Raw genomic sequence first — 57,671 nt, 5'->3', positions numbered from 1 at the left:
ACTAGCAGGCATTATGGAGTTAGTCATGAGAGCAGGCATCGCTACCCTCGGCTCTATCTATTTCGGATTCAGCGGTATTGCAGCTTCTAATCCCGCAGCATGGATAGGAGCTCTTCTTGTTTTGCTACCAAGTACCTTTATTATGCGGAAACGTCTGAAGGCACAGGTTAAGGCACCCAGAGTGGAGTAATAACATACAAAAAACCAGAAGTCTCGAGCACTTCTGGTTTTTCTTTTTTATAGCTTGTTAGCAATTAAGCTGACAAGACTTTACGTCCTTTACGACGACGGCTTGCGAGCACACGACGTCCATTTTTAGTAGACATACGGTGACGGAATCCGTGTTTACGTTGACGACGAATTTTACTTGGTTGATAAGTACGTTTCACAGTGAATACCTCCTCATAGATTTTCGTATTCGTTTAGCCGGCTATTGTGATATCAGTTACTAAACATACCCTACTATTTTATAGGAATTCATATGCTCTGTCAAGGTTTATTTGCCTTATTTGCCAGTTTTTGATTGATGCGACGCACACTTTCTTTATTTTGCCAAGCAAAATAGAGGGCAATTAAACCATAAATAAGGAGAAATTGAAGGCTACCACCGATAATATAACCAAGCTCTAGGGGTAGCCAGGCATTATATAACAACATCCCCATAACCAAGCCATAAATCGTCAATATACTTAGGAGCCTCTTTTTGGCTTCTGACCATTTAGGATGTTCATTAATGAGAGCTGATACCCCCATCAGACCACTAGCTAGCCAATCTACCAAAGCATTCTCCCAAGTCGGCTCAAAACCATACATCAGTAGAGATAAGGTATACAAAAATGATCCAATGCCAACACCAACCATAAAATAATTAACCACTTTTTTCATCATTTTGCCTTCCTCCTATAAACCTAAGCGTTTTTCTAGAACTTTCAAATACCGTCTACTGACTGCTATCTTCAATCCTCCTGTTAAAAATGCTGTCATGTTACCAGAAAACGAGGCTTCCATCCGCTCTAAGTGCCGAATATTAATCAAACTTTGTTTAGACACTTGAATCATATCCTGACTGCCTACCTTTTCCTTAAACTGATACAAGCGTTGTCGCGTCGAAATACGACGATTTTGGTAATAGATAACAAGATAATTACCATCCACCTCAACAGCTCTCAAATCGGATAACTTCAAGATCACAATATCATCACTCGTTTTCACAGATATCACATCCGTGTTCCGTGTCTGAAAATCACCTAAATAGGTGACTAAATCTGCCACTTCTTGATCATAAGCAGATTTTTGAATACACACCGTCAATTCATCGACAGGCTTGTTTTCAAATAACCATTTCATGTCCTTCTCCCTTCTGTCTATCTTTGTACTTTTATCATAACAAATCTCTGCTAGCTTGTAACAACATATTGGATAAGTGGTCATATTGGCATGATAAGTGGTTCCTCTTTCTTAAAAATAGATACAAGAAAGACCTTTCACAATTAGAAAGCGCTAGACAATCCGTCAGTGTCTTGTCTCCGAACCTAAGACCATCTAGAGAGCTTTATAGAACAGAAACCTTCTATTTTAGTCGTATGGAAAGATGTAGATTGTCAAAAGCGAGGACTGAGATTTGATTGGCCATCCCAACGATCCATCCCGTCACCCTCCCTAACCCAAGGTAGTTACTGACTTAAAGGCATTTTATCCCTTTCATCATTTTGAAAGATATTAGTCAACTCCCCATGCCATATTAATGACTAGATTGATAATAACTCGCTGTTTCAATTAACTAAAGGGTATTTTCTAAGGAGACATCAATATTTCCATAATCATCTCCTAGTTAGTATCCTTCTCGATCAAGGCAACATCATTATTTCTCAAGCAATATTATCTCAACAAGAGTAGCAAAAAAGAGCTTGAGATATTTCTCAAACTCCAACAACAACTAATCTTCAGATAAGGTCACTACCACATAACGGTTAGGATCATCCCCTTCAGAATAAGAGGAAACACCGTCTATCTGCGAAATGGTTTTATGAACCGTTTTACGCTCACTATTACTCATTGGATCCATATCATATGGACGCCCTGACTCAATAACACGCGCTGCAATTTTTTGTGTAAAGTCAATTAAGGTCTCCGTACGATGTTCCACATAATCATGTACATTTATCGACACAGAATAGTGACGATCGTAATGATCATATAAATAATTTTGTGCCAACAACTGAAGCGCTTTTAGAACCTTGCCATGGTAACCAATCACACGCCCTGCCTCTGTAGTCTCAATTTGTAAGTTAATACGGCGACGACTGATTGTTGTCTCAATAGAAGCATCAACATCCATCTCATAGATAATCTTCTGAACATAGGCTGTCACCTGATCAGCTGCCGTCTCTAATTCTGCTGTCGTAGTAGACTCTTTGCCTTCGAGCGACTCTACTGTATCATCTGTTTCATTTTCAAGAATGACAAGACCTTTATCCGTTTCAACACCACGATCTTCGTCTGGTAAAACAATATCTGTCTCCTCTTGCTTATTTTGAGGTATCTCAGACAGCATCTCTGTTTCCTCGTCAGAAGAATCCTCTAAGTAATCTTCCTCATCATCTACCAGAACAATAGCTTCATTCAAATCAGATGTTGCCACTTCAGCTTCACTATCAATCGCAGTATCAGCCATAGCAGTAGTATCCTTATCCTGAGGAAGTATCATGCCTTCAGAAGATTCACCAGCCTTATCAACAATACTATCAGCTGTTTCTTGCGTTGTAGACCCCGCAACCTGCGAGTCAGATAACAAATCTTTTTCATCAAGGTCTGTTGTTGCTTTAGGGCGATCCTTAAAGATGCTTGTTACAGTCGTTGGTTTCTTGTCAGCGGCTTGGACATCTTCTAAACGTGAAATATCAACTTGTGCTGGCTTTTTACCAAAGCCCAAAAATCCTTTTTTCTCTTTTGAAATGACTTTAATACGTGCTTTTAAACGAGGAATGCCTAGCTCATTCAAGCCAGTTTCAATCGCTTCTTCGACATTTCTACCTGTAAATATAGCCATTTACGCTCTCCTTCCTATTTTCGACGCGCTTTTTTCTTAGCACGGCGAATACGAGCCTGACGCTCCCTCTCTTCATCTTCTAAACGTTTTCTCTCTGCAATAATTTTAAAAGGATTGTTTAACAAGAGGATTTGAACCACTTGAAAGGCATTTGATACTGTCCAATACAAGGCAATCCCACTAGCTAGGTTAACCCCCATCACCAAAATTAGAATCGGCATCACATAAGTCATCAAGGTCAAGGTGATATTGGACTCTTTAGCCGCCTTGTTCGTCAACCAAGTCGATAAGAAAGTGAATAATGCCGCTAAAATCGGTAGGATAAAGTAAGGATCACGCTCTGCTAGATTAACCCATAAAAAATGACCTTCTTTCAAGAAAGGCACCCGGCTCAAAGCCTGGTACAAAGCCATCAGAATCGGCAATTGAACTAACAAAGGGATAAACGACGCATAGGGATTAATGTCATACTTTTTATAGAGCGCCTGACTCTCCTCAGCCAATTTTAAGCGATTATCTGGCCCAGCATAGCGACGCTGCAATTCCCTTAACTCTGGTTGCAGTTCTTGCATCTTTTGACTTGATTTTAACTGCATATGGTACAAAGGCATCAGGATCAAACGAATGAGAAGGGTAAATAAAACAATCCCCAAACCAATCGAGCCACCAAAACCTAGGTAACGAATGATTTCTGCAAATAGATAAATCAAGCGATTCCAAAAACCTGTTGACGTTTCTGTCACCTGACTCGTTCCACAAGCTGTCAAGACCACTAAGGCCATTCCTAACATGACAAGAGTTTTAATTTTCTTTTTCAACGGTAGTTCCTTCTTCGTATAATTTTGCAAGTTTTAAGACATGTATCAGGTTTATTTTCATTTCATGATACGACATGTCCTCGACACCTTTACGCGCTATGACCACAAAATCATGACTGAGAAGCCCTTGGTCAAGCTCCATAACAAGGTGCCTCAAGCGACGCTTTATCCGGTTTCGCGTCACAGCATTTCCTAGCTTTTTACTAACAGATAAGCCCAGTCGGTAGTGTGGTTGTTGCTTCTTTAAATGATAGACCACAAATTTTCGGTTGGCACAACTTTGTCCTTCAGAAAATATAGCTTGAAAATCCTTTTCTTTTTTTACTCGGTATGATTTTTTCAAGATAATCTCCAAACATCTGTATTCTCCCTATTATAACAAAAAAACAAATAAAAAGCCAAAAGCCTTGCGACTATTGACTTTTAAACCTATTAGTGAAAGACATTTTCTTTGGCTTTCTGGATTTGCCAAAGAACCTGATCAAAACCTGTTCCCCCTAAAGATTGGCGTCTAGCCACGGCATTTCGACTATCCAAAACTTGATAAACGTCATCAGTAATTAGGTCTGACTGCGTTTGGTAGTCCTCTAAAGGAATGTCTTGTAAGAAAATACCTTTTTTACTACATTCCAAGACGAGGTGTCCCACAATAGCATGCGCTTCACGAAACGGTAGGCCCTTAGCGGCTAAATAATCTGCCAATTCCGTTGCATTAGAGAAATCTCGAGTTGTCGATTTGCTCATCACGTCTTTATTTACTGTCATTGTTTCCAGCATTCCTGTCATAATTTTCAAGGAAACCGTAACGGTATCAACAGTGTCAAACATACCTTCCTTGTCTTCTTGCAAGTCCTTATTATAGGCCAAGGGTAGGGATTTCATAACCGTCAGCAAGGCCATCAAGTCTCCATAAACACGACCAGTTTTGCCACGGATCAATTCGGCCATATCTGGATTTTTCTTTTGCGGCATGATCGATGACCCTGTTGAAAACGTATCTGATAAGGTTACGAATTGGTATTCGTGTGAACACCAGTTGATGATCTCTTCACAAAAACGGCTAAGATGCATCATCAAAATCGAACTGTTGCTGAGAAATTCTAAGATAAAATCACGATCAGATACTGCATCCAGAGAGTTCGCATAGGGCTTTTCAAAATCCAGTAAATCACTGGTCATTTGACGGTCAATCGGAAAGGTTGTTCCAGCCAATGCTGCTGCACCCAAAGGTGACATATCTGTATGGTAAAGATTGAAAGCAAAGCGCTCACTATCTCTTGTAAACATCTGATAGTAGGCCATCAAATGATGACCAAATGAAATTGGCTGAGCATGTTGCAGATGGGTATAGCCTGGCATAATAGTTTCAACATGTGCTTCTGCTAAATTAACCAAAGCCTGACGCAAGCCCAGTAACAACTTATCAATGTACTGCAATTGCTCTTTTAAATAAAGGTGCATATCTGTGGTTACTTGGTCATTACGCGACCGAGCCGTGTGCAATTTCCCCGCAACAGGACCAATTTTTGCTGTCAGCAAACTTTCCATATTCATATGGATGTCCTCATTGGCAATGTCAAACTGTAATTGACCCTCTTCTAACTCTGCCAACAAATCCATCAGGCCGTTTTTTATCGTTAGGGCCTCACTTTGAGTGATAATTCCAGTTTCTCCCAACATGATGACGTGAGCTATCGAACCTTGCAGATCCTGTTTTGCCATTTTCTGATCAAAACCGATAGAGGCACCAAATGCCTCTACCCATTCTGCTACTTCAGCTTCAAATCGTCCTCCCCATAATTTTTGATTTCCTGACATGGACTCTCCTTAATCTTTGTTAACTTGAGCATTGACCTGTGTTGGCAGTCCCCATAATTTGATAAAGCCAACTGCTGCTGCTTGATCAAAGCTATCTGCACTAGTATAAGTCGCCAAGTCTTCATCGTAAAGTGAATTTGGTGATTTTCTAGCAACGACTTGAGCATGCCCCTTGTACAATTTAACCTTAGCTGTACCATTAACAACCTTTTGTGTTTCTGCAATATAAGCTTGAATAGCTTGTGTCGCTGGACTGAACCAGAGAGCATTGTATACCAGGTTAGCAAATTCATTTTCAAGAACAGGTTTGAAATGAGAAACTTCGCGCGTCAAAGTCAAATCTTCGATATCTTTATGTGCTGCTAGCAAGGTAATCGCTCCTGGACACTCATAGATCTCACGAGATTTGATACCAACCAAACGATTCTCAACATGGTCAATACGTCCCACACCATGATTACCAGCGATTTCATTTAACTTTTGAATGAGCTGCGCTAGGCTATATTCCTGACCATTGATGGCTACTGGCTTACCTTCTTTAAAGGTAATGTCTACAAACTCAGGCTGATCCGGTGCTTCTTCTGGCGCTGTCGTAATCCCAAAAGCATCTTCGGGTGCTTGATTCCATGGATTTTCCAAAACACCACACTCGTTAGCTCTACCCCAGAGATTTTGGTCAACTGAATAAGGATTATCGAGATCTGCTGGAACAGGAACGTCATTTTCCTTAGCATAAGCAATCTCTTCCTCACGAGACCATTGCCACTCTCTGACGGGAGCAATCACTTTAAGTTCAGGGTCCAGCGCAGCAATGGCCACTTCAAAACGTACTTGGTCATTTCCTTTACCCGTACAACCATGGGCAATAGTTGTCGCACCTGTTTTATGAGCCATTTCCACTAATTTTTTTGAAATCAAAGGACGACTAAGCGCAGATACTAAAGGATACTTTTGCTCATAAAAAGCATGAGCTTGAAGTGCTAGCAAAACATAATCACTCGCAAACTCTTCTTTAACATCAATCACGTAAGATTCGATCGCACCAACTTTAAGAGCCTTGTCGTGAATAAAATCAAGATCCTTACCTTCACCGACATCCATACAAACAGCGACTACATCATAATCTTTTTTTAGCCAAGCAATGGCAACTGAGGTATCTAATCCTCCTGAATAGGCTAAAACTACTTTTTCTTTCGACATGTTATTTCTCCAAATTTTGTATATTTATTATATATGCAATATATTAATGCATAACAATTCATTTGTCAACTGTTTTGTATGATTATTTATGAGTTTTCTTATTATTATAAGTCCTAATCGCATACCATAGGAAAGGGCAGCTAAACGATGGCCATAAACAAATCAAGACCAAGGGGACACCACTTACTGTCGTCGGTTCCCTAATGTTCTTCCAAATAATTATTCTAAAAAAATTAAAACAAGGAACCTATTCGAAGACAAGAAATAACCATAATGACTTATCGGAAGCAAGAGCTTCTTGCTATCTGCTGACTTGACTGCAGTATAGCTGTTCTTCAAATAAGGAATATTTCGCATTTAATGAAGCCATACAGACAAAAAAACACCCACCTAAGTTAGGTGAGTGATCTTATGGGATAGCTTATTTTACTTTAGCTGTGCTTGTGATAACTTCGATTGCTTTTTTCATTGCAATGTCATGTTGAAGCATTTCTGGTGAAAGAAGCGAGCGAACTTGTGCTTCATCCATTTGATATTCTGCAGCAAGGTCTTTAATTTCTTTTTCAACTTCTTCTTCTGAAGCTTCGAAACCTTCTGTTTTAGCAACAGCTTCGATAACAAGATTAGTTTTCACACGTTTGTCAGCGTCAGCTTCATATTGTTTGTGGAGATCGTCTTGAGTTGTACCAGTCAATTGGAAGTACATGTCAGGTGAGATACCTTGACGTTGCATATTGCCCATGAATTCGTTCATAGCGCGGTGAACTTCGTCGTGTACCATTTCTTCTGGTAATTCAACGATTTCTGCATTTTCAACAGCAAGTTCAATTGCTGCTGTTTCGACAGCATCATCGTAAGCAATTTCTTTAGCTGCTTCAAGTTCTTTGCGGTATTTAGCTTTCAATTCATCAAGCGTTTCGACTTCCTCGTCGATATCTTTTGCAAGCTCATCGTCAAGTTCTGGAACTTCTTTTGCTTTGACTTCGTGAACGGTTGTAGCAAAGACAGCATCCTTACCAGCAAGATCTTCTGCTTGGTAGTCTTCTGGGAAGGTAACTTTTACTTCAACATCGTCACCAGCTTTTGAACCAACAAGTTGATCTTCAAAACCTGGGATGAATTGACCTGAACCAAGTTCAAGTGAGAAGTTATCGCCTTTACCACCATCAAATTCAACACCATCTACTGAACCAACGAAGTCGATAACAACAGTGTCGCCGTTTTCAGCTGCGCCTTCTTTGATAACAAGTTCAGCAAGATTCTTACGTTCACGTTCGATTTTCTCAGTCACTTCGTCTTCTGAAACTTCTTTAGAAGCATCAACTGAAACTTCAAGATCTTTGTAGTCACCAAGTTTAACTTCTGGTTTTGTAACAACTTCAGCTACGATTTCCCACTCTTGACCTTTTTCCATTGATTTCACATCCACCTTTGGTTGTGCAACAACATCAAGACCAAGTTCAGCAACAGCTGCTTCGTATGCTTCTGGCAAGATAGCATTCAAGGCATCTTCGTAAAGTGCTTCTTCACCAAAGCGTTGATTGAAGATAGCGCGAGGCATATGTCCTTTACGGAAACCTGGTGCATTCAAATCTTTTTTTACTTTATTGAAAGCTTGATCAAGAGCTGGTTTGATTTTATCCTGACCGATTGTGAATGTAACAACACCACGGTTAGTTGATTTGTTTTCAAATGATGTAGACATTAAGTCATTTCTCCTTAAAATTTTAGAATACAGCTTAGTTTACCATATTTGAATGATTTTTAAAAGTTTTTTATCAGTTTTCTCTTGAAAATAAAGGCATTCTCGACTTGTCATTAGCCTCTCTCTTATAACTTACAAATGCTTTTTTAGGTAATTTTTGGTAAACTACTTCTATGACATACATTGAAAATTATTGGAACAAATTACAACTTGAAGTAATTGCAGAAAATATCATATCAAAGACGGTTTCATTAATCCTACTTCTCATTCTTTTTACGATTTTAAAGAAACTCTTAGATACTCTCTTTACAAAAACAATTGAGCGATCCATCTCCTTTACAAAACAAAGCCCAATGCGCCAGCGTACCATGACAAAATTGCTCCATAACGTCATGAACTATGCACTTTATTTCTTATTGGCCTACTGGATTCTGAGCATTCTGGGAATCCCTGTCTCTAGCCTCTTGGCAGGTGCGGGAATTGCCGGTGTCGCCGTCGGACTAGGGGCTCAAGGCTTTCTTTCTGATATGGTCAACGGCTTTTTCATCCTCTTTGAAAACCAATTAGAAGTTGATGAAACTGTCGAAGTCGGAGACATCTCTGGAACTGTTGCCAGCATCGGCATTCGGACAACTCAAATTGTTGGCTTTGATGGGACACTGCATTTCATTCCAAACCGCAACATCAGTACTGTTAGCAATCAATCACGTGGCAACATGCGTGCTCAAATTGACCTCCCCATTTACACACATACCAATCTCGATAAAGTAGATGCTATTATACAGACCGTCAACAATGAGAATGTCTCTCGCTATCCTGAAATCATCAATTCACCAGACATTATTGGTGCCATTATGAATAACAATAACCAACTCGTTTTTCGGGTTAATATTTTCGTTCAAAATGGGCAACAATATCGGATATCTCCTGCTTTTTTCCAACTCTACCAAACCGCACTCTTGGAAGCAGGCATACAGCTACCAACAGTAACTCCCATTTCCCCTAGACCGTAACTCCATATCTCCTCTTTAACTTCGCATTATCAAAAAGTGATGACCGCTTTTAGGAAATTCTCTTAAGGTAGCCATCACTTTTTTTGCTAATCTTTATTAAAACTTCCTAATAGGATCCGCCGCATACTATCCGCTTCCTATGATTGAGTGTCTAATCGGGTTGCTGACCATCATGTGCTTTCCATCTACATTCTGACAATTCCATATCAGTAAAAGTGGCTGTGAAACTGGAATATTCAGGTGAACAAGCGTAAAGACCAAAGGTAATTTTTCCAGCCCCTTGGTAAAAGTGACAAATTCGCATCTGCTTGAAATAAACTCCGTCCTCTGAATTTTCAAAACAAAAATCCGAGCCCCGTCTACTTAGTCGAAACCACATGGACTTCACTTCAGCTCCGATTTCCGTAGTTGCCCAATCTGAATATCCTTGATTGGTAACTACTGATCCAAGATGTTGAAAATCTTCATTTTCATATTCAATCGAGCATTTAAGCCAGTTTTCCGAGTTCTGATAGACCACAATACCGCATTGATCAAACCTAGTGTGACTATCCGCAAAATCTGTCTTAACTGTAAACGAAAAATACTCCTCTTCCGTTTCCATTTGTAGAACAGGTGCAGTGTCATTAACAAAATGGTAGTAGGTTTTTTGCCAAAGATCAGTATGAGGCTCCGTCGTGATGGAAATACGATTTTCTGCTATTTTATAATCTTGGGGCGGACGTGTCCAAACTAAATTTTTTATTGCAAATTTTGGCATTGAATTAACCCTTTCTTATGTTATCCTCTTGATAATGTGCACGCGCGCCACCAATCAGTTTAGGACGACTGGCAAGGGCTGTCACGTGCGCGCCACCTAATTCTCTTTGAATAGGGCGTAATGGCACCTGCACACGCTTGACGTGCATGCCAATAGAGGTGTCCCCAATATCTAAACCTGCTTGGGCAACTACTTCTTCAACTTCAACAGGATCCGTCATGAATTTGAAAGCAGCCAATTGCCCACTTCCACCAGCATGTAAGCTAGGGAGGACATTGACAATTTCCAAATCTTTTTGTAAGGCAAATGCCCTTTCAACCACCAGGGCACGATTGAGGTGTTCGCAGCCCTGAACAGCTAGAAAAATACCCGACTTTTTTAGTTCCTCTAAGATCGTTTTCACAACAACTTCACCGATCTCCTGACTGGAATTCTGACCAATCATCCCACCAGCAACTTCACTAGAAGATAGGCCTAACACAAAAAGTTGGCCTTTTTGAATCGCTGATCGTTCAATAATATCGGTAACAATTGCCCGGGTCTCATCTGCTAGATGCTCCATTTCCATTGTGTCTTGCCTCACTTTACATCATTACTAACGATTACTAGTATATCAAAAATCAAAGGTTTAGTTTTAAAAGGGCTTTGTAAATCACAAATCCAAGGGCCATTCCAAAAAGATTTTGCAGGATATTACCCCATATACCCGCCCAAGCAGCGCCTAGGCCGTAGCCAAGGAAAAGTGCTGCTAAGAAGTACCAACCAACCATGGCTAAACTAGCTAATAGTAATCCTAAAAAACGCTTTTTCCCAGTCCAACCACCAAAGTATCCCTGAGCACCATGAGCAATAAGACTATGCACCATGTACTGCGGATAACCGAGCAAGAGGTCAATCAAAAATCCTGACAAACCTCCTACGACAGCACCGGCTTTAGAGCCTAGGTAAAAAGCTGTCGTATAAATCCCAACATCTAATAGGGTCAAAAAACCTGTTGGAGTTGGAACATGAATATAAGCAAGGACAACACTTAAAGCTGTCAATATCGCCCATAAACTTAATTGTTTTGTATTAGTTTTTTTCATACTGTGTTACTCCATAATCATTAGAAAACGCGATAGCTTGGTAGACAAAATCTTTTGCCGCACGGGTAGCTTCAACAATGGACAATCCACGTGCCAAACCACTAGCAATAGCCGATGCGAAAGTACATCCAGCCCCTTGATTATTACGTTTCAAGAGCGGAGCACAGAGGTGCTCTACTGAGCCATCTTCTGTTACCAAAACATCTAAAGCCTCATCTTCAGTTAATCTAGCCCCCCCTTTAATGACCACATGATGGGCGCCTATAGCTTGCAATTGAACAGCTGCCGCTTCCATACTAGCCGTATCAATAAGCGATAACTGAGATAATAGCTGTGCTTCTTTCAAATTCGGCGTTATCACAGTCGAAAGAGGAAAGAGCTGACGCATAAATTCCCCCATACGAGCCACTTCTTGATCCGCATTTTCCTTAAAAACCAAAACCGGATCAAGCACCACTGGTAAGTGTGGCCTCTCTTTCAAAAAATCCAATACAGACTGAGCTATAGCCTCATTCGGTAAAAGACCAACTTTTATCGCTACAAAAGGGACTTGAGCCAAGCTGTCTAGCTGCTTCTGAAAAATATCAGTAGCCACAGGAATAATCTCAAACCCTTCTTCAGTAACGGCTGTCAAGCATGTTTGAGCGACAAATCCATAGAGGCTATGAGCTGTGAAGGTTGCCAAATCAGCCTGCATACCTCCGCCACTCAAAACATCATTACCTGCAATCGTTAGGATGTAATCAGTCTTCATAGATAATCTCCTTTAGATAAAGACCGTTGCCTGCAGCCGTCGGTCCAGCTAAATCACGGTTACGACTCTCTAATACTGTCCGCACTTGGCTCACCGGCATACGGCCATTGCCAATCTTCAACAAGGTTCCAACCATGTTACGAACTTGTTTGTAGAGAAAACCATTGCCCGAAAAGGTAAAACGTAAAAATCCCGAACCTGGGTCTACGGTCAATTCAGCCTGAGTGATTGTCCTAACTTTATCGAGGACAGAAGTCCCCGACGCAGTGAAGCCGGTAAAATCATGTGTCCCGACCAAATCTTTCATAGCTTCCTGCATCAAAGCCACATCTAGTGGATAGGGATAGGCTGTTGCATAATGGCGCATCATGGGATTTTTGGGACGGCCTGTATCCACCAAAAATTCATAGGTTTTACTGTGTTTGTTATAACGTGCATGAAAGTCGTCAGAAACTAACTCTACTTTCACCACATCAATGTCCTCAGGACACTGTGTATCCAATCCAAAGCGTAATTTCTCCACATCACGTACCTGTGGCAAATCAAAATGAATAACTTGCCCATAAGCATGTACTCCAGCATCTGTACGACCAGCACCATGAATCGTGACAGGTTGCCCACTGTTTAATCGAGAAAGGGTCTTTTCAATTTCTTCTTGAACCGTTCTCTCGCCAGGTTGCCTTTGAAAGCCCGAAAAGAGTGTTCCATCATAAGAAATAATCGCTTTATATCGTGTCATAGTCATGATTATAACAAACTTTCTCAACTTCTTAAAGCAGACATTGATCGGCATTTCGTAAGACCTAACTAAAATGTTTAATAGACTCCAATAAATCACCCGTTTTTGTTATACTAATAAAAACGCTTACTTTTTATCAAAATGGAGGTATCTTATGTCCAAACTAAGTCATTGGCTCCTTTTACTCTGCCTAATCTTATTTGCTAGTGCCTTTTACCTTGATATCCTGACACTTTTCCCCGATCATTGGGGAACAACGGTCACCCTTTTCATTCTTCCACCCTTAGCTCTGCTAGGAATCTGCTTGACGATTTGGTATAAACACTGGGCCCACTTACTAGCTTTCATTCTCTTTGGCTTGTCATTTCCGCTGACTTTTTTGATAGCGAGTCTTTTCGAAGCACTGTCGTTAAACCTACCAATCAATGTTAACAACCTTTTAGTCTGGATACTTATTGCTATCCTAGCTATTATCCCTATACTCACTTACAAGATAATCAAGGAAACGGCACAAGCCAGCTGGTTCAAGAGCTTGATTACCTTGATCATTGGAGGGCTTTACCTGCATTTTCTCTATTTAACTTTGACATTATTATAATCGCTAAGCAAAGCACTCTTTGGCAAATGCTAAAGCGACATCGACCATACAATCCTTTCTTTCGAGGTTGACATCATTACTAAGTGTCCTCTCATCTAAACTTCGATCTTGAAATTTCCAACTGAACCAAAAAACTAGAAATGATTGATTTGTCGAAAGTCAGCTAAGGCTCTGATTGCAATATTTACGTAGAAAACCGACCGCTCACGCAGTCGGTTTCATTATTTATGACTGGTCACATGCCAAGCGTGACAGCAGAGACACTGGTAAGAGCGCACAAGAGACCTAGCTCCCCACTCTTTTTTGGCCTGCCGGCATTTTATGATGAACTATTCTGCACGAATCCTATCCGGAAAACTGGCCTTGTCCGAAGGGCATTCCTTGAGCCGTTAGCCCTGGATGGTTTTTAGCGATTTTTGACGACAGGTTCTGGTCAATTCGCCCTCCACAATCAAGAAAACTGTGATAAAAACCTAGTTCTTAAAACTATGAATCGGTGCTGGAATTTGTCCGCCACGGTTGATGAAGTCTGCTGACGAAGCCTGATTGACCTTCATGACAGGGGCTGTTCCCAAGAGTCCACCAAACTCAATCATATCGCCTTCTTTTCCAAGTGGAATAATGCGGACCGCAGTGGTTTTCTGGTTGATAACACCGATAGCCGCCTCATCTGCAATCATGGCTGCGATGGTTTCAGCTGGCGTCGTCTCAGGAATAGCAATCATATCCAGACCAACTGAGCAGATAGCTGTCATAGCCTCTAGTTTTTCAAGATTGAGCGAGCCATTTTGCACCGCCGCAATCATGCCCTCGTCCTCAGAGACAGGAATGAAGGCACCAGACAAACCGCCAACTTGGTTACAAGCCATAACACCGCCTTTTTTAACAGCATCATTGAGAAGAGCAAGGGCAGCTGTTGTCCCGTGGGTACCGACCGTTTCCAGTCCCATTTCCTCTAAGACACGCGCCACCGAGTCCCCAACAGCAGGTGTTGGAGCAAGTGACAAGTCAACGATACCAAACTTGACACCTAGACGCTCACTGGCCATATTGCCAACCAATTGACCGATACGGGTAATCTTGAAGGCTGTTTTCTTGACTGTTTCCGCCACCACATCAAAACTCTCGCCACGGACTTTTTCCAAGGCCCGCTTGACCACACCGGGACCTGACACGCCGACGTTGATGACGACATCTGCCTCACCGACACCGTGGAAGGCGCCCGCCATGAAAGGATTGTCCTCTACGGCATTGGCAAAGACGACCAACTTGGCAGCACCCATTTCAGATGCCTCAGCCGTCTCCTTGATGATGCGCCCCATATCCCGCACCGCTGTCATATTAATCCCTGACTTGGTGGAGCCGATATTGACAGACGAACAAACCTTTGAAGTCTGCGCCAAGGCCTGCGGAATGGAATTGAGGAGAATTTCGTCTCCTTTTTGATAGCCTTTTTGAACCAAAGCTGAAAATCCACCGATGAAGTCAATGCCAATCTCATGGGCAGCCTTGTCCAAGGCATGGGCCAAAGGCAGGTAATCCATCGCATCTGTCGCCGCACCGATCAGGGAAATCGGCGTCACAGACACGCGCTTGTTGACGATAGGAATTCCCAACTCAGCCGCAATCTCATCACCAACGGCCACCAGGTTCTTAGCCTTGGTTGTGATTTTCCTGTAAATCTTCTCCGCAGCCTTATCAATATCTGAATCAATACAGTCCAGGAGGGAAATCCCCATGGTAATGGTCCTAATATCGAAGTGCTGCTCCTCGATCATCTCAATGGTTTCAGTAACTTGTCTAATATCCATGGTCTACCTCTTACAAATTGTGCATGGCATCAAAGATCGCCGCACTCTGAATGTTGATTTTCACATTGAGCTCCTGACCGTAGGCCTCAAGCTCTGCACGCAAGGCCGTGAAATCCTTCTTCCCATCAGCCGATACCACCGCCATCATGGTAAAATACTCATCTAAAACGGTCTGAGAAATGTCATCGATATTCAAATCCAGATCAGCAATTTTGCCCGCAACACCGGCAACGATTCCCTTGCTATCTTTTCCAACTACAGTGATAATGGCTTTCATAGGTCTACCTCAATTAAAATTTTTTACATTTTATCATAATTTCGGCAAAAAAGGATAGAAAACCTCAAATTTTCCATCCTTAATCCGAACTTTTCGTGATTTTGTCTTTCAATATTCCGTCTTTCGTTTCTAAGGAGGGGATCAATCTGTCAAATCACTGGCTCAACAGTGACTTAATACGATTAATGTCCAGACGTTTCATTTTCAAAATTTCTTGATGAAGTTGCTGTAACTGCTCTGGTCTTGCCTTATCATAGGCTTCCATGAGCACACGAGGGACAATTTGCCAAGAGACACCATAAGCATCCCTAGCCCAACCACAAATCTCTGATTCAGGGACCGCTGACAAGTGCTCATAATAAGCATCCGCCTCCTCCTGTGTCTCTACATAGATCATAAACGAGAAGGCTTCATTGAAACTATTTTCACCACCATAGCCATGATCCATTAAAATGAGGTCTTGATCACCAATCCGTAATTGGCTGTAATTAATCTTAGCTGTTGCCAAAGGAGCCTCTCCATCTTTATAATAAGAAATTCGCTCAAGCTGACTATTATCAAAACATTTCTGATACGTTTTTAAGGCACCTTCCGCGAGACCAACTTGATGCTCTGAAAAAAGCGTTCCATCATAAGAAATCGTCGCTTTATATCTTGTCATAATGTTGATTATAACAAACTTTTCCAACTTCTCAAAGAGAGGATCGTAAACACTTTAGTTCAAAAGGCCTATTCTCCTTAGGATTAGTGGACTCTCTCTGGATGTTGCTACTTAACTTTACGGTTGATAACCAACTAAGAGAAGCGCTCTTTAGCAAATGCCAAAGCAATATATGCGATGCGATCTTTCGTTTCGAGGTCCGCATCATTACTAAGGGTTCTCACATCCCAAACGTCAGCATCTAAATTATCAGCTGAGTAGAAAAACTGGAAGTGACTGATTTTTCGGAAGTCAGCTAAAGCTGCAATAGCAGAGCATTCCATATCGACACATATCGCACCTTGAGCTTTACGTCTAGCCATCTTATCTACCGTTTCCCGATAGATACCATCAGTTGTCCATACCTTGCCTTCTGTATAAGAAACCTTTTGCTTGTCAAGGAAACTTTTAAAATCCTCATGAAAATCCTGGTTAACCATTATCTCATCGCTAGGGGAAAGGTAGTGAAAACTAGTCCCCTCATCACGAAGTGCAGCCCTTGGAATGATAATAGATGTCTCTGCAATGCTGCTATCAAGGACACCACAGGTTCCAAAGACTACTAAGTTTTTCATTCCCATCACAATTAAATCTTCAAGAACGGCAACACAACCAGCAGCACCAACATAAGAATTGAAAAAACCAAGTTTGTGCCCATCAACGTCTATTTCGTAAATGGAGATATCAAGATTAGCGACACTCGTTGTCACCAAATGCTTATGCGGTAACTCCTTTAAAATCCGCTCAAAAGTCCCTCTGGCGAAGCAAGTAACTACCGTTTCTGGGAAGTTCTTGATAGGCTCATTAACCATATCTGGATTTATAATGGCTTGTTTATCAGTGTCGAATTCTTCTAATAACATAGGCAAGTCTCCTTAGGAAAGTTTAAGATAGTTTAACACAATTTCATCGAAAATCAAGAACCTTAAAAACTCTCCAGATTTTGGAGAGGCCTATGAATTTAGTAACTTTTCAATTTCTGCAATATCTAACCGTTTCATTTTTAGAATAGCTTGATTGAGAGTTTGCATTTTTTCTTGTGAACTTGTCAATTGAGAAGCCATCATCATGCGAGGAACAATTTGCCAAGAAACACCGTAAGTATCTTTAGTCCAACCACAAATTTCTGCCTCAGGAACAGCAGATAAGTGCTCATAATAAGCATCAGCTTCTTCTTGGGTATCAACTAAAAGCATAAAGGAAAATGCTTCGTTGAAACTATTTTCGCCACCGTAGCCATGATCCATCAAAATCAAATCTTGATTCCCGATTCGCAGCTGACTGTAATTAATTTTAGCCTCCTCCAATAAAGCCTCACCTGACTGATAGTAAGAAATGCGCTCAACATAACTACCAACAAAGTATTCCTGATAAGTTTTTAAAGCATTTTCCGCTAAACCAACCTGATCCTCTGAAAACAGCAAGCAAAATGAAACCCTAAACGATTCCGTAATTTCTGGATTATAAGATAATTGCCATGATAAACCATATTTATCCCCAACCCAAGCATAATAGGGACTAAAATCATATTCATCCAAAGGCATAAGTTCACGTCCACCATCCATCAACCCTTTATAAATACGGTTAAGTTCCTCTTTAGAGGACAGGTCTATCATGAGCGAAATCGACTCATTAAGCTGGAAATAAGGACCTGCACTAATCGCCGCCATTGTCGTATCTCCTAAGTGAAAATGAATCATTTCCGCATCACCAGATGGCGTATCTGTAATTGTGTAGCTCCAGTCAAGGCCTGAATCGGGAAATAAACTCGTATAACGCTCCACAGCTTCTCGAGCCTCTGTGTCATACCAGAGATGGGGAATTAAAATTTGCATAGTATTGCCTCGCATTGTTTTGATGATTTATTATAACACTAAAAATCCCCAACCTCTAGTCACCTTACAAACTTCATCGTTTTGAACAGGAAAAAGGAGAGCTAGTCTAGCTCTCCCTTAGTATCCATTATAAATCATCTATAGCATCTTTAACCTTGTCAAAGAAGCCTTTTTTCTTCTGAGGACGGATACGATCTCCACTAGCTTCTGCAAAAGCATGAAGCGCTTCTTTTTGGGCATCGTTAAGCTTGGTTGGCGTCACAATATTGATTGTTACATGCTGATCACCTTGACCATTACCACGGAGACGTGGGGCACCTTTGCCTTTCAAGCGGAAAGTCTTACCGGTTTGTGTTCCAGCTGGGATGGTCAATTCAACATCACCATGAACAGTTGGAATATCCACAACATCACCTAATGCAGCTTGGACAAAGCTGACATCCATCGTATAGTAAATTGTTGAGCCTTCACGTTCAAACTTGTCACTCTTCATCACATTGATGATAACGAAGAGATCACCGTAAGGACCGCCATTGAAACCTGCTTCTCCCTGTCCTTGCAAACGAATCTGTTGACCAGTTTCGACACCTGCTGGAATTTTAACATCAACTTTGTGTGTTTCTTTCTCATGTCCGCTACCATGACAAGTTGGACATGGATCCTTGATCTCTTTACCAGTACCATGACAGACATCACAAGTCACTTGGCGACGCATCATACCAAGCGGAGTTTGAGTGTCCACATTGATAACCCCTTGACCATGACATCGGCTACACGTAACAGGCTGTGTTCCTGGTTTTGCACCGTTACCATGACAAGTATGACAAGTCGCTTCACGGCTATAAGTCACTTCTTTTTCTGCCCCAAAAATAGCTTCTTCAAATTTTAGGTTAACACGGTATTGAAGATCATCTCCCTGACGTGGTGCATTAGGATTGCGCGAAGCACCGCCACCACCAAAGAAACTAGAAAAGATATCTTCAAAACCACCGAAGCCACCAGCGCCATCGAAGCCACCGAAACCGCCAGCACCTCCGCCGAAGCCACCTTGGGCACCAGCAGCACCATATTGGTCATAAGCAGCACGTTTTTGGCTGTCACTTAAAGTTTCATAAGCTTCCTGGACATCCTTATATTTTTGTTCAGCACCAGCTTCCTTGTTGATGTCAGGATGGTACTTTTTAGACATCTTACGATAAGCTTTTTTGATCTCATCTTGAGAGGCATCTTTAGAAACCCCCAGACGATCGTAAAATTCAGTATTGTTCATATAAGATACCAAGCCCGTTAAAAGCAAAGTGAAAATAGGAAATCGGCAGAAAATCCTGATTTTCTAGACGATTTATCTTTTTCACACAGCTTTTAGGGAGGGTTCATTTCCTTTCGTTAAATAATAGACGAAACTCAGAAAGTAGCCCGTGTTCAGTTCAGAACACTTGTATTCCTTTCTGTAATTTCATCTCAAAGAAAAATAGGAAAGCGTCAGAAAACCTTGATTTTCTAAACGATTTATCTTTTTCATATATCTTTTGGGGTGGGTTCATTTCCTTTCTTTAATAAAGGTTCTTCTCTCAATAAATTACTAAGAAGTAGGAATTTTAATGACGGACGTCTTGCGTCCTAGTTAAAATTATCTTTTTGGCCCAGTCCCTAGCCCGTGTTCAGTCCAGAACACTTGTATTTCTTTCTATTCGTTAAAAGGTTTGTCTTTTGTTTTGATCATTTTCATAGTCGATTAGGGTCGCTACGTTCCCCTCTATTCTCAAAAACAGAGGCTGGGTTGCAACCTCTGTGATTGAATGTTTCTAGTTTTCTAAATCAAGGACAGCAATCAACTCGTCATGATCCAATTCACCCGTTTCATAGAATCCACAAGATGAATACAAAGACTGAGTAGCTTGATTTTCGGGTTCATAAGATAACCAAAAATAGTTTGCAGGTCCACATGGAAGTTGTTTAACAAATTGGATTGCTAGTTCAACAGCTTGCCTACCATAACCTTTTTGTTGATAATTTTTATCAATTATCAAACGCCAAAGATTATAATTTTGATCTGCTATATCAGGAGCGTCCTGCCAACATTTGCCATAGCCTATCATCATAAATCCAATCAAAGTATTGGAGTCGTAGATTCCAAATGGGAAGACTTGGGCTTCTGTTTGCTCTTTGAGAACCAGATAGGCTTCTGACAAACTAATCGAATTGCTAGCAACAAATTCTTGTTGTTCTTCAAAAACATCTAATTTTAAAATATCCCAAATGTTTTCTCCGCTTACTGCTTCCAATTTCAACATAGAATCCTCCGAATTGGACACCTCTCAGTTGCTATTCAATATTTTGTCCACAGAACATTGTTATGACGAGCTAGTAAAACACCTAGGTTATCCGCCATAGCAGTAACCATTAACTGATGAGCTACTTTAGTAGCCATCAGTTTTGGTGTGTTATTTCTCCGTAAACTCCCCATCCACGACGTCATCACCTGAATCGTCAGCTGCTTCTGCACCTTCTGCGCCTCCAGCTGCTTGTTGTGCTGCGGCTGCTTGTTCATACATTTTAACAGCAAGAGCTTGTGCTTTTTCGTTAAGAACTTCAAGTTTAGCTTTCATGTCTTCAAGGTTGCCTGATTCTTGAGCGGCTTTCAACTCGTCAAGAGCTGCTTGGGCTGCATCACGTTCCGTATCGAAACCTTTACCTTCTGTTTCTTTGATGGTTTTTTCTGTTGCAAAGATTGCTTGATCAACTTCGTTTTTAAGGTCAACTTCTTCTTTACGTTTTGCATCTGCTTCTGCATTTGCTTCAGCATCTTTCATCATGCGATCAATTTCTTCTTCAGAAAGACCGTCGTTTGATTTGATAACGATGTGTTGCTCTTTTTGAGTACCAAGATCTTTAGCTTTTACAGAAACGATACCGTTTTTATCGATGTCAAATGTTACTTCGATTTGTGGCACACCACGAGGAGCTGCAGGAATATCAGTCAATTGGAAGCGTCCAAGTGTTTTGTTATCTGCTGCCATTGGGCGTTCCCCTTGAAGAACATGGATATCAACGGCTGGTTGGTTGTCTGCTGCTGTTGAGAAGACTTGAGATTTAGATGTTGGAATGGTTGTGTTACGATCAATAAGTTTTGTAAAGACAGCACCCATTGTTTCAATACCAAGTGACAATGGTGTGACATCAAGAAGAACAACGTCTTTAACATCACCTGTAATCACACCACCTTGGATGGCAGCACCCATAGCAACAACTTCATCAGGGTTAACTGATTTGTTTGGCTCTTTACCAGTTTCAGCTTTAACAGCCTCAACAACTGCTGGGATACGCGTTGAACCACCAACAAGGATAACTTCATCGATTTCTGAAAGAGATAATCCAGCATCTGAAAGAGCTTGACGAACTGGTGTTTTAGTACGCTCTACAAGGTCACGAGTGAGGTCATCGAATTTAGCACGTGACAATGACACTTCTAAGTGAAGCGGTCCAGCATCACCAGCTGTGATGAACGGCAAGCTGATTTGAGTTTGTGTCACACCTGAAAGGTCTTTTTTAGCTTTTTCAGCTGCATCTTTCAAGCGTTGAAGAGCCATCTTGTCTGATGAAAGGTCGATGCCGTTCTCCTTTTTGAATTCAGCAACCAAGAAATCGATGATTTTTTGGTCAAAGTCGTCACCACCAAGTTTGTTATCACCAGCAGTAGCGAGTACGTCAAAGACCCCATCACCAAGTTCAAGGATTGAGACGTCAAATGTACCACCACCAAGATCAAATACCAAGATTTTTTCGTCTTTATCTTGTTTATCAAGACCGTAAGCAAGGGCAGCTGCCGTTGGTTCGTTGACGATACGTTCTACTTCAAGACCAGCGATTTTACCAGCGTCTTTTGTAGCCTGACGTTGCGCATCGTTAAAGTAAGCTGGAACTGTGATAACAGCTTTCTCAACTTTCTCGCCAAGGTAATCTTCCGCATAACCTTTAAGGTACTGAAGAATCATTGCTGAAATTTCTTGTGGTGTGTATTCTTTACCGTTAGCAGCAACTTTTTCAGAAGTTCCCATTTTTGACTTAATAGAAATGATTGTTTCTGGGTTTGTTACTGCTTGGCGTTTAGCGGCATCACCAACGATGATTTCGCCGTTTTTGAATGACACTACGGATGGTGTTGTACGGTTACCTTCTGGGTTTGCGATAATTTTACTTTCAGTTCCTTCAAGAACTGCAACAGCTGAGTTAGTTGTACCTAAGTCAATACCGATGATTTTAGACATGTGTTTTACCTCTTTTTTGTTTTTTTATAATACTCTCTTTAGGTGGTCGGGTCGCCAGCAGCCACCTGCGGTGTCTAATGGCTAAACTTTGAGCCTAAGTCTCAAAGTTTTCCCCGAAGATAACCTATCAGTTATTTTCTTTTGACCACGGCGGAGAGCATTGTGTTAGCTCGCTTTCGCTCGCTGGTTCATTCATAGTTTGTAGTTTAATGACATTTCGGTCAGGGGGCACGGCGACGAAGTTGCCAAGTCATTGCTTTCCGCTGTAGTAGGATAAATAGAACTGGTATCAGTTCTATTTATCTGGGGTCTGCGAGACCTCAGGCTCGCAGAGAAGGAATGGAAAACCGTAGGTGGTCGCTTCCGCCCTCACTACCTAAATAAAGCAAGGAAAATAATTAATTGTAAACCACCACCATGGCTGGTCTTAGCAATCGCTCGTGGAGTTTGTAGCCTTTTTGGAAGACTTCTGCAATGCTATCTGCTGGATGGTCATCATCTGCTGGGAGAGTTTGGACAGCCATATGGAAGTTATGGTCAAAACTTTCCACCGTAACTTCTTCCACGCCTTCTTCTTTGAGAGCTTGCACCAAGCTATCTCGTGTCATTTCAAGGCCTTTTTTGACATCTTCTGTCAGACCCTCAACAGCCAATGCGCGTTCTAAATTATCCAAGCTTGGCAAGATTTTTTTAGCTAAATCTTGTGAGCGGTAACGTTGGAGTTGTTGACGTTCTTCGCTGGCACGACGTTGAATGTTCTGCATCTCCGCATGCGCTCGAAGGTATTTATTTTCAAACTCATCTGCACGTTCATTGGCCAACTCCAGTTCCGATTTTTCAGAAGTAGTTTCCTCTTCTTTTACTGACTCTTCAACAGGCTCTTCAGTAACTGTTTTCTTTTCCACCGTTTGATCAACGATTTCTTCATTTTTTAAATCTTCTGACACCTTGTCACCTCTTTTATTTCTTTTATCTATTTCTTAATTTACTTCATAATGATTACCGCTTAGATAACGGTAATAATCTGCTAATTTCAACGCCAAAACTCTGCTCACAACATTGATCAAACTGACAACACGTCTATAATCCATCTCAACTGGACCTATCAAACTGAGTAGCGCCATACCACGATAAGGAATGACAAACTGATGTTTAATAACCGTTAATTCCGCCAGTGCTGGCTCTTCACTATTCGCAATTTGGATACTCGTTGTATCGTCTTCTGACAAGGAACTGCGCATTTCCAAAGCAACCTTTGCCTTATTATCTAAAAATTGGTAAGTTGAAAGATTCGCATAAGATAATGCATTGACCTTACCAGAGATGGTGACTGTTTCCTCAAATAAGGGCTGAAAAATATGGTCAAACAAATCCAGAATATTATCTGTGATTGTGAAATACTTTTGGATAACCTGAGGAATCTCCGTCCGCAGCTTGTAGTGAATATCCAAAATGACCTTACCTAGAAAACGGTCATCTACAAGATGTTTTAAGGTGACTAAATCTTTGGCTAAAAAATTTTTAGGAATGGCAAATTGTACCGTGACAGCCTTGGAATCATCCAACATCATAACTGCTAAAGCATCATGATTCGATAACTGTACAATATCAAAATGCGTCAGTCGTTGATGCTTTGGCTCTACATCTAAAATAACTGCTGTGTAGCCAGTCACATCAGCCAAAAGTTGACTCGCTGTGGTCAGCATATCTTCAAGCCTAAAGGCCTCATAATCAAAAGCTTTGATTACCTGATAAATGTCTTGTTCATCGATGCTATCCAAGCGTAAGGAATTCTGAACAAAGTACTGAAAACCTGCTCTACTCGGTAAGCGACCACTAGACGTATGCGCTTTTTCCAAAAAACCAAGTTTTTCTAGCTTAGCCATATCATTACGAATCGTTGCTGAGCTGGAGTCAATGGCGTCCTGAAGGGTCTTGGAACCTACAGGCTCATGCGTCTGGGTAAACATTTCAATGATTAAATTCAAAATATCATTTTGCCTAGGTGTAATCATAGAACCTCCCTTCGCATATTATCACTCTATCACCTCGAGTGCTAACCTATGTTCTTTATTATACACCTCTCCAACACAAAGTCAAGAGAAAAACACAAAAAATTAGCACTCTATTTATTAGAGTGCTAATCGCCTGTTTTATCGTATGTGGCGAGATTATATTCAGTAATGATACTTTCCAGTTGATTGGCATAATCATCATCTTGTGTGTAGTCATACCGATAGAAAGCCTGCGTCGCAACGCTAATACTAGAAGCGGTAGCTAAGATTTCATACAGTTTCTTATTTGCTAAACTACCATCTTTCAGGCCTGCCAAATAAATCTCCAATGCATGATCCCAAGAAGGGTAAATCGCATAGCTTTTTTCTGATTCAACGATATTGCCTTCATTACGCTCCGTATTTTTTAAACGAATGCTATCCTCTCCTGGCTTAGCCTCTACAGCAAAAAGATTGTTATATTTCGCAGCTAACAGATTTTGCCCAAAGTCTGAGTCGTACGCCGCCTGTGCAATTAAGACTGACGGACGAATACCATAATACTCTGATAAATCAACCACCTTTGGTGCAATTTGCTCAATAAAACGGTCATTATCAAGACCCGTTGATACCTTCTTCTCAACTGCTAAAGAGCCATAGTTGAGAGCAAGAGGAACAATAGCTGTCAGAAAAAACACGACCACAAGGCCAATAAAAAATGAAAATTTAAATCGTCGCCTCAAGGCTATCTTTCCTCCAATTGCTTAATGTATTCTTCCAAAGTAAGTTTGTGATCTGTCATGTAACGGGCTGAAGCTTTACCAACATATCTAAAATGCCAATCTTCATAACCAACACCCGTCTCGTCTGTCTTACCATCTAAAAATCGTAAGACAAAACCATAGTCTGGTGCCATCTCCTGAACTTGCATCATTGTTGCTGGGTCGGCTTGATTGAGAGCATCAACAGTACTCAAGTCTACAGCTAGTCCAGTTTGGTGTTCACTCGCTCCCGCAGGCTGAGAATAGGTTTTGACAAGCGTTTCAGCCTCTTCTTGTGTCAAACTAGGATCGCTAGCCATTTCTTGGTCGACGTAAGACTGGAATAGACTTTTCTGATACTCTACACTTCGGTAACCCGATATCAAGTGAAAAGCTGGATCAATAGTTTGAGCTGCTGCCAAAAAGTCACTCACTTGTTGCGCAATTCGGCTATCAACCGTAATGTTACCAACGGTGGTTAGTTCTGGGTTCAGCTCAGGAGTAATATTCTTACGATTCACTAAAATCAACTGCCAATCATCCGGAGAAACCTGGGGCAACTGTGAGGATTGCTTTGCAGACGACTTCGCCTCCGATGACTGGGTTGATGGTTTCTTAGAAGAGGCTACATCTCTATCTGACCCTTGGGTGTAAGAAACATCATCCTTTTTAAACCAAATCATCGCAGCTACGATAGAGATAAAAATAATACCCACTAAAATAAGATGTCTGGAACTTAATTTAGTTCTCATTAGCGTCTATAATCTCTCTTCCTTTTTCACGATAAGATAAATCCGCAACAGACTCAATTGTAAAAGCACCATCTTTATAAGTCACCACAGAGATGCTACCATTTTCAATATTTTGCTTCTCTTGACTATGATCAATCAACCACAAAAAGGTACCGATGGTCATACCATGGCTGACAACAATCGCATTGCCGCCACCTTGGTTCTGAATCGTTTGAGCAATAGCCTCAAACCCATCATAAATCCGTTTGCTCAAAACTTCCCAAGGCTCCGCCCAATTTGCCGTATCAACTTCCACAATACTTTGCGCAATTTCGTCATATGGTATTTCTTTTAATGAACGCCCATCCGAGAAAGCCACTGTTCTTGGTAATACTCCCTGGAAAAGTTCGCCATCATAGGCTCCATCAAGGCTACCAAAACACCACTCTCTGATACGTTTATCACGTGTATAAGGGAGATCTTCATTTTCTGTTTCCCGCAAAATAATTTCCATGGTCTGGATTGTACGCCCCGAGTCACTTGAAAACGCTGCGTCAAAAGGAATACCAGCAGCTTTTAAACCAAGGCCCAGTTCTCGGATCCCTTCCTCACCAAACTTTGTTAAAGGAGTATCAGACCAGCCCTGAGCGCGGCCAATTGTATTAAACATCGTTTTGCCATGTCTGGCAATGTATAGTTTTGTTTCTGTCATACTAACCTCCGTTTTCTTCCCTATCATTATACCATATGAAAAGCCTAAAACCATAATGCACAAGATCGCTATCCAAGATCTCTCTTCATCAGCGAACAACACAAAAAAGCTCACCCGAATAGATGAGCCTTTATTTCTAGTTCATTTAGGAGATTAAAACTAGAAGAGAGATTAAATAGGAAGGCGGGGTGGAGATTATTGAGATGTATCGAACAGTCAAAAATTTAAGAGAGAGTTCCCCGCTTCTATGTCTATTAGTTTACCACTATCAGCCAAATAAACCAGTCAAATGTCGCGAAAGGTCATTTTTTAATCATGAAATGCTTTCTTCCCATCTTGCAATCAGGGCTTTCATTTTCAAGCGCGATACCAGACAGGACTCACCGTTGTCAAAATAAGCCAGCTGATTCGCCTTATCAATTCGGCTAACATTATCGATATTCACCAAAAACGAGCGGTGGCATTGGAAGAACTTGTCGTGCATTTTTTCAATATCAGATATTTTGGCATAAAATTCCAAGCGTTCTGTGCGCGTTCGTAAAATGAGTTTATGTGCAATTTGAGATGTCTCAAAGTACAAAATATCGTGGAGAGGAACCTTAACCTGGGCCTTGGCTGACTTATAGTCGAAGTAATCAACATCTGTTTGAGCACTGCCAGACAAGGTAGCTGTATAACGAATGCTTTCACGAACCTGTTCTTTAAAATCGTCAGCATCTAGTGATTTGTCAATAAAATCATAGGCCGCAACCTTATACTTAAAACTAATCGGTGCAAATTCAGAGTGTGTTGTCACAAAAACAATGATAGCATTAGGATCTAGCTTTCGCACTTCCGAAGCAATTTCAAGGCCCTTGCGTTCTTCATCTTTAATTTCAATATCAAAGAAGAATAATTGGTGACTACCTCTTTCTGTGATATCTGCAAGTAAGTTACTTGATTTACTATAAGCTGCCAAGTGCCTTGCTGATATGTTTTCTTCTTTTAATATAGCCCTAACCGTTGACAAGAGACGCTCCTGCTGTCGAAGGTTATCTTCTAAGATAAAAATATTCATCATTCTTGTCTCATTTCTAAGATTTGTGTAAAACTCCGATGGGCAGTTTTGGTTGATAGAGTGGTATTGGGATAGCCCTCTAGAATGCGACGAACATTGGACAAACCAATGCCTCTTCCAGTACCTTTAGTAGAGTAGCCTTCATGAAAAATCTTAGATATATCCACACTATTTTTACTGATACTATTCTCAATAATCAGGAGTTGGCTTTGGTCGCGTTCGAAAAAAGCTACACTGACTAAGGGACGATCGGCTTCTTGAGCCGCTTCTATTGCATTATCTAAGAAGATAGATAAAACAATCACAAGGTCTAACGGCTCCAAATAGATATGGTCTATACGATCAGGAATTTCCAGAAAAGCTTCCACTCCTTGACTTTGAGCTTCAATCATTTTCGTTGATAGGATACTTTTAATGGCTGACACTTGCAAGTTGGCCAAACGTCCTAATTCATATTGTGACTGGTTAATACGGGGAGCATTATCACTAATGATCTGACCGTATACTTCTTTGATTCCTTCAACATCTTCTTGATCAATCAAATTCCGCAATGTCTCTAAGGTACTGTCATAATTTTCTTTAAAAAGAGCGAGATCTTCATACAAAAGCTCAATCTGGTGATTGTACTCTTCAACAGCATTAATTTTTTCACGCTTCGCCTGCTCCAATCGGCTATCCATCTCTAGTTTAGACTGATAATTAATATCAGATAAGAGCCAAATATAGAGAAAGAAATAAAGCAGAATTGTCTGTGGACGCTCCATTATTTCCAACTTAATCGTCTGATTAACGTATCCAAGATTAAACAAAAGATAATAGGAAAGCATCAAAACATTCAACCACTTCATTTGGTTGGCCGTCGCTGCCTCATCAATATGTTTAAAATTAAGGTCCAAGACTTTATTTAAAAAGTAATAGAGTGAAAAGACGCCACCATAACTAATGTAGAGCAAAATGTAATCACGGCTTAGATTTTCAATATTAATGTTTAACAGTGGTTCTAAAATCAATAAGATAATACTGTTTGAAAAAATATCAACTGTCACAATAGGAAAAAGACTGTAGAAAAGATATTTTATCACATTTCCCTTTAAATTATGGTAATAACACAGCCCTAGAAAAAATAAGGGGTAAAGAGGATACACATAGAAAGAGCCAAAGAACATCGTCGCCACAATTACCGCACTGGCAGGTAGCAAGTACTTTAGTGGAATCGTAATGTTACTAATATGCGAAAAAATGAGCCAACATAATTCCCAGACAAGTATGATTAACAATAGTTCCTGAAATTCTACTGGCATCCTTATCCCTCCCTTAATCTCTGTATCACTAGAGTATCCTGCGCTCTGTAGTCACCACTTTGCGACTCTATCTGGACATTCGGATAGGCTTTGATAATTGATGCTATCACCTCAGATACTTCACTATGTATCGGCAGAGATCTCCCAACCTTGTCATGTAACAGATTTGTCACCATTTTCTCCAAAGATATGCTATAGTCGATCATCACCTTAATACAGGCTTCTTGCTCTGAAATAACCAATTTTAGATCTTTATCGCGACTGGATTTGGCATAATGTATGGCCATGGCTAACATACTCTGAACCAAGCAAAGGAAGTCTTCTTCTGGAATAGCAAAATGTTCAATGTCTTCTAACACAGCTACGGAAATCTTCAGACCCTCCTTTTGTGCTGCTAATAAATCATTCGCTATAGCGATTTTGATAGCATTGTTTTTCAGGTAAATCAACTGGTAAAACAGATAATCATCGCGAGACATTTTCTGACTCACATTAGCTAAAACTTCCGTATAAACCTCTTCAATTGCCTCAATGTCCCCAGAATCAATACTATCTTTCAAACTAATCAAAATATTATCATAGTCATGTTTAAAAGATCGCATGTTCTGATAAATTCCCTCGAGATGCTGACTATAATTCTCCAAATTTTCCAGATACAGATCCTGCTCACGCCTCATGTCCTGTCGATAACGTTGGAGGGCCTTACGATTGAGTAAGGTTAGCATATACAGTAACAACGCCAAAAAAAGCAGGAGAGCTATCTGTTCAAAATTAGCAGCTAACTCTTGATTCTCAAAGAAGGGGCCAAAATAAATCACATAATAAATCAAGAAAAGGGCGTTCATACCATAGATATAGCGCTGAACACTACCATCTGAAATCTGTAAAATCGTTGAATAGTCAATACGAAATAAGCGTTTTAATATTCGATTAATCGGGTATAAAGCTATGAAAGGCAATAGCATAACTAACAACAACTGATGATGCGTGAGAATCACATCTTGAAATAAGACGGGGTAGATCATCAATATAAAGAAGGTTAAAAACAGATCAACAAGAACGACAGAAAAGCCACTGTAAAAGAAATGTCGCCCAAAGGTACGATCAGGGAAGGTCTTAAAGGATAAACCTAAAAAAACTAACCACAAGGTTAAAAAGCTGTCTAAAGGCGTTAGAAAAGCTATCAGTACACCTAAAAAACCCCAAAAGAAAAATGATGATTTTCTAAGTTTGAATTGCGTAATGTCTTGGTAGACGAGCCAAGTAGCTAAAAATCCGAGTAAAAAGACTTCCAATTCTAGAATCCCCATGACTCACTCCTTCCATGCTTTTCATTTGGGATTATACGTAAACAAAGAAGAGCTAGGAATTATCCGCTCTTCAGTGCTCTGCTATTAAAGGGTCTTTAACATATTTTCAATATGCTCGATCGACTTCTCACGCCCTAGAAGATAGATAGTATTTGGTAACTCCGGTCCATGCATTTCGCCTGAAACGGCGATACGAATCGGCATAAAGAGATTTTTCCCTTTTATACCCGTCTCTTTTTGAACGGCCTTGATTTGTGGGAAAATATTTTCTGGCTGGAAGTCGTTATCTGACATCGCTTCTAATTTCAGTTTTAAAGCTTCCAAGACAATCGGAACTGTTTCGGCAGCCATAACCTCTTTTTCAGCTTCTGTCAATTCTGGAAAATCTGAGAAGAAAAGATCTGTCAGAGGCACAATCTCATCCGCAGATACCATTTGAGGTTTGTAGAGTTCAACCAATTTTTCAGCCTTATCCGTTAAACGCCCTGCTTCTTCAAGGAATGGTTTGCAAAGTTCAAAAATCTTGTCAAAGTCAGCATTTTTGATATAGTCATTGCTCATCCAGTCCAATTTCTTCTGGTCAAAGGCTGCTGGGGACTTGCTGAGACGGTTTTCATCAAAGAGACTAATCAACTCGTCACGTGAGAAGATTTCATCTTCACCTCCAGGGGTCCAACCAAGAAGGGCGATAAAGTTAAAGACCGCTTCTGGCAAATAACCTTTACGACGATAATCTTCGATGAACTGCAGGGTATTAGTATCACGTTTTGACAGTTTTTTACCTGTCTCAGCATTAATGATAAGGGTCATATGCCCAAACTCTGGTGCTTGCCAACCAAGGGCTTCATAGACCATGAGCTGTTTTGGAGTGTTAGCAATATGGTCATCCCCACGAATAACGTGAGAAATCTGCATGTCATGGTCATCCACAACTACAGCAAAGTTGTAAGTTGGGAAGCCATCTTTTTTCTGAATAACCCAGTCACCACCAATGTTCCCACCTTCAAAGGAGATATCCCCTTTTACCATATCCGTCCATTTATAAATAGCTGTTTCCTTGACTTTCAAGCGAACAGTTGGAACAATGCCTGCTGCTTCACGTTCTGCAATGTAGGCTGCTTTTTCATCATTCGACATGCCTAGGAACTCATTAATGTAACGTGGTGTTTCACCTGCTGCTTCTTGCCGTTCACGTTCTGCGGCTAGTTCTTCTTCGGTAACGTATGATTTGTAGGCTTTATCTTCATCAAGTAATTGTTGGATATACTTTTGATAAAGTTCTAGACGCTCAGATTGACGGTAATTATCGTGTGTTTCAGGACTTTCATCCCAATCCATTCCCAACCAACGTAAGTTCTCAAGCTGACTGCGTTCACCATCTTCAACATGACGCTTACGGTCTGTATCTTCAATACGGATAATGAATGTTCCGCCATGATGACGAGCATAAAGATAGTTGAATAGTGCTGTGCGGGCATTACCAATGTGTAAAAGGCCTGTTGGACTTGGTGCATAACGCACGCGAATATCGTTTGACATGTCTGTCTCCTGTAGTATGTTTAATCAATAGTTTTAGGCAAAGATATGTATCTTTACCTATTAATTCATACTATTATAGCACATCTTTAAAAGTAAGGCCAAATGAGAGAAGAGATCTTTTAACAGGAACAAGCACCCGTTTGACCATACCGAATCACAAAAGAAATTAAAAAAGACTTGATCCTCATTAAAGAGACCAAAGTCCTTTGCGTGACGCTCACTATCAGTCAAACGCCCTAGAACAAGTCTAAAATAGAGCCACTGGCACCATCATCGCCACCACCTGTCACCAGATGATTGCCAATGACTTGTGAAAAAGTTTCGATATTAAGGCTCTGCACATAAATGTCACCATAGCCCCTAAAGGTATTAACAACGCCCTCACCTGTTCCCATGGACTGCAAGAAACCATTTTCCAAGTGGATGTCATAATCTAGACTAGTACTCCAAGCTACAACATGAGCATTATCAATAGTCATGCTATCGCCATGAAGTTCTAATTTCTTTATGGAGCCAAAACTATTGGCGAGCAGGGTACCCTGTCCTTCTGTCGTCATGACAAAAAAGCCACCTTGGCCACCAAAGAAAGCCCTACCAACCGACTGTCTTTCCATCCGATATTGTGCTGAACCATCTAGTGCCAAAAAGGCACCATCATTGAGGTGGTATTGTTTCTCCCCTAGCTCTAGAGCTATGACTTGACCAGGCATAGAAGGCGCTAAAGCCAGGCGACCATTAGCACTTTCGGAAACAGCTTGAGTGATAAAGACCGACTCACCAGAAGTCATCGACCGCCCAAGAGCTCCTAATACCTTACCGATACCACTACCTCTACCGTTTAAGCGTGTGTTTAATTGAATGCCAGGTGTATGGTAAACCATACTACCTCGTTGCATATAGACGGATTCTCCCGCCTCCAAAGCAATTTCAACCAAGGGAAACTGCATATTACTATCAATTTGATAGGCCATGCGTTGATCTGACATGTTTTATCCTTTCGTTTTTATCTTCATTATACCAGATAAAAAGAGCGATTGCATCAGTCTTAGGGAGGATTAACCTAAAAAATCGGATAATCCTAGTGTAAAAGATCCTCCAGTTAGCTACTATGACAGCTACTTGACTTCTGTCATCCGGCCGGTATCGACATCGTAAATGGCACCATTAATCACCACATCTTCTGGAATGAGTGGCGAGTCCTTCAATTTTTGCATATCCTCACGAACACTGTTTTCAATATTGATAAAAGGTAAGAAGTCCATATCTGACACATCGACACCCAGATCACGATACAGTTGTTCATGAAAGGCTGGATTGGTAAAGGTCTGGGCACCACAGTCAGTGTGATGAAGAACTACAATCTCTCTAGTCCCCAACTGTTGCTGGGAAATGACAAGCGAGCGAATCATATCATCCGTCACGCGCCCACCTGCATTACGCAGAATATGAGCATCTCCAAGCGCCAAGCCGAGTGCTTGGGCTACGTGAAGCCTAGAATCCATACAAGTGACAATAGCTACTTTGGTCTTGGGCTTGATAGGTAAATGCGCCGTTCCATGAAGAGCAACATAGGCTTGGTTGGCTAACATAAAATTATCAAAATAGGACATGGCAACTCCTTAACTATACTTTGATAGGCAAATCATATCATTTTTTGAGGGAACTGTCAGATAAGACACATTACATTTTGCAAAAACAAAAGAAAGCAGGACAAAAATCGAACCTTACTCGAAGCCGATTTGCCCCACTTTCCCTTAGTTTATTTTTGCTGATCGACCCTATCAATACACCAGGCGACCAACTCTTCCAAACGCTCTGTTTGACCCGTCATGTCCAAATAGCCTATAACCGCTTCAAAGCCAGTGGACATCCGATAAGTCACAACGTCTGCATTTTTAGCCTTGGTGTGACTGTTGGTATTGCGACCACGTCGGTAGATTTCTTCTTCTTTTTCGGTCAAAAGCTGCGCTTCTAGCATAGCTGTGATAAGACTTGCCTGTGCCTTAGCAGACACGTAGCGAGTCGCTAGGCGGTGCAGCTGATTGGGCTTGGTCTGCCCTGTAAATATCAAGTGGCGGCGAATGTAATAGGAATAAACCGCGTCCCCTTCAAAAGCAAGGGCAATCCCATTGATTAAATTAACATCGACCTTGGTATCAGTCACGCGTCCACCTCACACCATCCTTGGTATCTAAGAGCTTGATCCCCTGCTCTGCCAACTGATCTCGAATAGCATCTGCACGGGCAAAATCTTTATTAGCGCGCGCCTCTTGTCGCTCTGCAATTAAGGCTTCAATGTCTTCGTCCAAGACATCCTGCTCTCCCTCTTCAAAAATAATGCCAAAAACAGCTAGCATTTCCGCGAAAGCTTCTTTGATTATCGCTGTATAATGACCAGAATTAATCCATTTAGCCAAATCAAAAAGCACGGTAATCCCATTGGCAGTATTAAAGTCATCATCCATAGCCGCAACAAACTGTGATTTAAAGGTTTCAAAATCATCACTGTCTACAGTTTCTTGGACTGGCTGTTGATAAGCATTCTTCAAGTACTTGAGATTGACTTCAGCATCATGAAGTGCTTTTTCTGTGAAATTGACAGGTTTGCGGTACTGCTGTGTCGCTAGAAAGAAACGAATCACCTGTCCATCCACCGTTTGCAACATGTCGTGAACAGTCACAAAGTTTCCAAGTGACTTGGACATTTTTTCATTGTCCACATTGACAAAACCATTATGCATCCAGTAGTTAGCAAAGGTTTTCCCGGTTTTAGCTTCTGACTGGGCTATTTCATTAGTATGGTGAGGAAACTCCAAGTCAGCACCACCACCATGAATATCAATCGTATCCCCTAGAATCTCTGTCGCCATTACCGAGCACTCGATATGCCAACCTGGACGACCAGCTCCCCACGGGCTATCCCAAGAAACTTCACCGTCTTTAGCAGATTTCCAAAGGGCAAAATCAACTGGATTTTCCTTACGAGCCGTTTCGTCATCGGTACGACCTGAGGCACCAATTTCCAAGTCGGATAGGGTTTTATTAGCTAATTTAGCATAGTTCTCTGACTTTTCCACACGGAAGTAAACATCGCCCTGAGACTCGTAGGCAAAGCCTTTGTCCACAAGTGTTGCCACAAAGGCAATGATCTCATCCATGTAGTTGATAACGCGAGGATTTTTAGTAGCAGGTTTGACACCCAGCTTGGCTGTATCTTCCATAAAAGCTGCAATAAATTTATCCGAAAGCTCTTTTGTAGAAATTCCCGCCTCATTGGCAGTCTTGATAATCTTATCATCCACATCTGTAAAGTTAGAAATGTAGTTGACCTCGTAACCGCGGTATTCAAAATAGCGACGGATAGTATCGAAAGCCACCGTTGACCTTGCATTTCCGATGTGGATATAGTTATAAACCGTTGGACCGCAGACATACATCTTGACCTTGCCTTCTTCTAAAGGAATAAAGTCACGCAGACTCCGAGTCATGGTATCGTAAATTTTTATCACTTAGCTCTCCTTGTTATTTTTCTGACTGGTATCCTGCGATACATTAACCAGATTCCTGATACAATGCCCAAGAGACCGGTTTATCTCAAAGACTGTTACAAAGGATGCATCACTTAAAGGTGTGATGAATGCCAACTGTCATCCTTAGCTTACTCCATTTTGGATGCGTAATAATGACTCTTACGATCTTCTTCGACCGCATGGTTAACCAATTCATCCTTTTTACCGTGAACGCGAACCACTCTCGCTGGAACACCAACCACGGTAACATCAGCCGGAACGTCTGATACCACAACTGCTCCCGCACCGACTTTAGCATTTTCCCCAATCTCAATAGGTCCGATAACCTGAGAATGAGCCGATACCAAGGCACCTTTACGAACAGTTGGATGACGTTTATCCGTATCTTTTCCTGTACCGCCTAGGGTCACACCATGATAAAGCATAACCCCTTCTTCGACAACAGCCGTTTCGCCAATGACAAGGCCAGCACCATGGTCAATAAAGACACCTGCAGCAATCTCTGCACCAGGGTGAATCTCGATATTAGTCCAAAAACGCCAAAATTGACTGTGCATTCGCGCAATTAATTTAAAACCACGTTTCCACAAATAATGCGACAAACGATGTGCTGCCAAAGCCTTGATGCCAGGGTAAGTTAGAAGGACCTCTAGGGAATTGCGGGCCGCTGGATCCAACTCTTTTACAATGTCAATTGATTTACGCCACCAACCCACTGATTTTCCGTCCTTTCTTTCTAATCAACCATCTATCCACACAGCATTAGGCATCAATACCGTTCCACTCAACAATAGCTTGCTGCTCTGCCAAAGGATTGACCACAACACCTAAGGTATCACCAGCTTCCTGACTGTCTTTTTGAAGAATATCTTCCAATTTCCAAACAAAGACCGAGCCGCCCATCTCTCTAAACGGCAAACCGAACTCTTCATTGTTATACCAATCTGCAAAATGAGGTAAGCTAGAAAAAACCGGGACAAAGCTCTGGTTCAATTCATTAGCCATTGTCGGAAAACGACGTTCATGCGTCCCATTCTCTTTGGGATAAATGAAGACTGGCACCAAATAAACTTTTTCCAGTAAATCCGCCGCTTGGTTCTCGTCACTCATGATGTCATTAATTAGCTGCGTGAAGGTATTGACAAATTGGATCATCTCACTGCTTTTAAAAATAGTGGAATTGCTAAAATCCCCTTCTCGTTTGACATTAAAAATCAAACCTGATAACTGATGTAAAATCACTTCTTCCAAAACATCCAGAGCTGAGCGCTCAATCCATTCTTGACCAGAAGCTGATGGATGTTCATGACAAAAGGTTTCGAGATCTTCTGTACTGGTAAAGACGGGGGTTAATTTCTGCCCATCAATGGCAATAGCATAAGGCTCCGAGCTGGCTAAGACCGGATACGTGTGCATACTATTGACCAGAGCAATACTCCGTAAGAAATTATCCGGCTCTGCTATAAATTGACGAAGGGCTAGGCCCAACTCAATATTAAATCTTTCCATAACTAGTTTTCCTTTTTATCTGAAGACTTTTCTTCAGGTTTTTCAACTGGTTTTGGACGGGGCACAAGTGCTTTCATAGAAGCGTCCACTCGCCCTTTGTCGTCCACTTTAATCACCTTAACATCAACCTCTTCACCCACTTCGAGAACATCCTCTACACGATTAGTGCGTGTCCAAGCAATTTCAGAAATGTGAACAAGTGCGTCTGTCTTATCAAAGAGATTAACAAAAGCGCCAAATTTTTCGATGCGAACAACCTTAGCATGATAAATCTCACCAACTTTGGCTTCACGCACTAAACTTGCAATGATGTCTTTAGCTTTATCAATAGCAGCTTGATCAGATGAGTAAATAGACACATTTCCTTCTTCATCAATGTCGATCTTAACGCCTGTCTCAGCAATGATCTTGTCAATGGTCTCGCCACCCTTACCGATGACAATCTTAATCTTGTCAACATCAATCTTGATAGTATCAATCTTAGGTGCTGTTGGTGCCAAGTATGGACGAGGTGCTGCGATAGCTCCTTCGATCACATCAAGGATTTCAAAACGAGCTTTTTTCGCTTGTGCCAAGGCTTCTTCAAGAATTTGTGGGGTAATGCCTTCAATCTTAATATCCATCTGAAGGGCTGTAATCCCATCGCGGGTCCCGGCAACTTTAAAGTCCATATCACCAAAGTGATCTTCAAGTCCTTGAATATCCGTCAATACGGTATAGTTAGTGCCGTCAGAAATCAGTCCCATAGCAATTCCCGCAACAGGTGCCTTAATAGGAACACCACCTGCCATAAGTGCTAATGTCCCAGCTGTGATCGAAGCTTGAGAAGAGGAACCGTTAGATTCCAAAACTTCCGCTACCAAACGGATAGCGTAAGGAAATTCTTCTAAGCTTGGAAGCACTTGCTCCAAGGCACGTTCACCAAGAGCACCGTGACCAATTTCACGACGTCCAGCTGCGCCATAGCGCCCTGTTTCCCCAACAGAGTATTGTGGGAAATTATAGTGGTGTAAGAAACGTTTTTTGTATTCTGGCTCCAAACCATCAACGATTTGCGTTTCCCCCATTGGGGCAAGAGTTAGGACAGATAGCGCCTGCGTTTGCCCACGTGTAAAGAGACCTGAACCGTGCACTTTTGGTAAGAAATCAACTTCGGCATCCAAAGGGCGAATTTCATCAACACGACGGCCATCAGGACGCACCTTATCTTCTGTAATCAAACGACGCACTTCTGCGTGCTCCATCTGTTCTAGAGTCTCAGCGACATCACGGTAAATACGGTCAAATTCAGGATCTTCAGCATAGCGGGCTGTGTACTCGTCAAAAACTTTTTCACGAACCGCATGCGTCGCATCTTGGCGCGCTAATTTTTCCTCAACCTGAACGGCACGCGCCAATTCATCATAATACTTATCATTGATTTCTGTAAAAATCTCAGGATCAACTTGTAGCAACTCCACGTCAGCCTTTTCTTTACCGACCGCAGCTACAATCTCTTCTTGGAAGGCAATCAAATCTTGAATAGCCTCGTGACCTTTCAAAAGAGCCTCCAACATGATATCTTCTGACAATTCCTTAGCACCAGACTCTACCATGTTAATAGCTTCTTTGGTTCCTGCAACGGTCAGCTCAAGATCAGAGGTTTCTTTTTGGGCCTTGTCAGGATTAATGATAAAGTCGCCATCGATGTAAGCCACTTGTACACCAGCAATGGGGCGTTTAAAAGGAATATCTGAAATAGCAAGCGCTAAGGATGACCCAAACATAGCAGCCATGGGTGCGCTCGCATCTTCATCATAAGAAAGGACAGTATTAATCACCTGAACTTCGTTACGAAAGCCCTCTGCAAACATGGGGCGGATAGGGCGGTCAATGAGACGCGCCGTTAGGGTAGCATCTGTTGATGGACGGCCTTCACGTTTGTTAAATCCGCCTGGAAATTTCCCAGCAGCGTACATTTTTTCTTCGTAATTCACTTGAAGAGGGAAAAAATCTCCTGAAGCCATTTTTTTGGACATGACTGCTGCCGTCAAGACCGTTGAATCACCATAACGGACAACTGTAACACCATTGGCTTGCTTAGCCACTTGACCAATCTCAACTACTAAGGGTTTGCCAGCAAAAGTCGTTTCAAAAACCTGTTTACTCATTTGTTTACCTCTTTAGATCTATAGTAGTGATACTCTGTTTTTTACAAAAATCAATCCAATTCCAATGGAAATAAACTCATTTTTGTATAAAACCATAGTATCTGTATCATTTTATCATAATTCAAGCAAAAAAAACACGGTCATCCCGTGTTTTAAAATCGTGTCGCTTCACCTTATGACAAGGTCTAAAGAAGAACGTCGCCTAGCTATTTCCATCAGATCTTCTTTTAGAAAATGCTAAGACAATCACAGCTCTCAAACATTAGCGAAAATCACCACAAGTCATTTATTTCTGACGGATACCTCATTCTACCAAGAGGATAAAATCATGTCTAAAACAAGATTGTTACAAGAAACACTCAACTCCTAAATAAGAAGCAAATGACTGTTATCTAAAAGCTTGTGCTTAACCAACCTTTGATGGTTTACTTGCTGCAATTCCATCCACCGTTTTAATGGCAGCAAGCGCAAGGCAGAAGTTAAAGCAGAGTATAGCAATGGTAACATTAGCACTTTTTAAAGTAATCCCCTCGTTAAAAGGAGAGTTAACCATAAAATGAGCTAAGATATCCAGAAATAGCCAGAAGGCACCTTGGCGCTTAGATAGACCAGTATTTTTAGCTAGAAGAGCCACCATACCAATAGCAAAGACAAGGCTGAAAGTCCAGTGGGTACCTCCTGCATGAACTATACGCTCAATAAGGGTTGAAAAACCATCGCCTTTGGCCACAAACATTTCTTGGAAAGTAAAAATACAGTCTTCAACGATTTGGAAACTCAAACCAACGAACAAACCGCTCACCAAAGCATTTTTTAAGTCCATTTTTTAAGGATTAGTAACACTAACAGCACTACTAAACTCCTCAGCAAAAGGGGCAGAGACAGCGGCACCCCAATCCGCTATAAATGCCTCTGAGGGCTTGATAATGTTGAGCCCAAAAATAGCAACAAACATATGACCTAGACTAGAGAAATAAAAGGAAGCGGTCACCCCATAAGCCAGCTCAAATTGATAACATCTCTAGACACATTAAAGCGTTTGGCAAGATAACGACCAAAAACCATGAGGGTAGCGCGTCAAGCGCTATTAATAAAATCGTAAGGAAGAAAAGGGGTACTTTTCTTCTAGTCCGTGGGGCTTTCCAAAATTTTCAAAGAAGGTGCCACAGCCTGCGAAAAAGCCCCAGGCAGCAAAGATAATAAGAAGATAAGACTTGTACTTGTTAAATAGTGTTGTCATGATAAAACCTTTCTTAATCATTAATATTAATAAAGAACATAAGATAAAACCGTTAACCCGATCACATCTGCTATGGCATGCGCCAAGAAAAACGGCAACATGTTTTCAGGTTTCAGTTTCCGATAGAAGTAATAAAACAGGGTCCCAACAATTAAACCGAGTCCAACTCCAGCCGCCAATCCTTGATAGGTATGGAAACTGCAGCGAATAATCAGAGAGTAAAGAAATACCCACTTGGTGTAGTTTGGATTAACCGTCAAACACACACCGAGAAAGAAGATTTCTTCGTAAAACCCATTCAGTAAGGCGTATAAAATCAGTGAAATATCAACACCTGGTACCCATTGGAACATGGAGGGAGCAAGAGGTTGCACAAACTGATAGCTTATCAAGTGAAAAGCATCCATACACAAAGCCGTCACAAGAAATAAGCCAACGACTTGTAGTGGTACCCATTTGGTAAAGAAAATGCGCTTTTTCCAAATAGAAAAATCAAAATTGCGAAACAGCAAATATAATATTGCCAAGATCAACCAAATTAACTGAATAGCTAAGGCCTTATAGTTATCCAGACGAGAGAAGGTGAGATTCTCTTGAACAGTGGTCGTATGTTGTTGTAAAGCAAGAAATTGCAAGGTTGAATTAACGATTCCTTCACCAAATAAAATAAGAGTTAGAACAGCTACGTCGAACCATCTGAGTATTGTGAGTTTTTTGGAAATTACCATATGCAAGACCCTTTCATCATTTACATCCTATTGTACCAGACCCACCTACCCAACCTCTCAAGTCCATCTACTTTTTATCTATTTTTTTGCCACAAATGCCAAAAAACTCTCTAAATCAACCTTTCTGTAGAAAGAGGAACCTTGCGCAGAATAAAAAAGTAGCCTATACTAAGAAATTGTAGAGGATACACGACTAAAACAACAGTTGGAGGTATACTATGGTTAATATAATGGTGGTCGAAGACGATAAAACCATTAGTCAAGTAGTTTGTGAATTTCTTAAAGAACAAGGTTACAATGTCCTTCCTGTTTACGATGGTAAAGTAGCCTATGATACGTTTTGTCATAAACATTTTGATTTAATTATCTTAGATATTATGATTCCAAGCATGACAGGGCTAGAAGTTCTAGCGGAAATTCGAAAGACATCACAAGTCCCTGTGTTAATGTTAACGGCTATGGGTGATGACTATACGCAGCTAGTCAGCTTCAATCAAACGATTAGTGACTATGTCGTCAAACCCTTCTCCCCCCTCATTCTAATTAAACGAATCGAAAATATCTTACGTCAAAAAAAAGACCCTGACAGTCTTAAGTTAGGCGATATTGTGATTGAACCTTCCACCGGAACTGTTCAGTTAAAAGGAGAGCCTATTCAGCTCACCAAGAAAGAATACGATGTGCTTCTCTATTTGGCTAAGCACTGTGGAAAGATTGTTGCCAGAGATCAACTTATGATGGCTATCTGGGGCTACACCGAGTTAGATAGTCGTGTTCTAGATAACCACATCAAAAACTTACGAAAGAAACTACCTTCACTACCCTTAAAGACAATTATCGGCAGGGGCTATCAAATCGAGGAGACATAAGATGGGGATTGTCAGAAAAAACTTCGTAACCGTGACGACGATAATCATCGCCACTTCTGCACTAATATTAGCATTACTCTATTATGCAGCCCCTATTTATTACAATCAGGCTAAAAAACAACATTTGAAAGATGACTTCTTAGAGGTTAGAATGCAATTAGATGGGCTACCCGAAGCCAAGCTCATTCAAGAAATCACAAGACTTGATAAACAAACACCAAATATCTTGTTGACCCTTGTTCGCCCAGATCAGGTTACTATTTATCCTACTCCTGAGAATGAAGAGGTCAGAATCGCACAAGAAACAGAGTACCTAGCAAAAGGAAATTTTGACGAGATCGGGTCTTGGACAGAGTTGATTACGTCAAAAGAAGGCCAAAAATACTATCTCTTCGCAGAATACGGCTTCTACAGTTTATCAAATGTTAGTCAGACCTTAGTCACTTTTTATCCCTTCATTATTTTATTTATCTTCCTTTTAGCGATAACAGTAGCCTTTATCTATAGTCGCGTCTCTACAAAACGACTAAGCTTAATTTCGGAAACGACCCGACAAATGCAGAGTCTAGAACCAGGTATCGCCTGTCCGATTATCGGACGCGATGAAGTGGCTGTCCTAGCCCAAGACATCAACAGTCTTTACGAGAAGTTACAATCAAGCATCGGCTCCTTGCGCTTAGAGAATGAACGCGCCATCGTCCGAGAAAAAGAGCAATCCGACTTCCTTCGGATGACATCGCATGAACTCAAGACCCCTATTGCCAGCATGCTCGGGCTCATCGAAGGTATGCTATATAATGTCGGTCCTTTCAAAGATCATGAAAGATACCTGAAGCAGTGTCGTGACATTTTGACAGAGCAGGCTGATCTTGTTCATTCCATTCTAGACGCAACTAATCTAGACATGGGACTCACTGATAGCAAGGAATTAATCCAACTAGATAATCTTATTGAACAATCATTGACCAGCTATCAAGGTTGGGCAACTGTCAAAAATTATAGCTTCACCTTTTCATTAGAACCAACTACCATTAAAGGTAACAAAACCTACCTTCTAAAAGCCATTAAAAACATTTTAGATAATGCTTTTCGATACAGTAGCTCTCAAGGGAGTATCCATCTTTCTCTCAAAAACCAACAGCTCATCATTGAAAATCAGGTAGAACAACTCCTAAGTCAAGAAGAACTAGCACAAATCTTCCGCCCCTTCTATCGTCCAGATTATAGTCGAAACAAGGATGAGGGCGGAACAGGCATCGGGCTATTCCTTGTCCAGCAAATTCTTGAAAAACATGGGTTTAATTATGCTTTTCAACCCTTGAACACTAACACCATGCAGTTTTTGATTGATTTCAATCAGAGAGAATAATAGATATGACAATATCAGTATCAAGTTTCCCCCAAAAATTTTCCAACTAGCCAAGAAATAGAGATAGTTGCCTTTCTTGTTAAACAGGAATAAGCTTTAATCAACTCTATGACATAAAATCAGTCAGCATGTTCATCAAAGACGTCGTTAAAGTTTGATACCTCAGTTGTAAGTCCTATAATTCCAGGTAATCCTCAAGTAACCTAGAATTATAGGACTTTTTATTTTGAGACCTGTAGACATTTTGAGGAAATACATTACGCTCACAACTATGTCTTAATTAGTCTTTTTCAAACAAACGGATTTATTAAAAATCGAGTTGCATACGCTCGTTAAAATAGGTTTTATAAGCAAAATAAGATGCTATCACAGAGCCCAGGCTTGTGGCTGCTAGAAGCATAAACATGACCATAATTTGATATTTAATAGCATAAACCGGGTCTACTCCTGCAAAAATCAGGCCAGACATCATCCCTGGTAAGCTAACCAGACCAACTGTTCTCGCAGAGTCAATAGTTGGCTGTACCCCAGTCTTTATCGACTGACGCAGAATCGACAAAGAGGCCATTTTGACTGGTGCTCCAAGCGCTAGTTTTTCCAAAACTTGCTGACGCTGATCGGTAAAAAGGCTGTGCATAGCACGATAGCTAAGTCCAATAGCAACCATAGAGTTGCTAGCAATCATCCCTGAAATTGGGACAATCTGGGACGGCACTAGCTTAATAGCACCTGAACCAATGAGAATTCCCAACGTGATAACTGTCGATAGTAAAATTGCCAGCCAAGATTGCCATAAGTATTTCGTCTTATTGGGATTACGTGAGTGAGCCTGACGACTAGCATTGAAAATAATCACCATAACCATGGTAAACGTTAAAAGAATATTATCAACTTGAAAAATATATTTCAAGACAAAACCAACAAGAACAAGCTGAACAACTGTGCGCACCACAGCAATGGCAATGTCTTTACTCAAATCTAATTTTTCTTTAGCACTGATGCCAATCGCCAATAATACCAAACCAAAAGCCAATACTAAAGACAAGTTACTGACTGCTACATTTGTCATCAACCAACACCCCTTTCTCGATAGTAATGATATGAGCGGCTGCCTGAATTTCCTCATTATCATGAGTTACTTCGATAATAGTGTTACCTGCTACATGGTAATCAGCAATAACAGTGTTAACCAAACCCTTAGTATCACCATCCAAACCAGCTGTCACCTCATCTAGTAATAAAACTTTAAGGTCAAAAAGCAGGTTACGTACTAGGGCAACACGCTGCTTCTCACCACCTGATAAATCCTTAATCTCTTGATTAAGATATGCTTTTGATAGGTTAAACCGCTCTAGGTTTAGAATGACCTTTTTTCATCAAAAGGAAGCTGCCGAATATCAAAAGGAAATCTCATGTTGTCACCAACAGTCTTCCCAAATAAAACAGGCTGTTGAAAACAATAAGAAACCTGTCGACGATAATCAACCGGATTCAGAGTTTGTAAAGATTGTCCTTCAAAAAAAATATCACCAGAAGTTGGAGTAATTAGACTTGATAAGATCTTTAACAAACTACTCTTACCACTCCCAGAAGGTCCCACTAAAGTCACGCGTTCTCCTGCTTCGATAGATAAAGAAATATCTTTTAAAATGGCCTTATCCGATACTTGGTAAGACACTTGATTCAGATTAAAAATAGACATGACGTTATTATATATCTCTCTCAGTAAAAAAATAAGAAAACAATTTCAACCTTAACAACATACTTATAAACAAAAAAAGATATTCCACTAGGAATATCAAATAAAAAACCATAAAATTGATCCAAAATTCATGATACATCTCCTTTCTTGGAAAATATATCACAATGGCAAACTATAAAAACAGGACAATAATGTCCTAGACTAACCTTTTGTCTTTGTCGTATTCCATTTTTAAACGCTCAAGCAATATCGGCTCATCTAAAGACTCCGCAATAAAAAAAGCTGTTCGATAATTGCTCTCCATCTGCTCGATATCTCCTTGAAATAAAGCCAATTTAGCTTTAAACATCTCTAAAATCGGTTTATTTTGATAATGTTTAGTCACTTTAATCACACGATTTAGAGTATCAATACAGTCTGGATAGTAGGCAACATTTTCTTGTGCTAAAACTGCCAAAACAACTTCTTCCATTTGATAAGCAATATCTGGATCAGATAAGTCTCCTACTGAAAAAATAGACGGAATAAAGTAATCAAAATAACGACTATCTTCAATACCTACTGCACATAAAAAGAGGTATAGAGAAATAAGAAGATAGTCATTCCAGCTGTAAGCCTTTTTCAATAAAACTTGTTCAAAATATTCTTCAATCAGTGACTCTGCAAAAGCTGTTTTATGGGTAACAAAAACATCCAAATCAGCTTGTAACACCTCAATAGCCATCTGTTCTTCTTCAGGAACTAAATCATAGTACGATTGTAGTTCATTTATCAATTCACCCAATTGTTTTAGTCTTTCGGGATCTTCATAACTTTTGAACTGAATAATGCGACGTTTAAGAGACATGTATGACTGAGGAAGCGCCATTTTATCAGGTTCAATAAACTCCTGAATGGAAACGCCTAGTCTTGACGCAATAAAAAGACCTTTATCTATTGACAGCAAACTCTTCCCTGTTTCAATCCGAGTTAATTGTCGGACGCTCAAATGTGATTCATCATCGCAGAGAGCTTCCTTCGTATACCCCTTACGCTTTCTTGCAGCCCTAACCCGCTGTCCTATCTCAGCTTTCAATTCCTCAGACATCATTACTCTCCATACATAATAATGATGTTATTATAACAAAAAATACAGAAATATTAATATTTCTGTATTATTGACGTATTTTTAAATTCCTCTTGTAAGAATAAATGAGAGCAACAGCAAGTAAGATTGCCCATACCATTAGGGCATAAAACTGCTGAGAAAATAACTCAAATGTTTTCCCTTGGATCAAAAAGGCCTGACTTAAACCGATAAAGGAATAATCCAAAACTGTATTAAAACCTTTAAGTTCAGCTGATAAAATTGGGAGAAAGGTTACAAAAAAGAAAATCATTAAACTGTATGCACTGGCTTGCAATTGCGTTTTAGATAATAAGGCAATCGTACTATTTAATGCGATAAAAACCATTGTTGTCATTAAAATAACGAAAACATATGTCCCCCAAGAAACAATCTCAACACCACCTATCATTGGGACAACAAGCACAGAAATGGTAGAAAAAACAATAGGAAAGGCAAATATCGAAAGCAGATACTCTGCCTCACCAACTCCAGACAGCAATAAGGTCTTCAAATTCCTTTTCTCTTTTTCCTCGCTAATAATCATCGATGAAAAAATACCTGCTGTTAGCGCATAAATCATATTAATTGACATCGAAAGCAAAGAAACACTCCCTCTCATATCAGGAATAATATTCAAAAGATAGGAATCTACTATTGGAATAAGACCACAGATGATTAGAATGACTTTATTACTTAATAGGTAGCGCCATCTCAACCACAACAAAGATGAAAAATTAGCCATGATTTTCCTCCGTCAATTTGATAAATATAGTTTCTAAGCTTGTTTCATAGGTATGCATACTAACAATATCATGATCCAAATAATCTTTTAAGTTCGATTTAGCTACAATTATTTTTTTGCCACTAGCATATGTTAATTCAATAGCATCTTGTTTACTATGTCGAGCAATGATATCAGACGGACTTCCATTTTCGACAATTTGTCCTTTATGCAAAATAGTAATATGATCACATATTTTGCTAGCTTCTAACATATTATGCGTCGTCAAAAAAATCGTCGTTCCCTTCCTTTTTAAATCAATAAGGATGTCATGGACTTTTTGTGCGAGAGTTGGATCCATCCCTGATGTTGGCTCGTCTAGAAAAACAATATCTGGTTGGTGTAAAATTGCTCTAATGAGCAATAATCTTTGTTTCATTCCAACGGATAAGGTCTCAGCTTTTTTCTTTCTATCTTTATACAAATCTAGCTTATCTAAAAAATCATACACCACTTCTATAGGGACTCTATGGAATTTAGCGAAGAAAAGAAGATTATCTTCCACTGACATTTTATCGTAAAAACCAACAACATCACTCATGATACCTATTCTTTTGAAGTCATGCTTAGTTAATGATGACACATCTTTTCCGAAGATAGTTGCTCCTCCACTATCCGCACGAAGCTGACCAGTTAAAATATTAATTGTTGTTGTCTTACCAGCTCCCGAAGGACCTAAGAATCCAAATATTTGACCTTTATCAAGGCTAAAAGAAATATTATTCAGCGCAGATGAACCTTTAAATGACTTTGATAACTGTTTAACTTCAATTTGTTTAGACATCTTCTTCTCCTTTTTGCATGTCTTATCATTATAAAATAATACCTCATAGAAAACAGGACATGTTTGACCTATTACAAAATTCATTTTTAAACTATATTATTCTTACAAATTCGTTAAAACTGCAGTTTAGAATTGAGTAAAAAATGGAGGTAAAAACGATGCTAACTGGTGTACTCATCTATACAGGTGTTAAAGTAGGACTAGCAGCTGCTGCAGCCTACTATTATACACATCGATAATGTAGAAAAGAGAATTCCTTATATGGATTCTCTTTTTTCATGTTTACTTAAAAATCTAATATTAAAAAAATACCCTAATTTAGGGAGTTTATCTGAATATGGGCCACAATTCTAGTAATAAAGACAGATGTCTTTGTGTACAAGCACAAAAAACTCCCTACGCAAACCATAAAGCGTTCTGATTTTAGGTAATAAAGGGGACTTAGACTAGGTAGCAAGGAGAGGGCAATGTTGAGATTACCTCTCCGCAGCTAACGACGTCTAACACACCTTTAGACAACATAAAAACTCTCCTAAACGGAAGAGTTTCATTGAACTTGCCTACGACACTTGGCGAAAAGATAAAATTCTCTAGACGGCTAGCGTCGTCGTTCACTTTCCTATTTCGCTGTGTGTCGCTATACGGCTCTTAAAAATATATTTAAAACAAAAGAAAAACACCCATAGATTAGATACTTAACTGAACTCAGGCTAAAATCCTAGTGTACAAACATACAGCACCAGTTTTTTATCTTTATACGAATAGTTAAACGTCCTGACTGATTCGTTGAACACAGCCTAAAAGCTCAAAAAAAGACAAACTGCCTCGAAATAAACATTTCGGGCAGTTTTCTATTTTTCAGTCGCTTTTCTACGGCTTTTGTATCCGAATTAACGACGAAGTCCAAGAGATTGGATAAGCTCACGGTAACGGTTAACGTCTGTGCGGCGTAGGTAAGCCAACAAGTTACGACGGTGACCAATTTTTTTCATCAACCCACGGTATGTCGCGTGGTCTTTTTTGTGTTGTTTGATGTGGTCGTTGAGGTGGTTGATTTCCCAAGTAAGTACGGCTACTTGTACTTCAACTGAACCAGTGTCGCCTTCATGACGAGCGTATTGTGAAATGATTTCATTTTTTTTCTCTTTTGAGATTGCCATAATGTGTCTCCTTTTTTTGCTTAATCCGAGTTTTAGGATTGGCTCTCCTAAAACCAAGAAAAAGTTGGTTTGTCTTCTTTAGACCCTATTATTCTAGCAAATTCTCCGATTTTGGTCAAATCTTTTCTTTAAGATCTCGCCAACCTCACAGTTTAATCCCCCTCAAAAGGGAGGTATCTAAAAGCAATAAATGTCAATGACCTTTAATTACGTCCTAGTCTGTTCAGTCTAAAACAGCAAAACAAAAGGATCTCCCCCTGTGCAATACAGGACAAGATCCTATTACTAATCATATGGATTACCAGTTGAAGGACCCGTCTCAGGTGATTATTCACCTGATTTTGAAGAGGCTGGTAAAACAAGATTGAGAACGACACCAACAATAGCACTAAGAGCTGTTCCAGACAAGGTCAGTGCCCCTAAATCTAAGACACCACCACCAAGACCTAGAACTAACATGGCACTTGCAATGATGAGGTTACGAACCTGGCTAAAATCAACACGACGTTCGATCAGAACTTTGAGACCATTACTTGCAATAACCCCATACAATAAAATTGACATACCACCCAAAACCGCATTGGGAATAGTCGAAATCACGGCAGTGAATTTTCCAAAGAAAGAAAAGATAATAGCGATTAATGCGGCATTGCGAATAACAGAAACAGAAGCAACACGCGTCATGCCGATTACCCCTGTATTTTCCCCGTAAGTCGTATTAGCGGGACCACCGATAAAAGCAGACACCGCTGTTGCCACACCGTCACCAATCAACGTCCGTTTAAGTCCTGGATTTTTAAGATAATTGCGACCAGTGATCTGTCCAAGAACTGTATGATCTCCAATATGTTCTGCAATCGTCACTACAGCGATAGGGAGAATAGCTAACATCTCAGGACCAAAGTTAAATTGATAAGAATCAAATAAACCTGTTTTGAAAGGCAAGTAGAAATGTGGAAGTTCGAACCAAGCTGCCTCAGCTACGGGTTTAAAGTCCACCAAGCCCAGTAAAGCGGCTAAGATATAACCACCAACAATGGCAAATAGGAACGGAATAATCTTGATAAAACCACGTCCGCTAGTATTGATAAAGGCTGCAATCAAGAATGTCACGAGAGCTACCAAAATATTACGCCAATCCGCATCAGCGACAAATCCCGCATTGGTAACTGCCGAACCTGCTAAACCTAAACCAATAACAATAATCATTGGACCAATAACAATCGGCGGAAGTAACTTATCAATCCAAGTTGTTCCAACCACACTTACTAAGCCAGCGATCACAACATAAATCAAACCAACAAAGAAGACACCCGTTTGGGCAGCAGAGATATCACCACCTAGTGCTTCAATAGCTGTCGCCATTGCTGTGATGTAAGCAAAGGAAGAACCTAGATAGACTGGTACTTTAAATTTTGTAGCAACTTGATAAATTAAGGTGCCTAGTCCTGAAGCAAACAGAGCGACTGAGACGGGCATGCCAAGAATTAAAGGAACCAGGATAGTTGCCCCAAACATGGCAAAAACGTGTTGAAAACTTAAGAGAATACCTTGTCCCAATTCAGGTTTTTGATCCACATCTAAAAGCAGATCAACCTTAGACACTTGAATATCAATAACCGCATGCTCATCAGCAGTTGAATGATGTTGTTGCATAATTCCTCTTTCCTCTGGGTAAAAGAAAATTCTATTCCAATGGAATAGAACCTTTTGTTTACACAAAAGGACCCAGCTATTTTTTGATAGTCATAGGTCCTCGATACTGCATGATCTTATCTGAGTAATACGTCTTTGTCACCTCACAGGATGACATTAAAAACCTACGCTTCTAATATTCTACCACAGTCTTTAAAAAATGGCTACCCTCTTTGATGCCTTTGCTAAGTAAAAACCGAAAACCGATCAAGTAATCCTGATCGGCAAAGAAATTATGGCTTTTCTTTTAAAACAATATTTAAGATGAGGGCTGCTAAAGTCCCTGTTGAAATCCCGGAAGACAGGACCATCTGAATCGGTGTTGGAAGACCGACCAATAATTCTGGACGAACAGTAACACCAATCCCTAAAGCAAAGGCAACGGAGATAATAAGCAATTCACGATCGCCAATTTTAACTGTCGCAAGCGTTTTGATCCCTTGCGCAGCAACCAAACCAAACATGATCACACCAACACCACCAAGAACTGGCTGTGGCATAATTGAAATAAGAGCTGACAATTTTGGAAAAACTCCCAATACAGCAAGGATGATACCTGCTAGAATCATGACATGACGGCTGGCGACTTTAGTCAAAGTGATTAAGCCCACATTTTGTGAAAAGGCTGTGTTAGGACCTGCCCCAAAAACACCTGCAATCAAAGAACCAACACCATCTGCCAACACACCATTAGCCGCACGGTTACTGCTCATTTTTGTGTTTGACACCTCTCCAATAGCCATCATAATCCCAACCGTACTAATGAGTGAAACCACATAGGCTGGAATGAAGGATAAAATAGCTGATAAATCAAAGGTCACACCGTAATGAAAAACATTTGGAAGGGCAAACCAAGCTGCATCATTGACAGCAGACAAGTCTACCTTACCAAGGAAAATGCAAAGTATGTAACCAAAAATCATACCGATAAAGACAGAAGCAGTAGACCAAAGTCCTTTTCCATAATGATTAAGCAAAAGCGTAAAGACCATAATCACAAAGGCAATGCTAATGTTTTCTACTGAACCATAGTCTTTGGCACCTGAGCCACCTGCTGCCCAATCCATACTGACTGGCAACAAGGTAATCCCTATCAAAGCAACAACTGTCCCTGTGATAAGAGGAGGGAAAAATGTCATCAACGGCTTTATGAAACGACTAAGCACAATTTCTACTAAAGATCCTGCAATCGTAGCACCCACAATACCGGCGATCCCAAATCGGCTACCGACGCTAATAGCAGGATTAGCAAAAGTAAAGTCAGTTCCCATCATTCCAGATACACGAGAACCTATTGGTCCTAGACCTTTAGATTGCAGTACCGTTGTCACTCCTGCCACAAAAATAGAAGCTGAAACCATCATAGAGATCTCCTCAACACTTAAGTTCAGAGCACCCGCCACAACCAAAGGTACGGCAATAATACCTGCAAAAGCAGCCAAGATATGCTGTAAGGCCAAAACGATGGAGACACCTAAGGGCGGTTTATCATCAATTTGATAAAGCATCTGTTCTTGTGTTTCTTCTAAAACCGTATGTTTTTCAATAGACATCTTTATAAACTTCCTAATTTTCAAAATGATACCCTATTTTAACAGATGTTTATAAGTTTTACAATATAATTTACGAATAATTGTTGTCATTTTTTGTTTTTCTATCGTTTTTATCCTCTCCCCTAAATAAACAAGGTATTTCGAAAACTTTAACTGCACTCAAAATTGTGATATAGTTAAGAAGATGTAAAAACGAGCAAAGGAAGTATCATGTCTACTATTTCAAAACTAACAAAAGCGTCCCACTTGATTGATATGAACGATATTATCCGCGAGGGAAATCCAACACTTCGCGCTAAGGCTGAAGAAGTCACTTTTCCCCTTTCCGACCAGGATATCATTCTTGGAGAAAAAATGATGCAATTCTTGAAACACTCGCAAGATCCTGTTATGGCTGAAAAACTTGGACTTCGTGGTGGTGTTGGTTTGGCTGCGCCACAACTGGATATCTCAAAACGTATCATTGCTGTTTTAGTGCCAAACCCAGAAGACGAAGACGGCAATCCCCCTAAAGAAGCCTACAGTCTTCAAGAGGTTATGTACAACCCTAAAGTCATCTCTCACTCTGTCCAAGATGCTGCTTTAGCTGATGGAGAAGGCTGCCTATCGGTTGACCGTGTGGTTGAAGGCTATGTCGTCCGCCATTCCCGTGTTACTGTTGAATACTTCGACAAAAACGGTGAAAAACACAAGGTTAAACTCAAAGGTTACAACTCCATCGTTGTTCAACATGAAATCGACCATATCAATGGCATCATGTTCTATGACCGCATTAACCAAGATAATCCCTTTGCTATCAAAGAGGGTATGTTGATTATTGAATAAAGTCAAAAAGTAACTAAAAAGCACTCCGCTATTCATTTTCGGAGTGCTTTTTGAGTATGATTCTCTATTGCTATGCCACAATGGCTTTGGCTACTTCTTCTGTTGTCATGCGTGAGAAGTACTGTGTCGTATCAATGGTTTGTAGCTTTTCAAGGACGTCTTTGTACTCATAGCGAGTACCAACAAGAAGATCTTCAACATCTTTAGCTGGTTTCACCCCAAAGAAGTCTCCGTAAATGGTCAAGCCTTTGATAATGGAGTTTTCGACATTGGCATAAGTCGTGATTTTACCTGCTGGGTAACGAACGGCACGTGAAACCGTGTATTCTGGCGACGACCCAAAAATCCATTCCCAAGTACTAAACTGCTCATCACACGATTTTTGGATTTTAGCCAATTCTTCGTCAGAGAAGACATATTCTGTCATGTCAGGATATTCTGACTTCATTTGATCAAGCAAAGCATCTTGGAATTCTGCGATGGTCATTTTTTCTGGCAATTCGTTGTTGATATTAGTTACACGAGCACGAACTGACTTGACTCCTTTAGACTCGATTTTATCCTTACTTACCTTTAGAGCATCCCCCAAAACAGTCATGTCCACATCAAAGAGAAGACAACCATGGTGCATCATGCGACCATTATGGTAAGCCTGAGCATTTCCAGCAATTTTTTTGCCATCAATTTCAAGGTCATTACGGCCTGAGAACTCTGCTTTAACACCTAGCTTAGCCAAGGTGTCGATAACCGGTTTTGAGAATGTCTCGAAATCAAAGGAACCTTCTCCTGCCTTGTTAGAAATAATCGTGTAGTTGAGGTTATTCAAATCATGGTAAACAGCCCCACCACCTGACAAGCGACGTGCGATATGAATACCGTGTTCATCAGTGTATTCTTTATTGATTTCTTCAAGCGCATTTTGATGACGACCAATGATAATCGAAGGCTCATTAATCCAAAGAATGAACAATTCGTCCTCATCAACTAATTCGCGAAAGGCATAAGCTTCTAGAGCAATATTGTAGTAAGGGTTATTACTGGTATTGACAATGTATTTCATAAAAAACTCCTTTAACTGATCTACGCGTGCAAGCGCTTTTTATCACTATTTAAGTATAATCGAAAAACTGTCAAAGTACAAGATATTACATCAGCTTCGTTTAAAAACTATACAATAACAGATTGATACAGGAGCAAAAACAGATACCCTCGAAAAGCAAATTTCGACAACATTGTCCAAACAAGGTCTTTCCGTTATAATAATCGGATTTAAAAATAACGGAACTATCTTCTAAGAATTCCACCAAAGCATTCTTGTATTTATTCCCTTACTAGCACTTTTAACCATGGCTTTAGTTGATACATTAGCTCCTGTCGATAACTGCACGATCAATAAGCTTACGACAACAAGACACCGCTTTCGATTTTAAGGAAGTGCCTTGTCTAGTTTAAGGTTTAGATGAGCACTATGATGCTCTCCATTTCTTATCAACTGCTTCAGCAATTAGTGAAGAATAATCTTGTGACAAAAAACACCTTCCGTTCGATTTTAACGGAAGGTGTTTTCTAATGTAAGAGTTAGCTAAACCGCCATAGCGGTTAGCGTGTTGTTTCAAGAACTTTAGTCCTTAGAAACAACTACTCTTATTTACGTTTTGGTGGGTTGTGGATAGCCTCACCCAATACATCAGCAAAGGCTTCGTACATAACTTCTGAGAATGTTGGGTGGCCGTGAATTGAAAGAAGAAGTTCGTCTACTGTCAATTCATTTTCCATGATTGTAGCTGCTTCATTGATCATTTCAGCTGCTGCTGGACCAATGATGTGTACACCAAGAATCTCATGGTATTTAGCATCTGCGATAACTTTTACAAAACCTTGATCTTCATTAGAAGCAATGGCACGTCCGTTACCTGTAAAGCTGTTTTTACCGATAAGAATGTCACCGTATTTAGCACGAGCATCTTCTTCACTCATACCAACCATGGCAACTTCTGGGTGTGTGTAAACTGCAGCTGGTGTGAATTCAAGGTTTGCTTTACGAACTTTACCGTGCATGGCATTTTCAGCAGCAACTTCACCCATACGGTAAGCGGCGTGTGCAAGCATTTTAGTTCCGTTAATATCACCGGGTGCATAGATACCTGAAATTGAAGTTTCTTGATAGTCGTCAACTTTGATACGGTTGCGTTCCATTTCAAGGTTGAGGTTTTCAAGTCCGTTCATTTGTGGTACACGACCGATTGAAAGAAGAGCTTTTTCAGCAACAACTTCTGAACCATCATTAAGTTTCAAGGTCAATTGGTTATTAGCTTCAACAATTTCTTCAACACCGACAGAAGTCTTGATGTTCATGCCTTTTTTAGTAAGGATTTTTTGAAGTTCGAGTGAGACTTCTTTATCCATGGCAGGGATAATACGGTCAGCCATTTCAATAACGGTCACTTCAACACCGTATGAAGCCCATACAAGACCAAGCTCGATACCGACAACACCACCACCCATAACAGCAAGTGATTTTGGCATTTCACGAAGGTCGAGAATGTCATCAGATGTTAAAACAAGTTTAGAGTCAATTCCTGGAATATTGATACGTGATACTTTTGAACCTGTTGCAAGGATAATGTTACGCCCTTTGATTGTTTCTGAACCAATTGTAACGGTTTTGTCAGGGTTAACTTGTCCAAGTCCGTTGAACATTGTGACTTTGTTAGCTTTTAGAAGACCGGCAACACCACCTGTTAATTTCTTAACAACAGAGTTTTTGAAATCAACGGTTTTATCCATGTCGATTGTGTAGTTGGTTGAAGCAAGGTTGATACCACGACCAGCTGCATGTTTGATACCGTCAAGGATTTCAGCATTTTTAAGGTAGGTCTTAGTTGGGATACATCCCACATTCAAACATGTTCCACCAAATTCTGATTTTTCAACGATGGCAATTTTTCCACCAAGTTGAGCACCACGGATGGCAGCGTAGTAACCTGCAGGTCCACCACCAACGACGATAATATCGTATTCGTTATCAGCAAGTGGCGCTTTTTCAGCAGCTGGAGCAGCTTCTTGTGCTGGCGCTTTAGGAACTTCAAGTCCTGCTGCTTCAAGGTCTTCAGTTGTACGGGCAACATCAACGTCTGATGCAGCGGATGAAGCAACTTCAACTTCCTCACCGGCTTCACCAATGTAACCGATTGTTTCAGTTACAGGTACTGTTTCACCAGCTTGACGAGTGATTTTCAAGAGAACACCTGAGTCTTCTGCTTCGATTTCCATGTTTGTTTTATCAGACATGATTTCAAGAAGAACATCACCTTCAGCGACAGTATCACCTTCAGCTTTTTTCCACTCGATGATTTCACCCTCGGCCATATCAACACCGAGTTTTGGCATAATAATTTCAACAGCCATTATTGATTTCCTTTCGTAAGATACATTGGGGTATTTGAGAGAAGTGTCTGTCTATTAGTCTTACTGAGACAGACAAGTCTAGAAACTTGTGGTGACCGACTCTCTTTTCACCCATCTTTAGTTTTAATTATAAAGTAGATTAGACAAATAAGCTATATTGTTTCTAATCAGATAAGCAATTCAAATGGATTTTCCATCAATTTCTTGAGGTCAACCATGAATTTAGCCCCATTCATACCATCAACCAAACGGTGGTCAATTGTCAAGCACATTGCCATGATTGGACGTGCGACGATTTCACCATCAACAACGGTTGGCGTTGGGATGGTAGCTCCGACACCAAGGATAGCTGAGTTAGGTTGGTTAATGATTGGGTTAAATGTCTTCGTTCCAAACATACCCAAGTTTGTGATGGAGAAGGTTGAACCAGACATTTCAGCGGCTTTTAATTTACCGCTTTGAGCTTTCTTGATAACGTCTTTTGAAGCAAGAACGAAATCTGACAAGCTCATTTTATCTGCTCCGTGAACAACTGGTACGATAAGACCATCGTCAAGACCTACGGCAATACCTAGGTTAACAAAACGGTGAAGTTCGATGTCATTAGCATCATTGATGAGAGATGCGTTCATATATTCATGCTCAGGTTTCATCAATGTTTTAACAACTGCCATACCGATCAAATCAGTGAAGCTAACTTTAAGACCTGTCTTAGCCATGATTGGATCGATTAACTTCTTACGAAGCGCAATCATTTCAGTCATGTCAATATCATAGTTAAGCGTGAAGGTAGGCGCTGTAAGGTATGAGTTTGTCATACCTTTAGAAATAGCCTTACGCATTGCTGACATTGGTTTATGTTCAACACCTTCAGGAAGTTCAACAACTTTTTCTTCTTTGGCAGGTGCTGCTTCTGCGGCTGGTGCTGGTTTTGCAGCTTCAAGAACAGCCAAGATATCTTCTTTCTTGATTTTACCGTCAAAGCCTGTTCCAGTAATTTCAGCCAAATCAAGCCCTTCAGCTTCTGCCATTTTACGAGCAAGTGGTGTCGCTTTAGGTTGAACACCTTTGAAGTTTTCGACATCTTCTGCATGCACACGACCTTTTGGTCCTGACCCAGGAACAAGTCCAAGTTCAATTCCCATCTCACGAGCGAGACGACGTGCAGCAGGAGTTGCGCGTATTTTGCCACCTTTTCCTTGAGGAGTTGCAGATGGTTTTGGAGTTTCTTTTGGAGCTGGTGCTGCTTGACTAGGAGTTGCAGCCTCTGCATCTTCTTCTGTACGTTTCACATCAACGTCAGAACCCGCAGGTGAACCAACTTCAACTTCTTCACCCGCTTCACCAATGTAACCAATTGTTTCTGTTACAGGTACCGTTTCGCCTGCTTGGCGAGTAATTTTCAAGAGAACACCGGAATCTTCT

56 protein-coding genes and 3 pseudogenes (2 of these 59 cut by a window edge) are annotated in these 57,671 nt (G+C 40.5%); 6 read left to right on the top strand and 53 right to left on the bottom strand.

Annotation, left to right across the window (positions count from 1 at the left end; translation table 11 throughout):
• A protein-coding gene (locus tag G574_RS0101825) for an MATE family efflux transporter (RefSeq protein WP_029690702.1) crosses the window boundary here: on the top strand, positions 1–190 show its 3' end. It extends 1,160 nt beyond the left edge of the window; the window shows 190 of its 1,350 coding nt (coding positions 1,161–1,350); its start codon lies off the left edge, out of view; the stop codon is at positions 188–190.
• Positions 191–254: 64 nt separating this feature from the next.
• Here G574_RS0101825 and rpmH read toward each other — a convergent pair whose 3' ends face one another.
• The 9 genes from rpmH to tig form a co-directional block, all read right to left on the bottom strand.
• Positions 255–389, bottom strand: coding sequence for a 50S ribosomal protein L34 (rpmH, locus tag G574_RS0101820; protein ID WP_000831903.1), 135 nt, complete (start codon positions 387–389; stop codon positions 255–257).
• A gap of 100 nt (positions 390–489) precedes the next feature.
• Positions 490–888, bottom strand: coding sequence for a DUF3021 domain-containing protein (locus G574_RS0101815; protein ID WP_170236891.1), 399 nt, complete (start codon positions 886–888; stop codon positions 490–492).
• A gap of 12 nt (positions 889–900) precedes the next feature.
• Positions 901–1,347 (bottom strand): LytTR family DNA-binding domain-containing protein, encoded by a 447-nt coding sequence (locus G574_RS0101810; RefSeq protein WP_029690700.1) that lies wholly within the window; start codon positions 1,345–1,347, stop codon positions 901–903.
• A 589-nt stretch (positions 1,348–1,936) separates the two neighbouring features.
• Positions 1,937–3,049: an RNA-binding cell elongation regulator Jag/EloR gene (jag, locus tag G574_RS0101805; protein WP_029690699.1), complete on the bottom strand. Its 1,113-nt coding sequence runs from the start codon at positions 3,047–3,049 to the stop codon at positions 1,937–1,939.
• Between the two features lie 14 nt (positions 3,050–3,063).
• The gene (locus G574_RS0101800) at positions 3,064–3,867 is read right to left on the bottom strand and encodes a YidC/Oxa1 family membrane protein insertase (protein WP_029690698.1); all 804 of its coding nucleotides are present in this window, start codon (positions 3,865–3,867) and stop codon (positions 3,064–3,066) included.
• Positions 3,851–4,210 carry a ribonuclease P protein component gene (gene rnpA / locus G574_RS0101795; RefSeq protein ID WP_029690697.1) on the bottom strand — a complete coding sequence of 120 codons (360 nt, stop codon included), beginning with the start codon at positions 4,208–4,210 and terminating at the stop codon, positions 3,851–3,853. Before rnpA ends, G574_RS0101800 begins: the two co-directional genes overlap by 17 nt.
• An 89-nt stretch (positions 4,211–4,299) precedes the next feature.
• Positions 4,300–5,685, bottom strand: a complete 1,386-nt coding sequence (gene argH, locus G574_RS0101790; RefSeq protein WP_029690696.1) for an argininosuccinate lyase — start codon at positions 5,683–5,685, stop codon at positions 4,300–4,302.
• A 9-nt stretch (positions 5,686–5,694) separates the two neighbouring features.
• The gene (locus tag G574_RS0101785; protein ID WP_029690695.1) at positions 5,695–6,885 is read right to left on the bottom strand and encodes an argininosuccinate synthase; all 1,191 of its coding nucleotides are present in this window, start codon (positions 6,883–6,885) and stop codon (positions 5,695–5,697) included.
• A 421-nt stretch (positions 6,886–7,306) separates the two neighbouring features.
• Positions 7,307–8,590, bottom strand: coding sequence for a trigger factor (gene tig, locus G574_RS0101780; protein ID WP_029690694.1), 1,284 nt, complete (start codon positions 8,588–8,590; stop codon positions 7,307–7,309).
• Positions 8,591–8,763: 173 nt separating this feature from the next.
• Here tig and G574_RS0101775 point away from each other — a divergent pair, with 173 nt between their 5' ends.
• Positions 8,764–9,603 carry a mechanosensitive ion channel family protein gene (locus G574_RS0101775; protein WP_029690693.1) on the top strand — a complete coding sequence of 280 codons (840 nt, stop codon included), beginning with the start codon at positions 8,764–8,766 and terminating at the stop codon, positions 9,601–9,603.
• Between the two features lie 151 nt (positions 9,604–9,754).
• Here G574_RS0101775 and G574_RS0101770 read toward each other — a convergent pair whose 3' ends face one another.
• Genes G574_RS0101770 through truA form a run of 5 tightly spaced genes read right to left on the bottom strand, consistent with a single transcriptional unit; the run spans position 9,755 to position 12,941 of the window.
• Positions 9,755–10,363 (bottom strand): DUF1349 domain-containing protein, encoded by a 609-nt coding sequence (locus G574_RS0101770; protein ID WP_029690692.1) that lies wholly within the window; start codon positions 10,361–10,363, stop codon positions 9,755–9,757.
• A gap of 4 nt (positions 10,364–10,367) precedes the next feature.
• Positions 10,368–10,931, bottom strand: a complete 564-nt coding sequence (locus G574_RS0101765; RefSeq protein WP_029690691.1) for a TIGR01440 family protein — start codon at positions 10,929–10,931, stop codon at positions 10,368–10,370.
• A gap of 52 nt (positions 10,932–10,983) precedes the next feature.
• Entirely contained in the window at positions 10,984–11,448 is a 465-nt protein-coding gene (locus tag G574_RS0101760; RefSeq protein WP_029690690.1) for an ECF transporter S component, read from the bottom strand.
• Positions 11,435–12,202, bottom strand: a complete 768-nt coding sequence (locus G574_RS0101755) for a bifunctional hydroxymethylpyrimidine kinase/phosphomethylpyrimidine kinase (protein ID WP_029690689.1) — start codon at positions 12,200–12,202, stop codon at positions 11,435–11,437. Before G574_RS0101755 ends, G574_RS0101760 begins: the two co-directional genes overlap by 14 nt.
• Complete coding sequence (gene truA / locus G574_RS0101750; protein ID WP_029690688.1) at positions 12,192–12,941, bottom strand: tRNA pseudouridine(38-40) synthase TruA; 750 nt, start codon at positions 12,939–12,941, stop codon at positions 12,192–12,194. Before truA ends, G574_RS0101755 begins: the two co-directional genes overlap by 11 nt.
• A 154-nt stretch (positions 12,942–13,095) precedes the next feature.
• On the opposite strand from truA, the gene G574_RS11070 reads away from it, so the two are divergent.
• Positions 13,096–13,539 (top strand): hypothetical protein, encoded by a 444-nt coding sequence (locus G574_RS11070; RefSeq protein WP_051130518.1) that lies wholly within the window; start codon positions 13,096–13,098, stop codon positions 13,537–13,539.
• A 473-nt stretch (positions 13,540–14,012) separates the two neighbouring features.
• Here G574_RS11070 and G574_RS0101740 read toward each other — a convergent pair whose 3' ends face one another.
• The 27 genes from G574_RS0101740 to G574_RS0101610 form a co-directional block, all read right to left on the bottom strand.
• Complete coding sequence (locus G574_RS0101740) at positions 14,013–15,350, bottom strand: PFL family protein (RefSeq protein WP_029690686.1); 1,338 nt, start codon at positions 15,348–15,350, stop codon at positions 14,013–14,015.
• A 10-nt stretch (positions 15,351–15,360) separates the two neighbouring features.
• The gene (locus tag G574_RS0101735; RefSeq protein WP_029690685.1) at positions 15,361–15,627 is read right to left on the bottom strand and encodes an ACT domain-containing protein; all 267 of its coding nucleotides are present in this window, start codon (positions 15,625–15,627) and stop codon (positions 15,361–15,363) included.
• Positions 15,628–15,781: 154 nt separating this feature from the next.
• Positions 15,782–16,288 (bottom strand): VOC family protein, encoded by a 507-nt coding sequence (locus G574_RS0101730; protein WP_051130517.1) that lies wholly within the window; start codon positions 16,286–16,288, stop codon positions 15,782–15,784.
• Between the two features lie 134 nt (positions 16,289–16,422).
• Positions 16,423–17,190 carry a nucleoside phosphorylase gene (locus tag G574_RS0101725; protein ID WP_029690683.1) on the bottom strand — a complete coding sequence of 256 codons (768 nt, stop codon included), beginning with the start codon at positions 17,188–17,190 and terminating at the stop codon, positions 16,423–16,425.
• 90 nt (positions 17,191–17,280) lie between these two features.
• Positions 17,281–18,162, bottom strand: a complete 882-nt coding sequence (locus tag G574_RS0101720; protein ID WP_029690682.1) for a VOC family protein — start codon at positions 18,160–18,162, stop codon at positions 17,281–17,283.
• Positions 18,163–18,289: 127 nt separating this feature from the next.
• Positions 18,290–19,432, bottom strand: coding sequence for a molecular chaperone DnaJ (gene dnaJ, locus G574_RS0101715; protein ID WP_029690681.1), 1,143 nt, complete (start codon positions 19,430–19,432; stop codon positions 18,290–18,292).
• A gap of 535 nt (positions 19,433–19,967) precedes the next feature.
• The gene (locus tag G574_RS0101705; RefSeq protein ID WP_029690680.1) at positions 19,968–20,456 is read right to left on the bottom strand and encodes a GNAT family N-acetyltransferase; all 489 of its coding nucleotides are present in this window, start codon (positions 20,454–20,456) and stop codon (positions 19,968–19,970) included.
• Positions 20,457–20,606: 150 nt separating this feature from the next.
• Positions 20,607–22,430: a molecular chaperone DnaK gene (gene dnaK / locus G574_RS0101700; protein ID WP_029690679.1), complete on the bottom strand. Its 1,824-nt coding sequence runs from the start codon at positions 22,428–22,430 to the stop codon at positions 20,607–20,609.
• Between the two features lie 398 nt (positions 22,431–22,828).
• A complete protein-coding gene (grpE, locus tag G574_RS0101695) occupies positions 22,829–23,377 on the bottom strand; it encodes a nucleotide exchange factor GrpE (protein WP_037590563.1) in 549 nt (182 codons plus the stop codon).
• Between the two features lie 33 nt (positions 23,378–23,410).
• Positions 23,411–24,445: a heat-inducible transcriptional repressor HrcA gene (gene hrcA / locus G574_RS0101690; protein WP_029690677.1), complete on the bottom strand. Its 1,035-nt coding sequence runs from the start codon at positions 24,443–24,445 to the stop codon at positions 23,411–23,413.
• A gap of 125 nt (positions 24,446–24,570) precedes the next feature.
• Positions 24,571–25,167 (bottom strand): glucosaminidase domain-containing protein, encoded by a 597-nt coding sequence (locus G574_RS0101685; RefSeq protein WP_029690676.1) that lies wholly within the window; start codon positions 25,165–25,167, stop codon positions 24,571–24,573.
• 2 nt (positions 25,168–25,169) lie between these two features.
• Positions 25,170–25,937, bottom strand: a complete 768-nt coding sequence (locus G574_RS0101680; protein ID WP_029690675.1) for a M15 family metallopeptidase — start codon at positions 25,935–25,937, stop codon at positions 25,170–25,172.
• The gene (locus tag G574_RS0101675) at positions 25,927–26,628 is read right to left on the bottom strand and encodes a histidine phosphatase family protein (RefSeq protein ID WP_029690674.1); all 702 of its coding nucleotides are present in this window, start codon (positions 26,626–26,628) and stop codon (positions 25,927–25,929) included. Before G574_RS0101675 ends, G574_RS0101680 begins: the two co-directional genes overlap by 11 nt.
• 313 nt (positions 26,629–26,941) lie before the next feature.
• Positions 26,942–27,685: a response regulator transcription factor gene (locus G574_RS0101670; protein WP_029690673.1), complete on the bottom strand. Its 744-nt coding sequence runs from the start codon at positions 27,683–27,685 to the stop codon at positions 26,942–26,944.
• Positions 27,685–28,986 (bottom strand): GHKL domain-containing protein, encoded by a 1,302-nt coding sequence (locus tag G574_RS0101665; protein ID WP_029690672.1) that lies wholly within the window; start codon positions 28,984–28,986, stop codon positions 27,685–27,687. Before G574_RS0101665 ends, G574_RS0101670 begins: the two co-directional genes overlap by 1 nt.
• Before the next feature lie 2 nt (positions 28,987–28,988).
• The gene (locus tag G574_RS0101660) at positions 28,989–30,296 is read right to left on the bottom strand and encodes a sensor histidine kinase (RefSeq protein ID WP_029690671.1); all 1,308 of its coding nucleotides are present in this window, start codon (positions 30,294–30,296) and stop codon (positions 28,989–28,991) included.
• A gap of 84 nt (positions 30,297–30,380) precedes the next feature.
• Positions 30,381–31,835, bottom strand: a complete 1,455-nt coding sequence (gltX, locus tag G574_RS0101655; RefSeq protein WP_029690670.1) for a glutamate--tRNA ligase — start codon at positions 31,833–31,835, stop codon at positions 30,381–30,383.
• A gap of 236 nt (positions 31,836–32,071) precedes the next feature.
• Complete coding sequence (locus G574_RS0101650) at positions 32,072–32,821, bottom strand: TIGR00266 family protein (protein ID WP_029690669.1); 750 nt, start codon at positions 32,819–32,821, stop codon at positions 32,072–32,074.
• Between the two features lie 129 nt (positions 32,822–32,950).
• Entirely contained in the window at positions 32,951–33,445 is a 495-nt protein-coding gene (locus G574_RS0101645) for a beta-class carbonic anhydrase (RefSeq protein WP_029690668.1), read from the bottom strand.
• A 149-nt stretch (positions 33,446–33,594) separates the two neighbouring features.
• Positions 33,595–33,999 (bottom strand): Mini-ribonuclease 3, encoded by a 405-nt coding sequence (locus tag G574_RS0101640; protein ID WP_029690667.1) that lies wholly within the window; start codon positions 33,997–33,999, stop codon positions 33,595–33,597.
• On the bottom strand, positions 33,992–35,344 hold the full coding sequence (gene cysS, locus G574_RS0101635; RefSeq protein WP_029690666.1) for a cysteine--tRNA ligase: 1,353 nt from the start codon (positions 35,342–35,344) through the stop codon (positions 33,992–33,994). The genes G574_RS0101640 and cysS overlap by 8 nt, the downstream gene beginning before the upstream one ends.
• 149 nt (positions 35,345–35,493) lie before the next feature.
• Positions 35,494–36,081: a serine O-acetyltransferase gene (gene cysE, locus G574_RS10690; protein ID WP_017770622.1), complete on the bottom strand. Its 588-nt coding sequence runs from the start codon at positions 36,079–36,081 to the stop codon at positions 35,494–35,496.
• Between the two features lie 46 nt (positions 36,082–36,127).
• Complete coding sequence (locus tag G574_RS0101625) at positions 36,128–36,874, bottom strand: SseB family protein (RefSeq protein WP_029690665.1); 747 nt, start codon at positions 36,872–36,874, stop codon at positions 36,128–36,130.
• 2 nt (positions 36,875–36,876) lie between these two features.
• The gene (gene pnp, locus G574_RS0101620) at positions 36,877–39,024 is read right to left on the bottom strand and encodes a polyribonucleotide nucleotidyltransferase (protein WP_029690664.1); all 2,148 of its coding nucleotides are present in this window, start codon (positions 39,022–39,024) and stop codon (positions 36,877–36,879) included.
• A gap of 406 nt (positions 39,025–39,430) precedes the next feature.
• Positions 39,431–39,847, bottom strand: a complete 417-nt coding sequence (locus G574_RS11745) for a PrsW family glutamic-type intramembrane protease (protein ID WP_084677561.1) — start codon at positions 39,845–39,847, stop codon at positions 39,431–39,433.
• Between the two features lie 3 nt (positions 39,848–39,850).
• On the bottom strand, positions 39,851–39,979 hold the full coding sequence (locus G574_RS11875) for a hypothetical protein (RefSeq protein ID WP_281167044.1): 129 nt from the start codon (positions 39,977–39,979) through the stop codon (positions 39,851–39,853).
• A 311-nt stretch (positions 39,980–40,290) separates the two neighbouring features.
• A complete protein-coding gene (locus G574_RS0101610; protein ID WP_017770617.1) occupies positions 40,291–40,992 on the bottom strand; it encodes a CPBP family glutamic-type intramembrane protease in 702 nt (233 codons plus the stop codon).
• A 218-nt stretch (positions 40,993–41,210) separates the two neighbouring features.
• On the opposite strand from G574_RS0101610, the gene G574_RS0101605 reads away from it, so the two are divergent.
• Together G574_RS0101605 and G574_RS0101600 are read left to right on the top strand one after the other, a co-directional pair.
• On the top strand, positions 41,211–41,861 hold the full coding sequence (locus tag G574_RS0101605) for a response regulator transcription factor (protein WP_017770616.1): 651 nt from the start codon (positions 41,211–41,213) through the stop codon (positions 41,859–41,861).
• Position 41,862: 1 nt separating this feature from the next.
• The gene (locus G574_RS0101600; protein WP_029690663.1) at positions 41,863–43,230 is read left to right on the top strand and encodes a sensor histidine kinase; all 1,368 of its coding nucleotides are present in this window, start codon (positions 41,863–41,865) and stop codon (positions 43,228–43,230) included.
• 307 nt (positions 43,231–43,537) lie between these two features.
• Here the strand turns inward: G574_RS0101600 and G574_RS0101595 are convergent, their stop codons facing one another.
• The 8 genes and pseudogenes from G574_RS0101595 to G574_RS0101550 all read right to left on the bottom strand — a co-directional run bounded on the left by G574_RS0101595 (position 43,538) and on the right by G574_RS0101550 (position 52,013).
• Positions 43,538–44,299: an ABC transporter permease gene (locus G574_RS0101595; protein ID WP_029690661.1), complete on the bottom strand. Its 762-nt coding sequence runs from the start codon at positions 44,297–44,299 to the stop codon at positions 43,538–43,540.
• Positions 44,277–44,932 (bottom strand): annotated as a pseudogene (locus G574_RS10680) (ABC transporter ATP-binding protein). The gene G574_RS0101595 and the pseudogene G574_RS10680 overlap by 23 nt, the downstream one beginning before the upstream one ends.
• A gap of 196 nt (positions 44,933–45,128) precedes the next feature.
• On the bottom strand, positions 45,129–46,019 hold the full coding sequence (locus G574_RS0101580) for a helix-turn-helix domain-containing protein (RefSeq protein ID WP_029690660.1): 891 nt from the start codon (positions 46,017–46,019) through the stop codon (positions 45,129–45,131).
• 67 nt (positions 46,020–46,086) lie between these two features.
• On the bottom strand, positions 46,087–46,782 hold the full coding sequence (locus G574_RS0101575; RefSeq protein WP_029690659.1) for an ABC-2 transporter permease: 696 nt from the start codon (positions 46,780–46,782) through the stop codon (positions 46,087–46,089).
• Positions 46,775–47,605: an ABC transporter ATP-binding protein gene (locus tag G574_RS0101570; protein WP_029690658.1), complete on the bottom strand. Its 831-nt coding sequence runs from the start codon at positions 47,603–47,605 to the stop codon at positions 46,775–46,777. The genes G574_RS0101575 and G574_RS0101570 overlap by 8 nt, the downstream gene beginning before the upstream one ends.
• 890 nt (positions 47,606–48,495) lie before the next feature.
• Positions 48,496–48,765 carry a 30S ribosomal protein S15 gene (gene rpsO / locus G574_RS0101560; RefSeq protein ID WP_029690657.1) on the bottom strand — a complete coding sequence of 90 codons (270 nt, stop codon included), beginning with the start codon at positions 48,763–48,765 and terminating at the stop codon, positions 48,496–48,498.
• 327 nt (positions 48,766–49,092) lie between these two features.
• Positions 49,093–50,421, bottom strand: coding sequence for a uracil-xanthine permease family protein (locus G574_RS0101555; RefSeq protein WP_029690656.1), 1,329 nt, complete (start codon positions 50,419–50,421; stop codon positions 49,093–49,095).
• Between the two features lie 272 nt (positions 50,422–50,693).
• A complete protein-coding gene (locus G574_RS0101550) occupies positions 50,694–52,013 on the bottom strand; it encodes a nucleobase:cation symporter-2 family protein (RefSeq protein WP_029690655.1) in 1,320 nt (439 codons plus the stop codon).
• A gap of 210 nt (positions 52,014–52,223) precedes the next feature.
• Here G574_RS0101550 and def point away from each other — a divergent pair, with 210 nt between their 5' ends.
• Positions 52,224–52,838, top strand: a complete 615-nt coding sequence (gene def / locus G574_RS0101545; protein ID WP_029690654.1) for a peptide deformylase — start codon at positions 52,224–52,226, stop codon at positions 52,836–52,838.
• A gap of 70 nt (positions 52,839–52,908) precedes the next feature.
• Here def and lplA read toward each other — a convergent pair whose 3' ends face one another.
• From lplA to G574_RS11995, 4 genes and pseudogenes are all read right to left on the bottom strand, one after another.
• Positions 52,909–53,898 carry a lipoate--protein ligase gene (gene lplA / locus G574_RS0101540; RefSeq protein ID WP_029690653.1) on the bottom strand — a complete coding sequence of 330 codons (990 nt, stop codon included), beginning with the start codon at positions 53,896–53,898 and terminating at the stop codon, positions 52,909–52,911.
• A 584-nt stretch (positions 53,899–54,482) separates the two neighbouring features.
• Entirely contained in the window at positions 54,483–56,246 is a 1,764-nt protein-coding gene (gene lpdA / locus G574_RS0101535; protein ID WP_018381009.1) for a dihydrolipoyl dehydrogenase, read from the bottom strand.
• Between the two features lie 167 nt (positions 56,247–56,413).
• Positions 56,414–57,457: pseudogene (locus G574_RS0101530) on the bottom strand (dihydrolipoamide acetyltransferase); the annotation flags it as partial.
• A gap of 113 nt (positions 57,458–57,570) precedes the next feature.
• Positions 57,571–57,671: pseudogene (locus tag G574_RS11995) on the bottom strand (biotin/lipoyl-containing protein); its annotated part runs 149 nt beyond the window's last position; the annotation flags it as partial.

It is taken from the genome of Streptococcus hyovaginalis DSM 12219, assembly GCF_000420785.1.
Classification (GTDB): Bacteria; Bacillota; Bacilli; order Lactobacillales; family Streptococcaceae; genus Streptococcus; species Streptococcus hyovaginalis.
Note: the sequence above shows the minus strand (reverse complement) of the source record. Positions and strands in the feature narration are given on the sequence as shown.

Coding starts and splice junctions, on each gene's coding strand:
- G574_RS0101605 (WP_017770616.1), top strand. CDS start 41,211: ATGGTTAATATAATGGTGGTCGAAGACGATAAAACCATTAGTCAAGTA.
- G574_RS11070 (WP_051130518.1), top strand. CDS start 13,096: ATGTCCAAACTAAGTCATTGGCTCCTTTTACTCTGCCTAATCTTATTT.
- G574_RS0101765 (WP_029690691.1), bottom strand. CDS start 10,931: ATGGAAATGGAGCATCTAGCAGATGAGACCCGGGCAATTGTTACCGAT.
- hrcA (WP_029690677.1), bottom strand. CDS start 24,445: ATGATTACACCTAGGCAAAATGATATTTTGAATTTAATCATTGAAATG.
- G574_RS0101550 (WP_029690655.1), bottom strand. CDS start 52,013: ATGTCTATTGAAAAACATACGGTTTTAGAAGAAACACAAGAACAGATG.
- lplA (WP_029690653.1), bottom strand. CDS start 53,898: ATGAAATACATTGTCAATACCAGTAATAACCCTTACTACAATATTGCT.
- pnp (WP_029690664.1), bottom strand. CDS start 39,024: ATGAGTAAACAGGTTTTTGAAACGACTTTTGCTGGCAAACCCTTAGTA.
- G574_RS0101725 (WP_029690683.1), bottom strand. CDS start 17,190: ATGTTATTAGAAGAATTCGACACTGATAAACAAGCCATTATAAATCCA.
- G574_RS0101755 (WP_029690689.1), bottom strand. CDS start 12,202: ATGAAGACTGATTACATCCTAACGATTGCAGGTAATGATGTTTTGAGT.
- truA (WP_029690688.1), bottom strand. CDS start 12,941: ATGACACGATATAAAGCGATTATTTCTTATGATGGAACACTCTTTTCG.
- jag (WP_029690699.1), bottom strand. CDS start 3,049: ATGGCTATATTTACAGGTAGAAATGTCGAAGAAGCGATTGAAACTGGC.
- G574_RS0101600 (WP_029690663.1), top strand. CDS start 41,863: ATGGGGATTGTCAGAAAAAACTTCGTAACCGTGACGACGATAATCATC.
- G574_RS0101730 (WP_051130517.1), bottom strand. CDS start 16,288: ATGACAAGATATAAAGCGACGATTTCTTATGATGGAACGCTTTTTTCA.
- G574_RS0101705 (WP_029690680.1), bottom strand. CDS start 20,456: ATGTTGAAATTGGAAGCAGTAAGCGGAGAAAACATTTGGGATATTTTA.
- G574_RS11875 (WP_281167044.1), bottom strand. CDS start 39,979: ATGTTTGTTGCTATTTTTGGGCTCAACATTATCAAGCCCTCAGAGGCA.
- G574_RS0101735 (WP_029690685.1), bottom strand. CDS start 15,627: ATGAAAGCCATTATCACTGTAGTTGGAAAAGATAGCAAGGGAATCGTT.
- G574_RS0101645 (WP_029690668.1), bottom strand. CDS start 33,445: ATGTCCTATTTTGATAATTTTATGTTAGCCAACCAAGCCTATGTTGCT.
- def (WP_029690654.1), top strand. CDS start 52,224: ATGTCTACTATTTCAAAACTAACAAAAGCGTCCCACTTGATTGATATG.
- G574_RS0101740 (WP_029690686.1), bottom strand. CDS start 15,350: ATGGATATTAGACAAGTTACTGAAACCATTGAGATGATCGAGGAGCAG.
- G574_RS0101785 (WP_029690695.1), bottom strand. CDS start 6,885: ATGTCGAAAGAAAAAGTAGTTTTAGCCTATTCAGGAGGATTAGATACC.
- dnaK (WP_029690679.1), bottom strand. CDS start 22,430: ATGTCTAAAATCATCGGTATTGACTTAGGTACAACTAACTCAGCTGTT.
- G574_RS0101660 (WP_029690671.1), bottom strand. CDS start 30,296: ATGGGGATTCTAGAATTGGAAGTCTTTTTACTCGGATTTTTAGCTACT.
- argH (WP_029690696.1), bottom strand. CDS start 5,685: ATGTCAGGAAATCAAAAATTATGGGGAGGACGATTTGAAGCTGAAGTA.
- G574_RS0101625 (WP_029690665.1), bottom strand. CDS start 36,874: ATGGAAAGATTTAATATTGAGTTGGGCCTAGCCCTTCGTCAATTTATA.
- G574_RS0101665 (WP_029690672.1), bottom strand. CDS start 28,986: ATGCCAGTAGAATTTCAGGAACTATTGTTAATCATACTTGTCTGGGAA.
- G574_RS0101595 (WP_029690661.1), bottom strand. CDS start 44,299: ATGACAAATGTAGCAGTCAGTAACTTGTCTTTAGTATTGGCTTTTGGT.
- G574_RS0101810 (WP_029690700.1), bottom strand. CDS start 1,347: ATGAAATGGTTATTTGAAAACAAGCCTGTCGATGAATTGACGGTGTGT.
- gltX (WP_029690670.1), bottom strand. CDS start 31,835: ATGTCAAACGATATTCGCGTGCGTTATGCACCAAGTCCAACAGGCCTT.
- G574_RS0101650 (WP_029690669.1), bottom strand. CDS start 32,821: ATGTCAGATCAACGCATGGCCTATCAAATTGATAGTAATATGCAGTTT.
- G574_RS0101775 (WP_029690693.1), top strand. CDS start 8,764: ATGACATACATTGAAAATTATTGGAACAAATTACAACTTGAAGTAATT.
- G574_RS0101720 (WP_029690682.1), bottom strand. CDS start 18,162: ATGCAAATTTTAATTCCCCATCTCTGGTATGACACAGAGGCTCGAGAA.
- G574_RS0101580 (WP_029690660.1), bottom strand. CDS start 46,019: ATGTCTGAGGAATTGAAAGCTGAGATAGGACAGCGGGTTAGGGCTGCA.
- dnaJ (WP_029690681.1), bottom strand. CDS start 19,432: ATGAACAATACTGAATTTTACGATCGTCTGGGGGTTTCTAAAGATGCC.
- G574_RS11745 (WP_084677561.1), bottom strand. CDS start 39,847: ATGGACTTAAAAAATGCTTTGGTGAGCGGTTTGTTCGTTGGTTTGAGT.
- G574_RS0101555 (WP_029690656.1), bottom strand. CDS start 50,421: ATGCAACAACATCATTCAACTGCTGATGAGCATGCGGTTATTGATATT.
- G574_RS0101610 (WP_017770617.1), bottom strand. CDS start 40,992: ATGGTAATTTCCAAAAAACTCACAATACTCAGATGGTTCGACGTAGCT.
- G574_RS0101680 (WP_029690675.1), bottom strand. CDS start 25,937: ATGAGAACTAAATTAAGTTCCAGACATCTTATTTTAGTGGGTATTATT.
- G574_RS0101770 (WP_029690692.1), bottom strand. CDS start 10,363: ATGCCAAAATTTGCAATAAAAAATTTAGTTTGGACACGTCCGCCCCAA.
- G574_RS0101570 (WP_029690658.1), bottom strand. CDS start 47,605: ATGTCTAAACAAATTGAAGTTAAACAGTTATCAAAGTCATTTAAAGGT.
- lpdA (WP_018381009.1), bottom strand. CDS start 56,246: ATGGCTGTTGAAATTATTATGCCAAAACTCGGTGTTGATATGGCCGAG.
- G574_RS0101575 (WP_029690659.1), bottom strand. CDS start 46,782: ATGGCTAATTTTTCATCTTTGTTGTGGTTGAGATGGCGCTACCTATTA.
- G574_RS0101815 (WP_170236891.1), bottom strand. CDS start 888: ATGATGAAAAAAGTGGTTAATTATTTTATGGTTGGTGTTGGCATTGGA.
- G574_RS0101670 (WP_029690673.1), bottom strand. CDS start 27,685: ATGAATATTTTTATCTTAGAAGATAACCTTCGACAGCAGGAGCGTCTC.
- tig (WP_029690694.1), bottom strand. CDS start 8,590: ATGTCTACATCATTTGAAAACAAATCAACTAACCGTGGTGTTGTTACA.
- rpsO (WP_029690657.1), bottom strand. CDS start 48,765: ATGGCAATCTCAAAAGAGAAAAAAAATGAAATCATTTCACAATACGCT.
- G574_RS0101760 (WP_029690690.1), bottom strand. CDS start 11,448: ATGAAAAAAACTAATACAAAACAATTAAGTTTATGGGCGATATTGACA.
- G574_RS0101675 (WP_029690674.1), bottom strand. CDS start 26,628: ATGACAGAAACAAAACTATACATTGCCAGACATGGCAAAACGATGTTT.